Source organism: Clostridia bacterium (assembly GCA_017410375.1).
Taxonomy (GTDB): Bacteria; Bacillota; Clostridia; order RGIG6154; family RGIG6154; genus RGIG6154.
This window is the reverse complement of sequence record JAFQQW010000021.1, coordinates 57,672-106,207: the sequence shown is the minus strand read 5'-3', so window position 1 is coordinate 106,207 and position 48,536 is coordinate 57,672. Positions and strand designations below refer to the sequence as shown.

Genomic DNA, 48,536 nt, shown 5'->3' with positions numbered 1-48,536 from the left:
TATTTAATTCAAAAGGCGATTGCACATTCGTTAACCGAAATGCAATCGCCTTAAGTCATTTGTATGCTTTGCCATATTTTTCACCTCCTGCGACACAAAGCATACCACAGAAGAGAGAGGAAGTCCACGAAGGATTTTTACAATCGTCCGTGTCTTTTCATAACTTTTTCGGCCGCAATCTCTTCGATGTACTCTTCATAGTAATCATCATACTCACCGCTGGCAATGAGATTTTGTTTCTCGATGCTGACGGCAAGTTTAAAGAGCATGTCCGACACTCTGTCCACATGATGCTCTATGGTACAGTCCACAGCCTGAACTAAAATCTTATTTATGTTGTCACTGTTTGCTTCATAATGCAGCTTGGTAAGGTACTCATTGATAGCCTTGTTGCAGAGATCACTCTCGCTTTTAAAGCCGAGCAGCTTAACATAATTTTTGATTTCAGTTCGTACCGCAGGCGGCACATTGAATGTCATCTTTTCTCTTTTCATAGTAAATTTCACCTTCCTTTTATAGATTTACATATGCATTCCCATGCCATGATCCCGTCGATATTCTTTTGTTCTTTCCTTGGAGTCGACAATTGATTTCGTGAAGCCTTCCTCAATGTCTTTCTGTATTGACTGCTCAAACATTTTACAGAGACTGAATATGATGTTACCAAAGACAGGGGATGCATCAATTTTATTTGTGTAAACATTTCCTTCCCTGTTATCTTTTAATGCAGATTTAAGCACAGCATTTTGCAGACGCTTTTCGAAGTTTTTGCTCTTCTCAAGGGCATCAAAACTTTTTTCGGGATGCTTGCGATAGTATCTTTGATTTGCAAGCTGCAGCTGACACCACTGACGATATAGTTCTTGCAGGTTATCATCCTTGCAGACAACTTTTACAACCGCATCGACCTTTTCCTTTTGCTCATGAGAAATGAATTTATAATTTCTCTTGCGGGAGTACCCATCGAGAGCAAATTTTAGCTCATTGAAGGTGTGGGCAAATTCATCATTTGCTCCGCCAATGTCAACTTTAAACCCACTGACTTTCTCCTTGACTTCATCAATAATTTTATCTCGGAGCGTTTGTTTTTCATCGTAGAGCTGTTTGAGTTCGTCCTTGAAAATAGTTTTTGTAAACATCGCACGCAGGTCGTTACAACTTTTTTTTGGAGAGATATTCGCTGCCAGGGTTCTTGTTATAGACAATCATATGTATATGAGGGTGGTGACCTTCATCGTGATATGCTCCGTACCAAACCAAATCCTTTGCCGGAATATTATAGGCTTCTGCAATTTCAAACTGCTTTGAACGAATCAAATTCCTCCATGCATCTGCGTTGTTGTATCCAAGTCTATCCGCATCTTCTCGTCTCAAAGATACGATAGGCAACCACACAGTTCCGTGATGATTTAGTATTTCACACCTTGCCTTGTTCAGATTAACATCGTCCTTACTACCGAAGAGACCATGCTCTCCGATCTTTTCAATACGAGGTCTGGTCGCAATATAATTAAGATTAATTTCAACCTTTTTCGTATTGATGCTCTTGTCAACTCTCTCACGCTTTGCCATGTAGTTTATATAATCTCCACCGACAGCTTTGCCGCAGGAAACATACGGCGATTTAAATACAACTTTACTCATTTTATCACTATCCTTTCTCAAAATATCGTTAAATACCATTAATACCTGTATATGCACCAATTTCAAGGCTCAACCGTGCGGAAAATCCGCATTTCAGCACCAAACCATCACCAGCAGATGCACTTTTGTAAACTCTCCGCAGGGCTTAGCACGGCGATGTGAGCCTGCTTGGGGCGAATAGCGCACCAAGCTTTATCCTGCTTCTTTTAAAATCCCTCGCCTCGCCGTTTCGGGGCGCCCCATCAGGTGTTTTCTCGTACCTTCGTTTGTTAGTTCAAATCGATTTTAAGGGCTGACTATGCGGTTTATATGGCGGATACGAGGGGCTAACTTTTCAGGGTGGTGTAACTACCTTACCCCGAATAGTTATATGTCGAACACCCCTGCTTAACCCCTTGTCAAACGCATAGAATCGAATTTAAGGTCTCAAACCAATTTGTCACACGATGAATTACGAGGTTATCTTTCTTGGGTAGGGTAAATACCTTACCCAAGAATTTTCTTCTCATAATTCTCTGTCACAGTCGTTCTCATTTTGCCGAAAATCAAAAACCTCTTTTCTTTGATTAATGTGAAATAAATTTTAATACGGGGTAGAGGCAATTCTTGGAACAAAAACAATTTCTATGCAGACTCTCTTGGATGCTTTTTGTCATATTCTTCGAGCATCCTTTTAGCATTTTCAAGAGCTAAGTCTTGCTGAAATTTTTTCATCTGTTGCTGATGGAAATATTCAACCGCATCCTGTATAGGACGAATTGTATATTTTAGATTTCCATTTTGCTTCTTACCGTTTTTCAAAATTACTTCTGTCGGCTCCGTATAGATAAGACACTTATCTTCAAGCTCCCTTACATATTTAGCGACGGTAGTTTTGCTTGCAATGTTAAGAGCCTTACCAATAGTTTTGTAACTCGGATAGCACTGATAAGTTTTTCTGTCCTCAATATAGACGAGATAAAAATATATCAGTCGAGCAAGTGGACTTATATCAAGCTGCATAATGGAATTGGGAAGTATAAAACAATTCCCGAATTTGTTTTGCTGATTATATAAATATCTCATCGCCATCCTCCTTTCGGAAGAGGTCAGCAGATACATTATCTCCGTATTCCATTCGGACAATTTCATCTGCCGTATAACGCAATGCATTATATAGAGCAGTTACGATATATGGAACAGGACTTCTGACTTGAATTTCAACCTTGCCGTCAACAATTTTCCTCGGCATATTATTATCGACATAGACGATATGCTCGTAGCTGATATTTTCTAATTGCCTGCGAACAATTTCACGGGGAATAATTTCGCCGCCAACCAAAATCGATTCTGAATTAAACATAATCTCAATAGCCGATTCATAATTCTTTTTTGTCAGACCTTCGAGTTCATATGTTTCTGCACGATCCTTCAAATCTTCTATTGATGATTGATGGTTATTAACAAAATAATTAATATTTTTATTTATATATTTATTGCAGTCGTCTTGTACACCACCTCGTTCTTCAGATACACCGGGAGATGAGTCATCAGGAATACTGTCGGTAGTGTTTTCTGTAACCTCATCATCTTCATCGGTGGTTTTTACACACACCACATAGAGATTTGATGCAGCACCTCCGGACTTTTTCTCTCGGTTCTCTTTTGTAATTATTCCGTATTCAATTAGATTCTTAATTCCATTCTTTGCCTTTGATAAACTCATTCCGGTTTCTCTTGCGATGGTTTCGTAAGAGGGGTAGCAGGATGAGTTGCATCCTGATAGTTTCATCAGGTAACAAAGGATACGAAATTCATATACATCAAGTCTTGAGTCGTTAATAAATTCGTTAGGGATTATTGTGAAGTTTCCATTTAGTTTCATTAAAGTTTTCCTCCTTAAATTCAAATAAAAAAACACAGAGTAGAAAATTTACTCTGTGCTTTGAAATTGATATTGAATTTAGGGTGAGGGTTCAAATCTTTCAAAAATACTGTTGACAGTAACAAATTTGTCCTCGAAAAATTTTGAACTTAAAACCTCTAAAAACCGCATAAAAAAGCGAGATGACACTACTGACAGTAATATCATCTCGCTATTATGGCGGAGAAGGAGGGATTCGAACCCTCGCGCCGGTTAATTCCGACCTAACGGTTTAGCAAACCGTCCCCTTCGGCCTACTTGGGTACTTCTCCGAATATATAAATTAAATATTTAGCTGTTTGAAACAAAGTGGCGGAGAGGGTGAGATTCGAACTCACGGCTCTTGCGAGTCACTGGTTTTCAAGACCAGCTCCTTAAACCACTCGGACACCTCTCCGTGTCAACGAATAATAGTATACCATAAAGTTTTTAAAAAGTCAACTGTTTTTTTGAAAAGTTTTAACTATAAATTTAAAAGAGTCCGATTCGAAAACCGGACTCTCTTAGACATAATTTCAAGATTAGATAATGCCCTGTGCAAGCATTGCTTTTGCAATCTTTAAGAAACCTGCAATGTTTGCACCTGCAACCAGGTCATAACCCAAACCGCATTCTTCAGCAGCTTCCATAGAAACCTTATGGATGTTGGACATAATGCCCTTAAGTTTTTCGTCAACTTCTTCAGCAGACCAGTTGTAACGCATGGAGTTCTGTGCCATTTCGAGTGCAGAAACTGCAACACCACCGGCATTAACTGCTTTGGAAGGCCCTACAACCAAGCCTTTTTCACGCAGGAATGCCATTGCATCTGCAGTTGTGGGCATGTTTGCAACTTCAATATAGTATTTTGTGCCGTTTGCAAAAATCTTTTCAGCTTCAGCCATGTTGATTTCGTTCTGGGTAGCGCAAGGCATGCAGATGTCAACCTTAACACCCCAGGGCTTTTCTTTTGCATGGAATTCACAACCGAATTTTTCTGCATAATCCTGTGCACGGTCACGACCGGATGCACGCATTTCAAGCATGTAATCAAACTTTTCTTGGGTGGTTACACCGTCGGGATCGTATACATAACCGTCAGGACCGGAAATGGTAACAACCTTGCCACCAAGTTCTGCAACCTTCATGCAAACACCCCATGCAACGTTACCGAAGCCGGAAATTGCAACGGTTTTACCTTCAATGGTATCACCAAAATGTTTTAAAACTTCTGCAGCATAGTATGTAGCGCCGTAGCCTGTTGCTTCGGGACGAATCAAAGATCCGCCGTATTCTAAGCCTTTACCGGTCAGAACACCGTTTTCCCAGCAACCTTTGATTCTCTTGTACTGACCATAGAGATAACCAATTTCTCTTGCGCCAACACCGATATCACCTGCAGGAACGTCCACATCAGGACCGATATGACGGTAAAGTTCAGTCATAAATGCCTGGCAGAAACGCATGATTTCGCCATCAGACTTACCTCTGGGGTCAAAGTCAGAACCACCCTTACCACCGCCGATGGGAAGGCTTGTTAAGCTGTTTTTGAACATCTGTTCGAAGCCTAAGAACTTAATAATACCGGAATAAACAGACGGATGGAAGCGCAAGCCGCCTTTGTAAGGTCCGATTGCGGAGTTAAACTGAACTCTGAAACCGCGGTTAACCTGAACAGCACCGTTATCGTCTACCCAGGATACTCTGAAAGAAATCATTCTTTCGGGTTCAACAATTCTTTCGATTAAGCCGGTTTTTTCATACTCAGGATGCTGTTCAATTACAGTTTCCAGAGATTCCAGCACTTCGGTTACAGCCTGATGGAATTCAGGTTCACCGGGATTACGTTTTACAACGTCTTCCATGACTTTTGCGAGATACGCATTTTTAATGCTCATACTATTTTCCTCCATTTCTTTTCATAAGAAACTCTATTCCTTATACAATGTAAATATTATACCACTATTGATTTTTACTGTCAATAGTTTTTTTGCAAGTTTTAAACTTAAAAATTTCATTTTAAGGGCCACAATAATGCATTATTTGATTCATTTTTGACATCAAAACTTAAATATGAAAGAAAAGTTGCATCCGACACAAAGTCGGATGCAATTGTCTTATTTGAAATACTTAACAGCCGAGCGGAACATACCCATTTCAAAAGTACCTTCCACATTTTTATAAAGACCGTCGCCAATACGTTCAGAATGACCCATTTTGCCGATAACGCGACCGTCGGGCGAAGTGATACCTTCAACTGCGCAAACGGAGTTGTTGGGGTTAAAATGAATGTCTGCTGTGGGATTGCCTTTTAAGTCCACATACTGGGTTGCAACCTGACCGTTTTCAGCAAGCTTTTTCACCAATTCCACGTCAGCCAGGAATTTACCTTCGCCATGCGAAATCGGAACGGTGTAGATATCCCCTACCTTTGTTTCACAAAGCCACGGAGACATATTAGAAGCAATTCTGGTACGAACCAGTCTGGACTGGTGACGACCGATGGTATTATAGGTAAGTGTCGGGCAATTTTCATCGGTATCGATAATTTCACCATACGGCACTAAGCCAAGCTTTATCAATGCCTGGAAACCGTTACAGATACCTGCCATCAAACCGTCTCTGTTTTTGAGTAATTCATGAACCTCTTCCTTAATCAATGCATTACGGAAGAAGGCTGTAATAAACTTACCCGAGCCATCCGGCTCGTCACCGCCCGAAAAACCGCCGGGAACAAAGATGATCTGGCTTTCACGGATTTTTTCTGCAAAATATTTTGCAGAATCCGCAATCCCCTGCGCCGAAAGGTTGTTGATTACAATGATTTCAGGAGCTGCGCCTGCAGTAGACAATGCTTTCGCTGTGTCATATTCGCAGTTTGTGCCCGGAAATACCGGAATTAAAACTCTGGGCTTTGCAAATTTGGTCGCAGAGGTTTTCCAGCTTGTTGCCGCATTGGAGAAGGTAGGAATTTCATCCTGCATCTGCTCAATATTACAGCTATATACAGATTCAAGTTTATTTTCATAAATATTCTGCAAATCTGCAATTGCAAGCTCGGTTATTCCGTTCGAGATAACCGCTTTTTCTGTGGTGTAACCTAAAACAGTACCGATTTCTGTGTTGTCTGCAAGTTCAACGACAAAAGAACCGTATGCATAATCAAAAATACCATCTGCCGTGTTGAATGTGAAGCCGATACCGTTACCCAAAGCCATTTTCAGTACAGCTTCAGCCGCACCGCCATAACCTAAGGTGTAGCAAGCAAGAACTTTACCTTCACGAACAAGCTTTGCAACCGTATCAAACAATGCAATTTGGCTTTCCTTCGTAGGCAATCCGTTTTCATATTCAGGCTTAAGCCATACAACCTTATGATTTACTCCTTTGAATTCAGGAGAAACGATGTTCTGAATTTTATCTGTGGTTACAGCAAAGGAAACCAGCGTGGGCGGAACATCAATATCTTCAAAAGAACCGCTCATGGAGTCTTTACCCCCTATAGATGCAATCTCAAAGTCTTTCTGTGCTTTGAATGCACCAAGGAGAGCCGCCAAAGGCTTACCCCAACGAGCTGCATCCTTTTTCGGCTTTTCAAAATATTCCTGGAATGTTAAATATACATCTTTAAATTCAGCACCGGTCGCAATCAGCTTTGCAACAGATTCAACAACCGCAAGGTATGCACCGTGATACGGACTCTTTTCAGAAATAAAAGGATTATAGCCCCAGGACATCAGCGAGCAGGTATCGGTGTGTTTGGATTCAACCGCAACTTTGTGTACCATCGCCTGAATCGGTGTCTGCTGGTATTTGCCGCCAAAGGGCATTAAAACGGTGTTTGCACCGATGGTAGAGTCGAAGCGTTCGGAAAGACCACGCTTGGAACAAACATTCAAATCCCCTGCCAAAGCTTCCATATCCTTCTTAAAATCACCGGATGTTTCTTTTGCAAAAGCTTCAATCTTTGCAGGTGCAATATCAATATGCTTTTCAGCACCATTGGAATTTAAAAATTCTCTGGAAAGATTTACAATGTTTTTGCCGTTCCAGTGCATAACAAGTCTTGGTTCTGCTTTAACGGTTGCAATAACGGTTGCTTCCAGGTTTTCAGCATAAGCTAATTCTTTAAAGCGTTCCACATCTTTGGCTTCAACCACAACTGCCATTCTTTCCTGGGATTCAGAAATAGCAAGTTCGGTACCATCTAAGCCTTCGTATTTCTTAGGTACTGCATTCAAGTCAATTTCAAGGCCGTCAGCCAGTTCACCGACTGCAACAGAAACACCGCCTGCACCAAAGTCGTTGCAACGCTTGATAAGCTGAGATGCTTCCTTGTTACGGAACAATCTTTGCAATTTTCTTTCTTCGGGCGCGTTACCTTTCTGCACCTCGGAACCACACTGCTCCAGAGAAGAAAGGGTGTGGGATTTGGATGAGCCGGTTGCACCGCCACAGCCATCTCTGCCTGTTCTACCGCCCAAAAGAATAACAATATCGCCATCCTCGGGACGTTCGCGACGTACATTTTCCTGGGGCGCAGCAGCAATAACTGCACCGATTTCCATACGTTTTGCCACATAGCCGTCATGATAGATTTCATCCACCTGACCGGTTGCCAGACCAATCTGGTTACCGTAAGAGCTGTAGCCGTTTGCTGCAGTCGTAACAATTTTTCTCTGAGGCAGTTTACCTTCTAAGGTTTCGGAAACCGGCTTTAACGGATCTGCCGCACCGGTTACACGCATTGCAGCATACACATAAGAACGACCGGAAAGCGGGTCACGGATTGCACCGCCGATACAGGTTGCCGCACCGCCAAAGGGTTCGATTTCTGTCGGATGATTGTGGGTTTCGTTTTTGAAGAGCAACAGCCAGTCCTGCTCCTCCCCTTCCACATTCACCTTGATTTTAACAGTACATGCATTAATTTCTTCCGATTCATCCAAGTGCGGAAGCTTGCCGTTCTTCGCAAGATATTTTGTGGAAATGGTTGCAATATCCATAAGGTTAATCGGCTTCGTTCTGCCAATTGCATCACGGGTTGCAAGATATTCGTCATACGCGTCCTGCAAAAGCTTGTCCTCAAACTTTACAGAATCGATGGTTGTTAAGAAGGTGGTGTGACGGCAATGGTCAGACCAGTATGTATCAATCATACGGATTTCGGTGATGGTAGGATCTCTCTTTTCAGAAACAAAATATTCCTGACAGAAAGCAATGTCATCGATATCCATTGCAAGGCCGTACTGATTAATAAAGTCTGCGAGCTCATCACGGGAAAGGTTGATAAACCCGTCTAAGGTTTCTACCGTTTCAGGAATATCATAAACCGTTTTTAAGGTTTCGACCGTGTCTAAAGAAGCTTCTCTGCTTTCTACGGGGTTAATGACATATTTTTTGATTTCCGCAAGCTCTGAATCGGAAAAATCACCTTTTAATACATACACCTTTGCGGTGCGCACCAAGGGCTTTTCACCCTGGGAAATAATCTGGATACACTGTGCCGCAGAATCTGCTCGCTGGTCGAACTGACCGGGAAGGGATTCAACTGCAAACACAGTTGCACCATCTGTGTTTTCCAGGGTTTCTGTCGCAATATCCAACTGCGGTTCAGAAAATACAGTATTTTTTGCATATTCAAACAAGTCTTTGTCGATGTTTTCCACATCATAGCGATTAAGCAAACGAACCTCAGAAAGCTTAATTCCTAAAAAAGAAATAATGTCTTTTTTCAGAGATTCGGCTTCGTTGGCAAGACCTGCTTTTTTTTCAACGTAAACTCTGTATACCAAGTTTTATGCCTCCTTTGCTTTTAATGCACGTTGTCCGATATCATTTCTGTAGAAGGCATTCTCGAAGGAAACGTTTTTCACTTCCGCATATGCCTTGTCAATTGCGTTTTCCAATGTATCCGCTGTTGCGGTTACACCTAAAACTCTGCCTCCTGCAGTAAGCATTTTGCCGTCCTCAAGCTTTGCACCTGCCACAAACAGATTGCCTTTAAACGCATCAGACACCTTGATTTCAAATCCGCTTTCGTACTTTTGCGGATAGCCGGCAGATGCCATTACCACACAGCAAGCAGAGCCATTGGAGAATTTTACATCAACTTCAGAAAGTCTTACCTCTGCAACCGCCTGCATGATTTCAAACAAATCAGATTCCAAAAGAGGCAAAACAACCTGCGTTTCAGGGTCACCAAAACGGCAGTTGTACTCGATAACCTTAGGACCCTTTTCGGTCAGCATCAGACCAAAGTAAAGACATCCTTTAAAGGTTCTTCCCTCTTTGTTCATTGCATCCATAGTGGGCATAAAAATAGTATCCATACAAACCTTTGCAATATCTTCTGTGTAATACGGATTGGGTGCAATTGTGCCCATACCACCGGTATTTAAACCTTTGTCATTGTCGAGCGCACGCTTGTGATCCATAGAGGAAACCATAGGTACTAATGTTTTGCCGTCTGTAAATGCTAAAACAGAAACCTCTGGGCCTGTTAAAAATTCTTCTACTACAATGTTGTTACCGCTCTCACCGAAGATTTTATCTTCCATCATGGATTTTACGGCATTCATGGCATCTTCCCGTGTTTCTGCAATCACAACACCTTTACCGAGTGCTAAACCGTCTGCCTTGATAACAGTCGGAATGGGTGCAGTTTTCAAATATTTAAGAGCTGCATCCATTTCAGAGAACACTTCATACTGTGCAGTAGGAATGTTGTATTTCTTCATCAAGTTTTTAGAGAACACTTTACTGCCCTCGATAATTGCTGCGTTTGCTTTAGGTCCAAAGCATTTTACGCCAACCGCTTCTAAAGCATCAACCATACCAAGTACCAACGGATCATCGGGTGCAACAACAGCAAATTCAATCTTGTTTTCTTTTGCAAAAGCCACTGCACCATCGATATCCTTTGCACCGATTGCAACACACTCAGCATCTGCCGCAATACCGCCGTTACCCGGAAGGGCAAAGATTTTATCAATCTTACTGCTTTCTTTTAACTTTTTAATAATGGTATGCTCGCGACCGCCGCCGCCAATAACCATAACCTGCATAAAAACAGTCCTTTCGTAATGTATTAATGGTGGAACAGACGCATATGGGTAAATGCCATCACAATGCCGTGCTTGTTACAGCAGTCAATTACCACATCGTCACGGATAGAGCCACCGGGTTCTGCAATGTAAGACACACCGCTCTTTGCCACACGTTCGATGTTATCATCAAACGGGAAGAAGGCATCAGAGCCAACAGAAACACCTTTAATAGAAGCAAGATATGCCTTCTTTTCTTCACGGGTTAACGGCTCAGGCTGAACCTTAAAATATTTCTGCCAAACACCGTCGCCGATTACATCTTCGTAATCATCAGAGATGTACACGTCAATGCAGTTGTCTCTGTCCGGACGACCCATGGTATCTAAGAAAGGCAGGTTTAAAACCTTATCATACTGACGCAAGTGCCAGTTATCTGCCTTACTGCCTGCAAGTCTTGTGCAGTGAATTCTGGACTGCTGACCTGCACCAACACCGATTGCCTGACCATCAACCGCATAGCAAACCGAGTTGGACTGGGTATATTTCAAAGTGATAAGCGCAATAATCAAATCTCTCTTTGCACTATCAGGTAAATTTTTGTTTTCTGTAACCAAGTCAGAAAGCAGAGCTTCGTTAATTTCAAAATTGTTTCTGCCCTGCTGGAAGGTAATACCATACACCTGCTTCTTTTCAATTGCATCAGGAACAAAATCCGGGTCAATCTGTACGATGTTGTAGTTACCTTTTCTTTTTCCTTTTAAGATTTCCAAAGCTTCAGGTTCATAGCCGGGCGCAATAATACCGTCGGAAACCTCACGTGCAATCAGCTTTGCGGTTGTAACGTCGCATACATCCGAAAGGGCAATCCAGTCACCAAAAGAGCTCATACGGTCTGTGCCTCTTGCTCTTGCATATGCACATGCAAGCTTTGAATCATCTAAACCTTCAATATCATCCACAAAGCATGCTTTTTTCAGCTTTTCCGGGAGCGGAATACCGATTGCCGCAGAGGTGGGGCTTACATGCTTAAAAGATGTTGCTGCAGGTTCACCTAATGCTTCTTTAATTTCTTTTACCAGTTGCCAGCTGTTAAAAGCATCCAAAAAGTTAATGTAACCCGGTTTACCGCACAGAATCGTGATAGGAAGCTCGGTTCCGTCTTCCATGAAAATCTTTGCCGGCTTCTGATTGGGGTTACAGCCGTATTTTAATTCAAATTCTTTCATAACTACAAATCCTTTCGCAATTATTTATTTTTATTTACAATCTTAGATTTCACTTCGCCTGTTTCAAGATCGATAAAACGAACAAACAAGGAAACTTTATTTTCTTCGTTCAATGCTCCCCACAAGCCGGTTGTAAATTCATCAATGCAGTTGGGAATTTCAACCTTTTTGGGTTCGCCTTCAAAAGATGGAAGCGGAGACCCGTCGCCCATATAGGTGTGAATGAAATGCCCTTCACCATTTAACGGATTGCTGTATGTAAAAGTGTGTCTTACACAGGATTCAGGGTTGCCGTCTGCGCTCTTTAAAATGGACATAGCGTAGTTAAAGCCACCCTTGTCGGTTTTGATGATACCTGAAATTCTGGGTGTAAAGTTCGGTGCGTCGTCCTCAAATTCACGGGTTCTCAACGCCTGTTCAAAGGTCTGTTGCTGATTCATCAAGTCGTAAATGGTATCCGTCTGGTCGCCGTTGGTTACAATGGTTTTATTGCCAAGAACACGAACGGGCGCGTAAATGATAAGATGCGGATCCTCAAGCTTAGACGGGTCAAACGCCTGAGTGCGGATACCGTCACCATCTTCAACAAATACGCGGTTACGGCTGTTTACGCTTCTGCCCATGATAAAATACGCTGTAACAGCCTTTTTACCGTCAGCACTTTTTCCGATTACGATACCGCGACCGGGATATGCATTGCTTTTTAATTCTTCATAAATATTTAAAGTTTTCATAGCTTTCCTCCATTTATTTTACTTGTTCATCACAAACCTTTTCCACAGAAAGTGGTAAAATAATCCATTCAGCCTGCTCCATGACACGCTTCTGCAAAATTTCAGGTGTGTCCCCTTCTTCGATGGCAACCGCCTTTTGCATAATAATTTTACCACCGTCCGGAATTTCATTTACAAAGTGCACCGTGGCACCGGTAACTTTTACGCCGTATGACAGTGCCGCTTCATGTACTTTAAGACCGTAAAACCCTTCACCGCAAAAAGACGGAATCAGGGACGGATGTACATTTAAAATGCGATTTGCATATTTCTTTGTAAAATTCTCACTTAAAATACGCATAAAGCCTGCAAGCACGATAATGTCGATTTCGGCATCATCCAAAGCTTTCATCAGTTCCGTTTCAAAATTTTCTTTTAAGGTTGCCGACGGGACAACAAGGCTTTGGATGCTATGATTCTTAGCACGCTCCAGGGCATAAGCACCCTCTTTGTTGGAAATAACCAGTACTATTTCACCGCTTTTAATGATACCACTCTCCTGTGCATCAATTAAAGCCTGTAAATTAGTGCCGCCACCCGAAACAAGGACTGCAATTTTCTTCTTTAGCATAAAACAACACCCTCGTCAGATTCAATAATTTCACCGAGTACGTAAGCGTTTTCACCGTTTGCCTTTAAGATTTCCAATGCTTTATCTGCATTTTCTTTTGCAACCACAACGCTCATGCCGACACCCATGTTAAAGGTATTGAACATATCACGTTCAGGAATATTGCCTGTTTTTGCAATCAAATCAAAAATCGGGAGAATTTTTACTGCAGATTTTTCAATTTTTGCGCTAAAGCCTTTCGGAATGGAGCGCGGTATATTTTCATAGAAACCACCGCCTGTGATATGAGAAACCGCTTTTACTTCTACCGCGTCAAACAACGCAAGCATAGGCTTTACATAAATTTTTGTAGGTGTAAGAAGTGTTTCACCAATAGAAGCACCAAGCTCTGCTACATGGGATTTAATATCGGTATTTTCCACATCAAACACTTTGCGAACCAACGAAAAGCCGTTAGAATGTACGCCACTTGAGGGAAGACCGATAATCACATCGCCTGCTTTGATGGTTTTGTTGTTTAAAACCTTATCTTTGTCTACAACACCCACAGAAAAACCTGCAAGGTCATATTCATCAACAGGATAAAAACCGGGCATTTCGGCTGTTTCGCCGCCAACCAGTGCGGCACCGGACTGTACACAGCCTTCAGCTACACCAGAAACAATCTGGGCGATTTTTTCAGGATAGTTTTTACCAACTGCAATATAGTCTAAGAACAGTAACGGTTTTGCACCGCAGCAAATGATATCGTTTACACACATTGCAACGCAATCAATACCAACCGTGTCATGCTTGTCCATTAAAAATGCCATTTTCAGCTTGGTACCAACACCATCGGTACCGCTGACCAGAACAGGTTTTTGAATCCCTGTTAAATCCATTTCAAACAAACCGCCAAAGCCACCGATATCAGACATAGAGCCTGCTGTCTGTGTTCTTGCGATATGCTGTTTCATCAATTCAACTGCTTTGTAGCCGGCAGTAATATCTACGCCTGCTTCTTTGTAGCTTTCACTAAAACTTTTCATTTTTTAGCCTCCCTTTTCTATATGGAAATTGTATTATTCTTTACCACTCCAGCAATAGGTGCAGAGTTTACACGGTTCCACTCCGATTGCTTCCTGCAACCCCTCTAAGGACTGAAATTCCAACGAAGCAAATTTTAATTTCTCGCAAATAGCTTTTCGCAAGTTTTTACCACGTTCGGTTTTTGCATCGCTGTATTCACTGATATATTTAAAACCTTCTTCTCCTTCAAGTTCCATAATGGTTCGTCTTGCAATCAAATCCATTTCACCGGTACTGTTGGAGAAATTCAAATATTTACAGCTATACATAATCGGTGGACAAGCGGAACGCATGTGTACTGATTTTGCACCGTTGTCATACAGGAAATCAACTGTTTCTTTCAACTGCGTGCCACGAACAATAGAATCATCTACAAACAAAAGATTTTTGCCCTCTATCAGTTCGTGCACCGGGATTTGCTTCATTTTGGCAATCTTAATTCTTTCACTCTGGTGCGAAGGCATAAAGCTACGCGGCCATGTGGGTGTATATTTTATAAATGGTCTTGCAAAAGGTATATGGCTTTCGTTGGCATAGCCGATGGCATGTGGTGTACCCGAGTCCGGCACACCGCTGACATAATCAACATTCTCTGCGTTTTTGTGTTCCTTGTCGGCTCTTGCCATAATTTCGCCATTTCGATATCGCATAGTTTCTACGTTAACGCCTTCATAATTTGAATTGGAAAAGCCGTAGTACGACCAAAGAAAAGAACAGATGCGCATTTCCTTGCCCGGCTTTGCAAGCTGCGTTACCCCATCTAAGGTGATTTCTACAATTTCACCGGGTCCAAGTTCTTTTTCATCGGTGTAGCCAAGCTTTTTATATGCAAAGGATTCAAAGGATACCGCATATCCATCTTCGCTTTTACCAATCATAATCGGAAGTCTGCCCAGCTTGTCCCTTGCCGCAATCAGCTTTCCGCCTTCTTTTAAAATCAAAATAGATGTTGTTCCGTCAATTACGTCCTGCGCAAACTGAATGCCTTCGGTAAAACTATCTTTAAGATTGATAAGTGCCGCCACCAACTCGGTAGAGTTTACGACACCACCGGTCATAACCGTAAAATGACCGCCACGGGCAAGATATTTATCAATTAACTCCTGCGAATTATTGATTCTGCCGATGAAAACGATAGCATATGTCCCGATATTTGATTTAATTAATAGAGGTTGCGGGTCGCTATCACTGATAATTCCGATTGCAGAGTTACCTTTCATTTCCTCAAAAACTTTATCAAACTTTGTTCTGAAAGGTGAATTTTCGATGTTATGAATATCTCTTTGTAAGCCACGCTCATTATCCCAAGCTGCAATACCGCCACGTCTTGTGCCTAAATGCGAGTGGTAGTCTGTACCAAAAAACACATCGGCAATGGCATCATGCTTACTGATTGTTCCAAAAAAACCGCCCATATTTCCCTCCGATCCTGTTGTAAGAATTAATTATGCGTTATACTTGTCTTCGATTGCTTTGTTCTTTTCAAGAACCGTTTTTGTAGATGCTTTTCTTTGAGCATCCAATTTTTCAGCCAGCACTTTGTCTTCCACACTTAAAATCTGTGCCGCAAGCAGTGCTGCGTTTTGTGCGCCGTCAATGGCAACGGTTGCAACCGGAATACCGCCGGGCATCTGAACGGTGGAAAGTAATGCATCCAAGCCGTCCAAGGTAGAAGATTTTACGGGAATACCGATTACAGGCAAGGTTGTGTTTGCCGCAATCGCACCTGCAAGGTGTGCAGCTTTACCCGCTGCGGCTATAATTGCACCAAATCCGTTTTCTCTTGCATTTTCAGAAAATGCTTTAGCTTCAAGCGGTGTACGGTGCGCAGAATATACATGCACTTCAAAAGGAATTTCTAAATCTTTCAGTGTTGTGATTGCCTTTTCAACTACCGGCAAATCGCTGTCGCTTCCCATGATAATTCCAACTTTTTTCATTTTCATTTCCTCCATTTGCTAAATTTTCCCTGCACAAATTTAAAAAAGGGCGGACTTATCCGCATAAAACGGATAAGGCTGCCCAGACGGTCGACAATTGAACCTTCTTGCTCCCCCGTGGTTTTCCCCACAAATCCGTCAGTTGCAAGAATGATTTATCCTATGAGTTCACATAGTAACACTCACTACATTATTATAATATATTTTTCATAAAAAGTCAACGAACTTTTGTCAAAAAAAGAGATTTTTTATAAAAAAGAAACACAAAGATATCATCTTTGTGTTTGCATTTTCTTAAGATATACAGAAAGGGGTAAAACAAGTGTTCCTAAAACCAGGTTTCCGATGCCGTGTGTGATGTCCATACGAAGTCCTGCAATCACCCACGCAACCATTTCCTCAAACGAAAGCCCGAAAAGAAGAGCCTGCGCCGGTGCATACAAGATACCGAACAAAAATCCGTGCAGTGCACAAATTAACGGATAAACAACCCGCGCAAACTGCGGGCGTATATTGGGCGGAAGCAACATTGTTGCGCCCCACAACACCGTCCACACATAAAGATACGGCAACCACCATGCGGAAAAGCCGCCAAACAAGCCTTCCAGGAAAATATAAAGGTAAATCGGAACAAGCGCTTTGCTTCGGAAAGCAACCGTGTAAGTCATGGTCAATACACCGACAAGATGAATGTTCGCAAGGGGTGCGAGAACAACTCTGGAGCAAAACATCAGCCCTGCAAGCATGGAAAACAAAACCATCTCACGGATTGAAAGACAAAATTTATTGTTTCTCATAAACAACCTTATACTTTGCACCACTTTGTATTAATGTTTCGTCCGCACCGGTCGTCATATATTCTCCATCCTGATAAAAGCCCCAGTATGCACCATTTTTATCATAGTCTGCCAGAATACCGTTCACCTTTTTAATATAAAGGCCATAAGGACCATCGTCCCCGTCTACAAGTTTGTGTTCAGCAAGCGCTTCACCCAAAAATTCGGCGTTGGTTTTGATGGTAAACACAACAGATTTTCCTTCTGCTTCCACTTCCAGTTCAAATTTCTTATTGCCTTTTCCAAAGCTTTGGTCTTCGGTATACGTTGCATCTTCCCATACAGAAGCTTCTTCACCCTTGTCAGTGCAAGCCAGCAACGTAAGCATCAACAAGACACACAACGCAACCGAAAGATATCTTTTTATTTTCATAAACACACGCTCCTCCTTTTTAATAAAAACCATGTCTTTATTATTCCATAAATAACCAATTTAATACTTTGCGCTTAAAGTATAACACAGAAATAAAGAAAGTGCAAGTCTAAAACGGCCTGCACTTAAAAAATCATACACCACTATAAGCAGAAAAACCGCCGTCAACAGGAATGATAACACCATTTACAAAGCCGGATGCTTCATTGGAAACAAGATATAAAAGTGTACCAATAAGTTCCTGTTTTTCGCCGAATCTGTCCACGGGAGTCTGAGACAAAATTTTCTTGGAGCGGTCAGTAAAGTTTCCGTCTGCATCCATCAGAAGCGCTCTGTTCTGTTCGGTCACAAAGAAACCGGGTGCAATTGCGTTTACACGGATTTTAGACTTGGAAAAATGCACCGCAAGCCACTGGGTAAAGTTGGAAATTGCAGCCTTAGCACCGCTGTATGCCGGGATTTTTGTTAAAGGCGTAAACGCATTCATGGAAGATACGTTTACAATAACACCATCACGGTTAATCATATCCAGCGCAAAAGCCTGCGTGGTTAAAAGGGTACCCATGAAGTTTAAGTCAAACACGAAGCGAACACCTGCTTCATCTAAATCAAAGAAGGTTTTTACATCTTCCTTATCAAGGTCTTCAGCATCGAAGTATTCTTTATCGGTTGTGCCTTTGGGATTGTTGCCACCTGCACCATTGATTAAGATGTCACAAGGACCAAATACTTCGTTTACGGTTTTCTTTGCAGCATCTAAGCTATCCTTGGAAAGCACGTTCGCCGCAACACCGATAGCAGTGCCTCCGTCCGCTGTGATTTCAGAAGCCACTTCCTTTGCTTTTTCTTCATTCAAGTCAAGGATTGCAATTTTTGCACCCTGGGTTGCAAGTGCTTTCGCGAATTCACCACAAAGCACACCGCCACCACCGGTTACTACTACAACCTTGTCCTTAATATCAATATTAAAAGGAACTTTATACATATTGAAACTCCTTACATTTTAAAATAGTTTTTCGCATTGTTAAAGCAGATATCCTGCACAATTTGCTTTAAAGTATCCCAATCTGCCGGAAACTCCCCGTTTTCTACCCAGTTGCCTAAGATGTTACAGAGAATGCGTCTGAAATACTCGTGACGCGGATACGAAAGGAAGCTTCGCGAGTCTGTAAGCATACCGACAAAAGCTGCAAGACAACCAAGATTTGCCAGATCCTGCATCTGCTGTTCCATGCCGTCTTTGTGATCATTAAACCACCATGCAGAACCAAACTGAATTTTACCGCGGATACCGTCACCCTGGAAGTTGCCAAGCATGGTACCGAGAACAAAATTGTCCTTGGGATTTAATGTGTAAAGAATGGTCTTAGGTAACAAATCATCGGTTGCAAGCGCATCTAACAGTCTGGAAAGTTTTTTTGCCACTTCCAGGTCATGAATAGAATCGTAACCGGTATCGGGACCTAATTTATTAAACATTCTTGTGTTGTTGTTACGCATTGCACCAATATGTAACTGCATCACAAATTCGCGTTTTGCATATTCCTTACCGAAGAACAGCATCAGAACGGTTTTATAAAGCTCTACTTCCTTTTCGGAAACCGCTTCTCCGTTTAATGCTTTTTTCAAAATTACATCCGCTTCCGCTTCCGTGCCAGGCACATTCGGAATGGTCTCGAATGCATGGTCGGAAATTTTAGAGCCCGCCAGAGCAAATCTGTCCAAAGCAAGACTAAGAACCGTCTTCAGGTCTTCAAATGATTGAATCTCTTTGTCATAGGAAGCACCCAAAGTTTTGATGTAATCTGCAAAGGTCGTTTTTTCAATATTAACTGCGTTATCCGGACGGAAGGTCGGAACAACGCGCGTTTTAAAGCTGTCATCTTTCTGAAGCAGGAAATGATATTCCAAAGAATCAGCCGGGTCATCGGTGGTACCGATGCAGTCAACATTTGACTGTTCAATCAGCTTTCTGGCAGAGAAACCGCCCTCATTAATCTTCTTGTTTGCTTTTTCCCAGATTTCCGGAGCATTCTTTTCGTTCAGCACCAAATCAATATCGAAAAAGCGCTGTAATTCCAGATGCGACCAATGGTAAAGCGGATTACCGATGGCATACTGGACAGCTTTAGCGTAAGCCATAAACTTATCGTAATCCGATCCGTTACCGGTACAGAGTTCTTCCGGCACACCGCTGGAGCGCATAAAGCGCCACTTGTAATGATCGCCGTACAGCCAGATTTCGGTAATATTGGTATAGGTTTTGTCTTCATAAATTTCTTTTGGAGACAAATGGCAATGATAATCAAAAATCGGCATTTCCTTTGCGTATTCGTGATAGAGCTTTTGTGCCGTTTCGGTCTGCAAAAGGAAATTATCGTCTAAAAAATTTTTCATACTTATTTACCTGCCTTTTCAAGAGCTTCCCAAATACCATAGGTATACATTGCGCCCAATGCTCTGTCATAAAGACCGTAGCCGGGTCTGCCAGTTTCATCCCAAATCATTCTGCCGTGGTCGGGACGAATATAACCGTCAAAGCCGCTGTCTTTCAGTGCTTTCACGATTGCAACCATATCCAGCGAACCATTCTTCGAAGGATGTGCAGATTCTTCAAAGTCAAGATTACCGGTAATCTTGATATTTCTAAGATGTGCAAACGGAATTCTGCCCGAAAGCATATGAATCATATCGCACAAATCATTATCGGGATTTACGCCCAAAGAACCGGTACAGAAAGTTACACCGTTAGAGGGGCTGTCCACCAACGAAATGAAACGCTTTAAATTTTCTTTGTTGGTGATTACACGCGGCAGACCAAAGATACCCCACGGCGGATCATCCGGATGGATTGCCATTTTGATATCATTCTGTTCTGCAACAGGAATAATCTGCTTCAAGAAATTCTCTAGATTTTTCCAGAGCTGTTCTTCATCAATGCTTTCGTACTGCTTCAAAAGATTCTGCAATTCGTCTTTGGAATAGCTTTCATCCCATCCGGGCAAAGAAAGCTCTTTTTTTGCAGGGTCCATGGAAAGCACGGTTTTGTGGTCATATGCCAACGCGTTCGATCCGTCTGCGAGATTGCGGGACAAATCACTTCTTAACCAGTCGAACACAGGCATAAAGTTATAGCAGATAACCTTAACACCTGCTTCGCCCAAACGACGAATGTTTTCACAATAATTATCAATGTATTTCTGTGCATTGGGTGCACCAAGCTTGATGTCTTCATGCACGGGAACACTCTCAACCACTTCAAACTCCAAGCCCTTATCGTTTGCCTGTTTTTTGAGTGCTGCAATATCTTCTCTCGACCACACTTCGCCAACCTTGCAGGAATACACGGCGGAAACAACGCCGGAAATTACCGGAATCTGGCGAATGTGGTCTAAGGTTACGGGATCATCTGTACCGTACCAGCGAAAAGTCATTTTCATATTTTTTCCTCCTTAAAGCTCCACTTCTTCCCCATTTTTAGATGCACTCTCATAGAATGCGAACAATAAACGGAAGGTGGGTTCAGCTTCCGAAAGGCTCATGCCTTCGTTGCCATTTTCATAAAAAGCGGAAATCAAACGGCTGTGACCGTTGCCCCAGTATGATTTGCCGACCACATCCATACTGTCATCCGCAACAATTTCGGGACGCTTTCCTTTTTCGATTTTATAAAGAAAATTGTCAGCGTAACGGAAGGTTACGTTTTCAAAATCCACTTCCAGATTATAGGAACTGTCTGTGCTGTAGGCATTTGTTCCATAGAAGCAACCGCGATGGCCGTTGTTTAAAAAGATAATTGCCTCAGCTGTATCCTCTACCTCGATGCAATCTGCAAGAACTTTGGTAGACATGGTGCCCTTAACCGATTTCGCACCGCCCGAGAGCCAACTTAAAAGGTCTAATGTGTGGACCGCCTGGTTAATCATAAGCCCACCGCCTTCGGTGTCCCATTTGCCGCGCCATGCATCCATAGCATAGTACTCTTTTGTTCTGTGCCATACCAAAAAAGCCTTGATACCCAAAAATGCACCGTTTTCTTCACTGGTTAAAGCTTCTTTCAAAGCAACTACAGACGGATTTGTGCGGTTCTGGAAGCAAACCGCAAGCTTTCCGGGATGCTTTTGCTCGGTTTCCTTCAAGCGGTCAAGCTGTTCATTGGAAATGCTGACCGGTTTTTCTAAGAAAACAAATTTACCTTTTTCCAAGGCACTGATTGCCATATCGGTATGCAGATAATGCGGTGTACAAATGTGCACCGCATCAATACCTGTATCCTCAAGCACTTCCGCATAATCATAATAAACTTTTTCTATATTGTATTTCTCAGCAAGTTTGTCTGCGCGTTCATGGTTGATATCACAAACTGCAACTAAACTTGCGTTTTCTGTCTTTTGCAATGCTTCGGCATGATTGCCACTGATGGCACCGCAACCGACAATACAAACACGTTTCATGTTCAGCAGAATCCTTTCTTCGTCAAATATTCATAGCTGATTTTAAAGCGATAGACTGAATCAATAGGTGCCTTCTAAGTTCTGTGCTTTCGCTTCTACTGCCTTTTTAGGTTTTGAGGTTGCAATTTTTTCCTGCAGTTTTGCATAGAAATCGTCATGCGGGAAGTTCTTTACATCTGCCCAGTCATCAATCCATGTGCTGTAGTGCATTGCATTGGAAATGGTAAGACCGTTAATGCCTTCTAAACCGGGAGAAAGAAGCTTTTCACCCTTCAGAATTGCATTGGTAACGTTTTTCAATACACCGTTATGCTGTTCACCGCTGCCTGGTTTAACCGGGATTTCACAGGTCCAGCATTCAGGCAAACCAAAGGGAGATTCATTTGTCTTATTAAATTCTCTTTCAGAAATATAGTTACGCTTAAAGGTCATTTTGCCGTTTTCAATGATAACAACACCCATGTCGCCGGTAACCTCAAGACGGTTTACGCCGGGTGCTTCACCGGTAGATGTAATGTATACGCCGGTTGCGCCGTTTTCATATTCCATAAAAGCTGTAACATCGTCTTCAACTTCAATATCATAGTATTTACCAAAGGAAACAAAAGAACGGATTTTGCTGGGCATACCGAACATCCACTGCCAAAGGTCTAACTGATGGGGGTTCTGGTTAATCAGAGTTCCGCCGCCTTCAAGCTTCCAGTTCGAGCGCCAGGTTGCACTGTCATGATATGCCTGAGAACGATACCAGGTTGTAATAATCCAGTTAATTCTCTTGATTTTACCTAAGTCGCCGCGCTGAATCATTTCACGCAGCTTCTGATACATAGGGTTTGTTCTCTGGTTGAACATAATTGCAAAAAGCTTGTTGCTCTTTTTTGCAGCTTCGTTCATTTCAAGCACCTGTTTAGTGTATACACCTGCAGGCTTTTCGGAAATAACATGCAAATCATGTTCCAATGCTGAAATAACCAGTTTCGGATGATCATAATGCGGAGTTGCAACAATTACGAGGTCGCAAAGACCGCTTTCATATAAATCTTCTGCCTTATCAAACGTTGCAACACCGGGATAAGCCGTCTTTGCGTGATCCAATCTTGCGGGATTGATGTCGCATACCGCAGCAAGCTCCAATCCTGGGATATCCCCTTTCCATACTCTGTCAGCATGGGAAGTACCCATACTGCCAAGACCAACAATACCAAATCTTACCTTTTCCATGTTTACGCACCAACCTTATCTAAAATTTTCTTAAGCGACTGATAAGCTAAAACAAACTTTTTACCGTCGCTGGCTTCTAATTTAAGCATTGTGTCATCCTGCTCTAAAGCTGCAAGACCTTCAAATTTACCCAAGTGCGGTTCTAAGCACGCAAAGCCTTCATAGCCTTGTGCCAGAAGCACTTCAAACACTTTATCAATATCACCGATGCCCATACCGGCAGGAACAATCTGACCGTCAGCGGTGCAATCTTTGATATGCATATATGTAATATAAGGCTTTAACATTTCAATGGCATCCGGAAAAACCTTCTGTCCGCACTGAATAAAGTTTGCCGGGTCAAACACACCGCTCAGCGCAGGAGATTTAACGGTTTCAAAAATATCCTTGCAACGGGACGCGATATCACCGTAAATGCCTTTTTCATTTTCGTGCAGAAGAACAACCCCTTCAGCTTCAGCAATATCAACCATCATTTGCATTCTCTTCATTACTTCATCTCTGTAGTTTGCAGGATCTTCGTCCTTCGGCATAAAGAAGCTGAAAATACGGATATATTTCGTGCCGAGTTTTTTTGCAATAGTGATGGTTCTTTTTAATTTTTCAAGATGTGGTTCAATGGGATCGGTAATTTCGATTTTACCGATAGGCGAACCAAGGCAGGCAACCTTAATGTTTGCTTTTTTCATTTTTTCCAACAAAACATCAGCCTGTTCATCTGTAAGATCTGAAATATTTGTGCCGTCTACACCGCGCGGATCAAAATAAGAGATGCCGAGCTCGTTTAAAAGCGCAAACTGCTCATCGATAGCCGGATTGATTTCGTCAGAAAACCCGGTAATTTTGACATGCTTGTACATAAGAATCCTCCTCATATATTTTATTACATACATTATAATACAAAAAAAATAAACTTTCAATAAAAATATTGTCAAAAACATTGCAAATCTTGTTGTTTTGTGTTAAAATAATGATGGGAGGGATGATTGTGGATAAAAACTTTTGCATTTACAAGACAAAACAAGTGTATTATGCACGTTCTTTAACCGAAAAACCAAACCCGGAATTTCACAACCCTCACATTCATATTCAGAAGGAAATTTATATTTTTCTGAAAGGGAATGTGGAATATGTTATTGAAGGCACAGTATATAAGCCTGAACCAAACGACATTCTGATTATCAATGACGGTGAACAGCATTATGTCCGTTTTCTCGGTACAGAAGATTATGAACGCATTGTTATCAACATACGTCCCGAATTTTTCAATCAAAAAGAAATGCAGTATATCCAGGATTTTTTTGATGAAATCAAAACAAAAAAGGATTACCTGATTCCCAGCTACTCTTCTCATAACGAAGGCATCCCCGAGGTTTTAATGCGTCTGGAAAAATATGCAAACAGCGAACAAACTGATTTGCCAGTCACCTGCGCTCTGCTTGAATTTTTGCATCTGCTTACGAAAGCAAAGCGGTCAAATCTTGCACATAGAGGCAACAAAATCGTAGCCGAAACCATCTCTTACATCAATAACAATTTGCAAAATCCTATCTCATTGGATGACCTTGCAAAAAATTGCTACATTTCAAAGTATTATCTATGCAAATTATTTAAAGAATACACCGGCTTCACATTGAACAATTACATCATAAACAAACGTATTTTAAAAGTGCGTGAGCTGTGTCAGCAAGGTATGAGTATTACAGAAGCTGTTTCACTTTCCGGTTTTTCGAACTATTCCAATTTTTACAGAGCATATACAGTATACCGTGGACACTCCCCGAAGGATGATCTGAAAACCGGCAAAAAAACGAAAAATTTTCGTAAGTAAATCCCTTGATTTTCCGTTTCTTTTTCTGTATAATGGTTTACAGCAAAAGGAGCGGATATTTTTATGGATAAAATCAATTACAATGCACCTGACTACAAACGGTCACGCGTCGCCTATATGTCGCAGTGTACATTTGAATATTTCACTTCTCTGCTGGTTGCAGATGCGTTTTTGGCAAAGCTTTTAAAGCACATCGGCGTCAGCGATGCTTTAACCGGTGTCATTTCGTCCATCGTTTCCCTGGCTTTTATTTTTCAGCTTTTGTCCATATGGGCAGTAAAAATAAAAATCAGCACAAAAAAGCTTGTAATTATTACAGACACAACCAGTCAGGTTTTCTTTATGCTTTTGTATCTGATTCCGTTTTTGCCCGATACGTTCAATCCCATTAAACCTCTTCTGGTCACCCTGGGAATTTTAATTGCATATTTTGCAAAATGTCTGGTTTTTTCTATTGCGTTTAAATGGGGTAATTCGTTTGTAGACCCCGGCGTCCGTGCTTATTTTTCAGCAAAAAAGGAAATTGTTTCCTTGATATCGGGCATCGCCTTTACATTGATTATAGGGGCAATAACAGACGGATTCGAAGAACGAGGAAATTTAGAAGGCGGTTTTTTATTCATCTCTATCATTCTTCTTGTTGTAAATATTTCAAATTTTGTTTCATTTATGTTGATTAAAAAAGAACGCGAAGATATGCACGATGCGGATAATCTGCCTTTAAAAAAAGTTTTTAAGGAAACCATGGGTAACAAAAACTTCCGTAGCATTATATATCTGACTATTCTGTTTGACTCCGCCAGATATATTCTTTTGGGTTATATTGGATTATTTAAAAACGACTTACTCCCCTCTTTGTTATTTGTACAGGTTGTGAATATGCTGGGTAATTTCGCAAGAATGGGCGTTTCGATGCCTTTTGGTCGCTTCTCGGATAAAAAAAGCTTTGCAAAGGGCTTTGAACTTGGACTGTGGATTTTAGCGGTTGCCTATCTTTGTATTACATTTACTACCAAAACCACTTGGTGGCTGATTATCGGTTATACTGTTTTAATGAATATATCTACTGCAGGCACCAACGCAAATTCATTTAATATTACTTACAGCTATGTACCCTCTGCCTATATTACACAGGCAATGGCATTCAAAAACAGCATCGGAGGCATTTGCGGGTTTCTTGCTTCTTTAGTAGCAAGCCGTATTGTAAGTGTCGCAGGTGCAGACAACTACATCCGTTTATTCGGATTCGAGCTTTTCAGCCAACAAATTCTGGCTATTATCGGCTTTGTATTAATCTGCATTGCAATTTTGTTTTTGCGTAAGGTTATCGCAAAACAAACGGTTATGAAACAGTAAAGGAGTCGCTATGATTATAAAAACAGCTGCACAAATGCGCGAAATGGATCAGATTGCCATTGAAGAATACGGCATTCCCTCTTTAGATCTTATGGAAAATGCTGCAACAACGGTTTTACATGTCATTTTGGAAAATTACCCATCTGCCAAACGCATTGTTATCCTTTGCGGATACGGAAACAATGGCGGTGATGGCATTGCGCTTGCAAGATTGTTACACGAAAAGAGTGTTACGGTTTTTCCTTATCTTTTTGGAGAAAAGGACAACTTGAGCAAAGATGCATCAGCCATGTATATGAAAATGCAGGCATGCGGATTGGATTTTCTTTCCTTTGACGGTACTTTCCCGGAATGTGACCTGATTGTTGATGCAATTTTCGGTGTAGGCCTTGCACGTCCGATTGAGGGAAATTTTAAAGCTGTCATAACGCATGCTAATCAGACAAATGTTCCCGTTGTCGCGTGTGATATTCCTTCGGGCATTTCGGCGGATACGGGCGAAATATTAGGTTGCGCTATAAAGGCTACCCAAACCGTAACCTTTAGTTGCTTAAAGCCCGGTCTTCTGAAAAACGCCGGTAAAACATACAGCGGGGAAATTACTGTAACCGATATCGGAATCCCTGAAGAACTTAAAACAGCAGAGGTTTAACACCTCTGCTGTTTTTATATTTCTGTATACAATCTGTGTACCCCTTTAGGAGAAAACGTAAGCAAATGTGAAAGTCCCGCATAATCACAAAGCAGATAAAGGATGGATAGCCACATCTCCGTACCCATCATAGAAGCCTCGCTATGCTTGTGCAACATGAATGAGAATCCTTTATTGTCCGTCCAGTTGTTTAACACTTCTTCAATCCACGTCAAAGCAAACCCTTTTCCTTCGTCTGCCCGATAATCCGTTTGCTTTTTACAAAGCCATAAGGGATGAATAATATCTAAGGTGTTGCAGGCGGTAATGTGCTGTTCTGTATTCAAAATCTTTGCATGTGCAAGCACTGTATCGATTGTTTTTTCCGGCAAAGGCAAATCTACATTAAATTGCGCATATGTGCCACGGGTAAGACGATAAAAACCATTCACCATATCCAAAATATTTTCACCACTTCCCCACATTCCGTATGCAGGATTCACTGCACTATTTAACCAATCAAAAAGTGTTTTCAAGTCCGGTTCTGCATCAAAATACTTTTTATTCTGATAAAATGCCGAGCCTAATGCATCCACATCCGAACCCGCGCCCCAGGCAACCCATTCGGAATCTCTGGCATACTGTTTTTCAAGCCATTTGGAAAGTGTTTCACCTTTTAAAACTTCTGCTTTTGTAATTGGTTTTTCAAAATGCGAACCGAAGCATTCCAAAGCATATCCCACGCACAAAATATTATAGCCGATTTCCTGCTGTTCCATCGCTTTGAGTGCTTGTAACAATTCCACCTTATACACGAAGGAATTCTGTTTTTCAAACATTGCAAGCAATTCAGCAGCATCACACCAGGCACGGTCGGGATTTTTGTCTGCTGCATACGGATCGGTGCACTTACCGTTTTTGAAGTTTTGTAATACAATCTGTTCAATTTGTTCTTCTACCCGACGACAAAAAGACGAAAGTTTCGCTTGAACATCTGCCATACAAACTCCTCCTCTTTACTTGTTCTTCCAAGTTCTCGCCGTAAGCAGAACCAGTACGGGAAAAATCTCCAATCTTCCGATGATCATAACAAAGCTCAAAACCAAAGTAGAAAAATCCGAGAAAACGCTAAAATTGCCACATGGACCAACCATTTCCAAGCCGGGTCCAATATTACTAAGGGTCGCCACAACAGCCGTAAAGTTTGTGGTCATGTCCAGATTATCTAAGCTGATTAACAGAAATGCAAGTGCAAAAATTAGCATATAGGCAATAAAGAACACTGTAACACCGCGAAGCTTTTCGTGCTCTAAAATTTTACCGTTCATTTTCACTTTAATGGTACTTTTGGGATGCGTAAGAACACGAACCTCCTTGATAATACTTTTGAAAAGTATCATAATGCGCGAAACTTTGATACCACCTGCTGTACTACCTGCACAAGCACCGGAAAACATCAAAAGAACCAGTATTGTTTTAGAAAAGGTTGGCCACAAATTAAAATCGGTTGATGAATAGCCGGTTGTCGTTATAATTGATGCAACGTGAAATGCGCAATCTTTTATCGCGGTACCGGTTGAAGCATACATCTCTCGGATATTGAAAAAGATTAAAACAACAGACAAGGCAAACAAAGAAAGGTATACAATAACCTCTTCCATTTTAAAGGCATTTTTAACTTTGCGGATTAAGATCAGATAATAAAAGGAAAAATCAATACCAAACAAAACCATGAATACAGTAATGACAATCTGCACATAAGATGAGTAATCTGCAAGTCCGGAATTTTTGACGCTAAAGCCACCTGTTCCGGCTGTACCAAACGAAAATGTAAGCGACTCAAACCAGCTCATACCGCCACACAGCAACAGAATAATTTCAAGTGCCGTCATACAGATATAAATTGTATATAATATCTTTGCCGTTGTCTTGATTTTGGGCACAAACTTGCTGACGGAATATCCGGGGCTTTCTGCTTTAACCATATGGAAAGAGCTTCCCGAAGAAGGAAGAAGCGCGACCAGAAAAACAATAACACCCATACCGCCAATCCAGTGGGTAAAGCTGCGCCAGAGCAACACAGACTCCGAAAGTGCTTCCACATCTGAAAGCACGGATGCTCCCGTTGTTGTAAAGCCGGATGCCGTTTCAAAAAAAGCATCCACAAAGCTCGGAATACTTCCGCTGAGCAAAAACGGTAACGCGCCCAAAAGACTCATTAATATCCAGCTGAGTGCAACCGCCACAAATCCTTCTTTGGCAAACATATCTTTGCTTTTTCTGCCATAAACAGAAAGCGGAAGTCCGACAACCAGACAGACAAAAATGCACACCAAAAATGCGCCAACAGTCTCTTCTCCTTGAAACAACGCCCATAATGTGGGCAACAGCAAACAAAAAGCTTCAATGTTTGCAACCCACCCTAAAACATAAGAAATCACTCTATAATTCATATAACGCCTCTGCTTTTCACTTTAAAATGTCGTTAATATCCTGAAATCCCCGATTGGTTGTAACAATAATAACCGTATCACCCGGCATAATCGTATCTTTACCGCGCGGAGTAATAATTTGACCTTTTCGTGTGATGCAGGCAATCAAAATACCGGGCTTTAAATCCAGGCTTTCAATCGTTTTGCCGGCAATGGGTGATTTTTCGCGGATGTTAAATTCCAAAGCCTCTGCATTGCCATCTAAAATATAGTGTAATGTTTCAATGTTACTTCCGTAAGAGTTGTGCATGGCGCGTACAAAGCGCAAAACATATTCTGCCGCAATATCCTTTGGATGAATGATGGTATCTAACCCTAAATTATCAATTATTTCACCATAAGAAATGCGGTTGATTTTAGTAATAACTTTGCCCTTGCTTTGTTTTTGGGCATAGAGAGACAGCATAATATTTTCTTCATCAATACCGGTAAGTGCTACAAAGGATTCGGCATTCTCAATGCCCTCTTCCAACAACAAACGATTTTCTGTTCCATCACCGTTAATAATCGTGGCTTTAGGCAACAGCTCACACAATCTGTCGCACCGTTCAACATCGTTTTCGATGAGTTTAACAGAAATACCGGCTTTCATCAGAATGTTTGCAAGATATACCGCAGTTGTTCCGCCACCGACGATAATCGTATCTTTTACGCGGTTGGTTTTTAGTCCAATGGTTTTTATAAAGTGGGAAGCATTTTTCACCGTTGCAACGATGCTGACCAGATCTCCTTTTTGCAGAACAAAATCACCGCCCGGGATGACCGTCTCCTCGTTACGCTGAACGCCGCATACCAAAATATCACAGTTCAGCTTTCGGGTTAAATCCGCAAGCTTCAAGTCATGCAGTACAGATTTTTCCGGGATTTTGAATTTTAAAATTTCCACTCTGCCCTTGGCAAAGGTATCAATCTGAATGGCAGACGGGAAACGCAAAACCTTTGCAATTTCCATTGCCGCCGTAAATTCGGGATTGATGACCATGGCAAGTCCTAAGTCTTCCTGGAAAAGCTGTACTTCCTTACCGTATTCGGGATTTCTGACTCTTGCAATGGTGTTCCGGCAGCCACTTTTTCTGGCAATGAGGCAAGTCAAAAGATTTAATTCGTCCGAGCCTGCAACGGCAATTAAAATGTCGGCATTCTGTACACCTGCCTCCTGCAGAGTCTCTATGCTGGCACCGTTGCCCGCAACACCCATTACATCATAGGTATTTACCACATCTTCCAAAACAGACCGCCTGGTGTCTATAGCGGTGATGTTATGATGCTGTTCAGCACTTAAAAGCTCAACTAACTTTTCGCCGATTTTACCTACACCCACAATAATGATGTTCATATACCATGCTCCTGTCATAAATTTAATCTGCCTATATTATATCAAACACATATTTTAAAGTCAATAGAAAAACGAGCCGAAAAAGGGCTCGTTTTTGTCAAATTAAAGATATTTTTTAATTATATCCGCCGTCTGTTTGCCAAGTGCTTCTTCCCCGGCTTCTGTCAGATGAATTTCATCCGATTCAAGAATGTACTTTTCTCTGTCAGACATGGTAAGGGTAAACAAATCGTTTACGGGCAAACGCATTTCATCGGCGATACGCCATAAAACTTCGTTATAGCGCTTCACGGTATCAACCGTAAGGGTTACAATGCCTGTATGCGGATTTTTCCGTTCGTCCGTTCTGGGCGGTGTGGTAGTCGCAATAATGATGTTGGGCGTAATTTTTTTCAATTCCCGTAAAATACGGCGCACATTAATTTCATACCATTCGATGGTAGTAAACGAACCATCCTCCACATGGCGGATTACAGCGTCCCAGATACCATTGTTATAATGAATCAAATCCATGCCCTGTATTTTCTTTCCCCACAAATGATAGGTCAGATTGTTCAAAGTAAAACTCGTATCACGGCAGTTTACATTTTCCACCGATTTCTCCATAGCCTCATCCTCGGCAGTGTATCCGGGATTGTAAACCTTTGCAATACCTTCTAAATTTCTGGTTACCGCATTCTGATAACGAATACGAATGGAATCACCCAGCAACAGTACTTTTTTCATATACACCATCTCCTTTACTAAAGTATATCAGATTTAAAAACGGTTGTCAAGTAACTAAAGCAACTATTCATTCCAATCATATACTTCCCCATATAGTTTGTTCAGAATGTAGGCAAAGCATTTTTTCAAACCAGAACAATACGTTTTAAAAAAGTGTGTTGGTTTTAATCATTATTTTCGGACCTCTTTAGGCGTTACGCCCAAAAGCTTTGAAAACTGCTTTCTGAAATGGGCAGGCGATGAAAAATTTAAAACCTCGGAAATCTGTTCGACCGTCATGTCTGTTTCATACAAAAGCTCCATCCCTTTTTGAATCCGAATGGCATTTTTGTAGCCGACAGGTGTGTTTCCAACCGTTTCCTTAAAAACCGCAAAAAACCTCGAGGGACTTAAATTGCAGAGGGATGCTAAGTGCTCCACATACAGTTTTTCGGTACAGTTTTGTTCAATGTATGAAATTGCAGGAAGGATGCTGTCATACGCGCGTCCCTTTTTATTCTTTTGGAGCTTTGTATACAACTCGGAAAGCAGACTGTAAAAGGCTTCAAGCCTTAAAAACGTATCTTCTTCGGAGATTGCGTACAGACGGTCAAATTTGTCTCTGGGATAATTTTTCACCAACTGAAACTTAAAGGCGTCCATCGCATAAGGGTCTGTAAACTTAAAAGGCACCGAGTAAAATTCAATTTCAGGGTCGCCTGTCCAAAAGGAGCTGTAGTTGGTCCCTTTAGCAATATACATCAGATCCCCTGCTTCTGCAAAATACGTTTTGCCTTTATACAGAATTTCGCACTTCCCTTTTAAGATATAACCAAGGCAAGGTTTGTCGAAATGCAATGTACTGGAAGACCCGTGTTTTAAATGAAAGGAAAGCGTGTTGGTCGCCAAATAATCCACATACGGCATAAAATCACTCCAAATCAGTAGAATAATATCTTTTTACGGTATTATATCATATTGAATTCCTTAAGTCAATGTAGTATTATATTCTTAAGGAGTGATACTATGAATGCAAAACAAATTATTTTTACAAAACCGTACACGGCAGAGCTTTTAGACGTTGTGATGGACGCGCCTAAAGGCACGGAGGTACTGATTCAGACCGCATACACCGCAATCAGTGCAGGAACAGAAAAGGCAAATTTAATTGGTGACCCGAGTGTAAACACCTTTGCAAGCCCCTCGGTGAAATTCCCGAGAGCCTGCGGCTACAGTGGCTCGGGTGTGGTGGTTGCTGTTGGTGATCAGGTCACAAAATTTTCCGTTGGCGACCGGGTTGCCACAATATGGGGATGTCATAAATCCTATCAGCTTATCCAAGAAGACCACCTCATACCTATCCCCGACGGTGTTGGTTTAAAAGAAGCTACACCTGTGTTTATTTCTACCTTTTCTTCAGCAGCACTTCGGAAAATGCATCCGAAATTCGGAGAAAGTGTTCTGGTTATGGGACTTGGTATTTTAGGACAATACGCGGTCATGCTTGCAAAAACTTCGGGTCTTGTTCCGATTATTGCGGCAGACCCCGTAGAAGAAAGAAGACAATTCGCCTTAAAAAACGGTGCAGATTACGCTTTAAATCCCTTTGATGCGGATTTTGCAGAGCAGGTAAAATCTTTAACAAACGGCGGTGCAAACATGTGCGTAGAGGTAACCGGCAGAGGCGAAGGGTTAAATCAGGCATTAGACTGCATGAAAAAATTCGGAAGAGTTGCGCTTCTCGGCTGTACCCGTGACTCGGATTTTTCAGTGGACTACTACAGAAAGGTGCATGCACCCGGCATCACATTGGTTGGTGCACACACTCTCGCAAGACCAAATTTTGAATCCAACGGCGACGTGTTCACCTACGCAGATGATTTTGATTCCATTTTCAAGCTTCAGAAATTCGGAAGAATCTCGCTTAAGAATATGATTAACGAAATTGTTTCTCCTAAAGACTGCTTTGACGTATTTACCCGTCTTGCAAACGACAAAAACTTCCCCATCGGGGTATTATTTGATTGGAGTGCTTATCATGAAAAAAATTAAAATAGCGCAGATTGGAATCAAACACGACCATGCCATAGCCTGCGCACAAACCTTGAAAAAGCTTGCAGACATTTTTGAATTTGTGGGCGTCGCGGCACCGGACAGCAATGTTTTTAACACCGAAAACCCACAAGGGCTTTCCGCGCCTGCCTACAAAGACATCGCGGTTTGCACTGTAGAAGAATTGCTTGACATGGAGCTTGATGCGGTTGCCATTGAATCGGACGAGCTTCACTCCACCAAATACGCAAAGCAGTTTATTGATAAAGGTGTTCATGTGTATTTAGATAAGCCGGGCGGCATAGACCACAAGGAATTTTGCGACATGGTAAACACCGCGCGGGCAAAAAATCTGGTGTTCAATATGGGTTATATGTACCGCTACAATCCCATTGTGCAAAAAGTTATGCAGGAAATTAAAGCCGGAGAGTTTGGCGAAATCTACGCGGTTGAAGCGCACATGGACTGTATGCACAAGGACGCAAAGAGAGAATGGCTCAAGCAATTTCCAGGTGGCATGCTGTATTTCTTGGGCTGTCATTTAATTGACCTTATTTTTGCCATTCAGGGCGAGCCGGAGGAAATCATTCCCCTTTCGTGTGCTACGGGCATTGAAAACACCACCGCAGAGGATTACGGCATGGCGGTATTTAAATATAAAAACGGCGTCTCCTTTGCCAAAACCTGTGCCGCAGAGCCGGGCGGATTTATGCGCAGACAATTGGTGGTTTGCGGAAGCAAAAAGACAGTTGAAATCAACCCCATTGAATATTATGCAGGCGGAAATATCCAAACCGACTATCGCGAAGTGACTCGAGAAGAAGCATTAAGCCACGGTTGGGGCATTGTCGGCAAGAAGCAGAGCACACCGCCCTTTGACCGCTACGAAAACATGATGAGAGGCTTTTATAAAATGGTTATCAGAGAAATAAAAAATGATTGGGATTACGATTATGAAATAAAGCTCCATGAAATTTTGCTGAAAGCCTGCGGAAAAGAAATTTAAAACACGTTTTAAACAATAAAAAAGACAGCTGATTTGCATCAGCTGTCTTTTTTATTGTCAATCGTTCTGACCAAGTGCTTTTAATGTCTTTTCGGAAGACTTAATGGTCTTTCCGTTTACAACCTTTTCCACATAATAAGTGAATTCTGCCGTGGTATCGTCCACACGAATTATAAATTCAAAAGGCGCATATGTGTCATCTGCCTTTTGCCACTCGCCATCGCCAATCTTGTAGTTGAGTGTCATTTTCTCAGCCTGACCTAAACGCTCTGTAATATATACATGCGCAAAATATTCTTCGCCCGACATCTGCAGAACAAAGCCCGTATCGGTCTCCCCTTCTTTGGCAAGTGCTTTCTGATTGCCTTCTGCCGCTTCAACCACGTTTACCGTCGCATATTCGGGTGCTTTTACGTTTTCGCACACAATTTTAACAGAAGCGATGGTTTTGCCGGGAACGGTAATGGTAAATTTACCGTCTGTTACGGTAACAGGTGTCTTATTCCCTTTTGCATCATAAACAACCGCTTCTCCGTTAAAACCTGAAAGGCTATCGCCTAAAGTTACTGTCGCACTTTGCTGTGCAGAATCCTCGTTCATGAATGCAAAGAACGCAACGCCGTCTTTTCTTGCACCGAACCAATCGAGCTGAATGTTGTCTACGGTAAGCAATCCGTCCTTAAGCCACAGCCACATGCCGTCTTCGTCATAGAATTTTCCGCTTTCACCGCCATACATATGGTTGTTGAAGTACGCATAGCCTGAGTTTCTGACCGACGGGAAATCGATTTGCTTATCAGACCAGTTCCACGCCTGCGTAAACAGGAAATCCTGAAGCATTGCCAGGAACGGCTGCATATGATGCCAGTAAAGACCTGTGATATCCGGACCTTCATAGGGATAGTTCACGTTTCTGTTATAAGCAAAATGGTCGGTGTAGTAGTAGCCCGAATAGGTTACATGTCTGCCGATAATGGCGTTTCTTGCATAGGTTTCATAAATCGGATTGCCTGTGTATTCCGCAAGACGCATCAGGTCGGGCGCCCAGTTTGCCATAATCATGTTGCCCGATGCAGAGTTATGATCGGTAAAGGTAAAGGTTTGTTCTAAGGATAACCCGTTTCTGGACACTGCCCAGTACGGAACGGTTTCATCGGTAAGGTTTGCCATTTTGTCAGGATAACCAACTCTGTCCATTTCATTTAGTTTCCAGAACTGCATATCTTTGCCGTAGTGATGTTCGCGAGTATAATCTGCAGATACATTTATCATTTCGTTTTCATCCGCCGCAGGATAAATCCATACTGTGGGCAAAAGATGTCTTGCCCCGCGCTCTGCCGCATCTAAATATTTTTGTTCGCCTGTCACCTCGTACATATCAATCAATCCGAAAAACTGCGGATAGAAATCAATGGCAATAAACATCTGTTCGTTAAAGAAGGTGGTTCGCGGTGCATCAATATGCTCTCTGATAAAGGCATCCGCTTCCCGTTTTGCGTTTTCCAGATACTCGGTGTTGCCTGTATACTGATAAAGTGCAAGCAAATGCTGGAAATCAGGGGAAGAACCGTAGCTGTCATAATTAACAAGTCCGTTATCTATGCCGTATTCCTTAAGTCTCGGTGTTAATCCCTGTGTCATCCGATATGCTCCACCGTAAACAGAGCTGCCGTAGTTTTTGCAAATCTCGCCAATGGGTGTTACACCACCGTAAGTCGGTGTTCCCTCAATATCCCCGTTATTATAATGGAAACCGGGGCGTGTGAGCAGAAACGCAAGAGACGGAATGGTTCTTCTTTCTAAGAAATCTTTATCTTCACTCAAAAGATAGGTGGACATAAACACCAAAGGATTGGACTGGGTCACCAAATTTTCCGCTTCGATATTGGAATACCCTTTCTGATTTGCATCCCAACCCGAGTAATCGTCAGCCGCTAAACGTGTAGTATTTAAAATTGCATCGGTAAGGGAAGCTTGGTAGTTCTTTCTGTAATCCGTTACATGATATACATCAAGCGCCATTCTCTCGTAAACCGGATACCATTCCCCGGGAGATTCCACAAGGTAATAGGTAATATCAAAGCTATCGCCTGCTTTCATCATAGAATCAGCGCTCGACAAAGCCGGAATGGTAATAGAAGGAAGTGCTCCGCCTTCAGGACCTTTTAAGGTCATGCCAAAATCTGCATTTTCCATTTTGGGCCAACGAAGCTTAATGTTTTCTGTACCAAGAGCAACACCGGTTGTTATGGGTTCTCCTGCATCATTTAAAACGGTTTTTAAAGCCATGGGGACGGTGGCATAGGGTTCTGATACCATATACGGCTCTTCGGGAAGAACTGCACCGTTAAAACGGAAAGGCATGAATGCATAGGTAAATTCCTTGCTTTCGTTACCTGAAATCAGGTTTACAGAGAACTTGCCGTCACGTTTTGGCTTTAATGTAAGGGTAATTTTAGCATCTGATTTACCGGGCAGAAGTTCAACTTTATAAACTGCATCTGCATAGCTACCCGTTGCTGTTAAAATGGCGGTACTGTTGTCTTGAATTTCCACCGAATCCGGAATAAGCCAGGAAGGCTCGCCCAACTTATAAACGTCACTTGTACTTACAGTTGTTTCGGTTCCGCTCTGGCTGAACGTTGCCTTGTATACAGGGAACTGTCCGCTTCTTGCGTTGAACGCACCGTCTTTTGCATACATTAAGAGCACACCGAACGCATTGTCTCTGTCTGCTGTAACCTTGCCGTTTACTGTTGTTTTTTTCTGCACCACATTTCCCATTTCGGTGGGAACGGTATAAAAATCAATTTTCACATTTTCGTTCTGAATGGATGCCGTAGATACAGCTTGTTTGTCCGCAACCTTTGCATATTGCGGGAAGAAAACATCTGCGTTATAGCTATCGCCCACAATGGTTGCCGCTTCTTTTATCGCCGTAGTTGTATTTGGCGGGGTTTTCATGGTAAGATCCTTTGTTATAAAGATACCATCGCATCTTACATAGAAGGTAGAGGTGTCGTGCAAAGCAATCTCCAGCACACCCTGTTTTAAATGAACAGGCGCAACTCTTTCCCAGTAATAGCCGTCTAACCCATGCTGACCAAAGGTTTTGGGCACTCTGACGCCGTTAAACTCCACGTCAAAATACCTGGCACCCGGCTGATTTGACGAAAAGTCACGGGCGTGCACAAAAATCTGATAATCGCCCTCTTCTTTTATATTAACCTTAATCTTTGCAGGCTCGTATTCGCCCGTTTCATCGGTCTTGCCGAAAAGGTTGTTACCCATAAGACCGCCGTCATCCGATTTGCATTCCCACGTACCCATATCCTGAAATGCAATGGACGGAATAAAGAGATTCTGCGGTCCTTTTTCGCCCGTCTGAATCAGAACAGCCTGGTTTTTATCGTCCCAGTCCACTTTCGCCCCCAACGCCTCGGATACAAAGCGAACGGGTACCAATGTTCTGTCATTTACAACCTGCGCCGGAACATCGAGTGCAATTTCAGCACCGTTTTTGGTTGCGGTTTTATTGCCGATTTGCAGGAATATATTGATATCATCCTTGATTGCGGTAACAGACTCATTTTCACCGTTCCAATAAACCTTTGCGCCGAGTGCTTCAAAAATTCCGCGCAAGGGCACAAGCGTTCTGTCATCCACAACAATTGCAGGCTGGTCATACACCTGCAGTATATTATCAATAATAACAGAAATACCCTTGTAGTCGATTGGATATGCAGGAATATCCATTTCAATATCCGCATTGCGGTTGGCAGGGTCCACCTTACCTTTGGGCGGTTCTTTGGAAGAAAGCTCTACAAGTGTGAACCGAACCGCAGAGGTACGGAGTGCTATTCCCTCATTTTTAGAAGGCAGTTCCGCACTTATAAAATCATTACCGTTGCCGTAAAACTCTAATGTACCAAGATTTTCCCAATGGGATTTACCCTTGGTGTAGTCTAAAGTAAAGGTGTCGGTTTTATCGGCATGCTGTACGGTAACCGTCTGATTTTTGTGGGAGTTTGCATGAACCGGCATAAACAACTCCACCTTATATTTGCCGGCAGGCATAAAAGGTGTATACATAAATTTACCTTTAGCTGTAGAGGTAAAATGACTCTCGCCACCATCATGACCTTCTGCAGAAGTCGTTTTTCCCCATGTGCCACTTGCTACATAGTAAAAAGGATCTCCCGCCGGAATGAGCATAACATCTCCTGCTTTAACCGGTTTTACTACGTTGGATACTCTCGTATCTTCAACATTTTCTGTTGCAGAGGTCTCCCCTGCAATCAGTGCAACATCGGGCTTTTTACCCGGTGCAACTGCCGGCTTATTCTCGGGAATCGGTGTTTTAATTTCTTCCACAAGCTCAAAGGAAATCGCGTGCATTCTCTGCGGCTTGCTGGTATTTAATTTAGCAGGTCTTGTCACCTTGATATAATCGTCACCATCGCCCCAAAAATCATAGGTACCAAGCTCTACCCAGCCTTTTTCGCCCGACGTAAAGCTTACCACAGCATAATCCGTTTTGCTGTGATGCACAATTTCGTAAATCTGGTTATCCTGGGATGCAGGATGCACCGTTCTGTAAACAGAAACCTTATACTTACCATGCGGAAGTTCCGGTACCCAGTATGCATTGCCTTCGCCAGCAAGGTAACGGGACGGCGCACCCTCTATCGACTGCAAATCAGGGTTATCGGTTGTGACCCACTCCCCTTTTTCAAAATAATTATCATCTGCGGTGGTGTAGATGATTATCTTGCTTTTTGCCCCGAAAGCAGATACGCCTGCTACACTTAAAAGCATGACAAGGCACAAAAATAAGCTTACACTTTTTTTCATCATTCTTTTCTCCTATCCGTTTTTTATCTATCCTCAAATTCTATTACGGTTTTATTGATAAATTCTTTGCTTGAAACCGTATTTGTTTCGCAGATAACCGCATAATCAAGATTATTTTCTTCATTCATCACGGGTGCAAGTTCCCGGGAAATCTGCATTTCACTTGTTAAGGTCATGAGATAGCTTTCTGTAAGCAGCTGCATTTTGTTTTTGTTCTCTTTTGGGAAATACACGTCGTTCTGTTTGAAGAAAAGCCTGGATTTAAAGGGCATTTCGGTTTCAGACTCTGCTTTATCGAAAATCACAAGCTTATCCTGAAAAGCCTCTATTTCTCTTGTCCATAAGTAGCTTTGTCCGTTCTTGTTTGCAACCACCGTTTCCACCTTGAACTTTCCGTTTTCCACATCCGCAAGTGTAATTTTCGGAGTAACGGTACAGTCATCAATCTCAAATTCAGGATTGTAAACCACGTTATGCGCTTTAAACTCATGCAAATATTCGTAAAATTCCCAACGGTCATAACTGCAAACGCCCGTATCAATCAGCAAAGGCTTATCCTTATAGAACGAAAGAATCTGCGGTGTCCCTGCATGGTGATGCGGACCCGGCCAAGAAGGTGCATCTAAAACCAGAGTCATATCACCGTTTCTGTAAATTGCAATATGGCTGTGGGGATAATAAACCGACTTAAGCTCTCTGTCAAAATCCAGTTCAATCAATCTCGAAACATACTCTAAATCCAACAAGACATCAAGCCCATAAGAATCCGAAAGGGCAAGCGGTTTCCCTTGCGGTGTCATGCAACGGTAAAGCCATTCGTACTGTTTTTTTACACTTTCTTCCAAACCTTTGATTTCGGGATAGCCGTTCTTTTCAATAATAAGTAACGCCTCTAAATAAAGTCTTGCGATAAAATGACTGTAGCTAGGGCTGTCCTCATCACTGCCGCCGTCCTCAAAAATCGCATTTCTTAAGTTCAACTCTACGGTATCAAGTGCAATTTTAGTCAATTCTTCTATATTGTCAAACTCCGGAAACATGGAAACCGCAAAAAGAAGCACAACGCCAATCTGCAAAACGTGATTTTGCGCATATTTCCGATTAAGTCTGTCAATCGCTTCAATATAGAGATGATTCATATGAAGCTTCACAAAATCATAAAGATATTTCCAATCATCCTTTGTGAAGGGTGCATCGCTTAGCATAAATAGACCGTGTAACAGTGACATGGTACGCCACGCAACCTGCATATCACGCCAAACCATGTCAGTTTTTATGTAATGAATTGCAGGGTCAAACTCCTGATACGGGTGTGCCCTGTCCCATTCTTTGACAATGGTAAGCCATGCATCTGCATATTTTCTTTCGCCCGTCTGCAAAAATTTATGGGCAAGCGGAATGGTAAAATACAGGCGTTGCGGCCAGATTTGCCATTCATATTTTTTCATGAAATCGGTATCTTTAGAATACGCAAAGGACGCTTCCCAATTAAATTCGCCCTTGTACTTAAAAATTTCAAAAAGGTCTCCTGATAACGTAAGCTCTAGAATTTTATCACCGTCTGCCGTACCAAAGCGGTCTTTCATCAGATTGAACGCACCACCGTCTAATACAAAATACGGAAAAATGGGTTGCTTTATAAGCTCTTCTCTAGGATATGGATAAAATCCCACATTTTCTGTACCGAATATTTCTTTCGCAAAGGGTTTTATGTAATCTGCACCTGTTCTTTTCATGGCAATACCTCCTTTATAAATTCATAATAACACACAAATTTAATATTTTCTACCCTAAAATTACAAAAAAATAGTTTAAAATTAATCTTCAGCTTTAACAGGCTTGTTTCCTGATTATTGTAAAATACCGAAAAAGGCTTAAATAAAAGGACAACAATTCTATAAAATTGTTGTCCTTATGTGGGTGTAGGGAGACTCTGCGTTTCGCTTTTCTTCGGGCGACCTCGTCGCCAGCGAAGAAATTTGCTCACTCGAGACACGACAGTCCAATCCGCTTCGCATCTTGGCTGTCTCAACGAACTGCCTTCGGCAGTTCTCCTCCCGATTTAATATCTACACAAATAAAAAGGATACCATAAAGGTATCCTTTTTATTTGTGGGGCGATTATAGGGAGTCGAATTTTGTTTCTCAAAGATGCTCACATTGTCATATGAACCCTTTTATAAATCATATGAACCCTTTTAAAAAATCGCAAAAAGCCAAAAACACAAGAAAAACCACCTTAGACTACCTCCAAAGTAGCTCTTTTGTATTACTAAAATCACGAAAAGTCTTTAAATAAAGCCAAAAAATAATAACCCTAACTTTTTAAGTTAGGGTTATTTTGTGGCAATGCAGAATAATAATGATGCAAAGTGATTTAGCTAAATTTTGCACATTCGTGCAAAGCGAAATTATTGCTCCGCAATAGCTAAATTGTTTCTGCCGAAACAGCTAAATTAAATTCGCTTTTTAGCTGACCGAAGGTCAATTTAGCTACGAAGTAATTTAGCGTGCATTAGCACATTTAGCTCGCGAAACGCGAATTTAGCTAAAAAAAGACAGATTTCTTTGTCGAAATCTGTCTTTTTTTCATGGTTGCGGGGGCGGGATTTGAACCACACGACCTCCGGGTTATGAGCCCGACGAGCTACCAGGCTGCTCTACCCCGCGATATATACGTTTTCTTAACGCATTAAATATAATAACACAAAAAACGTGATTTGTCAACCCCTAAATTTAATTTTTATAAAAATAATTTTCCGGTTGAAAATAATCAGAATCAGTGTTATAATATAATATATGCAACATTAGAAAGGATATACCATGAATATTTTATTTATCGGAGATATTGTCGGAAAACCCGGCAGAGAATATATAGTGCGAAACTTAAACCGGATACGAAAAGAGAACAAAATAGACATCTGCATCGCAAACGGAGAAAACGCATCACACGGAAACAGTATCACAATCCCATCTTTAAAGGAGTTGTGGAATGCAGGCATAGATGTTTTTACAATGGGCAACCACACCTTTAACCGCAACGTTGAAGATGTTTTTGAAAACTTTGATTACATCATTCGCCCTGCGAATTATAACAAATCGTTGCCGGGCGAAGGCTCTGTGGTATATGACACTGGCTGTTACAGACTTGGTGTAATCAATATACAGGGACAGGTTTATCTGGACCCGATTAATTCTCCTTTTGACGCTGTAATGGCCGAGTATGCAAAAATCAAAGATGAGGCGGATGCAATTTTAATCGATTTTCATGCTGAAGCGACAAGCGAAAAAGCTGCTATGGCACATTTTATGGATGGAAAAGTGGCTGCGGTTGTCGGCACACATACACATGTGCAGACTGCTGATGAAAGAATTCTGCCCGGTGGCACAGCATTTATAACCGATGTAGGCATGACAGGTGCACACCATTCTATTCTGGGTACCAAAACCGAAATTATTGTCAATCGGTTTGCTTATCACCAAAGAGATCGTTTTGAGCTTTCGGACGGTATTGCCCAATTCAATGCTGTGGTAATCTCAGTAGACGATAAAACCGGTCTTGCCAAAGAAATAAAAAGGATGAATATTGTATGAAAAAAACAATCTGTTTAATACTGACATTTATTTTGGTTTTGCTTTGTGTTTCCTGTGGCGAAAAAAATGATGCTTCGGTTGCAAGCGGCGAAATCTCTCTTTTTGCTTTTTCCCCTGACACACTCAATCCGTTAACTACGAAATACAAAACAAACGCCTCTTTGCTCTCTTCTATGCTGTATAAACCGCTTTTAACTGTTAATGAAGATTTAAGCATAACGCCCTGTCTTGCAACAGAATGGCATTTTTCTAAAAACGGTTCAATTCTGAAGCTCACCTTGCGCGACGACATTGTTTTTTCTGACGGAACACCACTTACCGCCATTCATGCCAAGGGTGCACTCGATACTTTAAAAGAGTACTCCGCCGGCTTATACAGTCCTGTCAATGATTATGTAGAATCCTGTTCTGCTTCCGGAAATGTTTTGACCCTGAAGTTGAAACAGAAAGGACTCGGTGTTCTTTCCACTCTTAATTTTCCGATTTACAAAGACAAGACCTCTCTTCTGGGGTGCGGGTCTTATATTCTGACAGACAAAACAAATGATAAGTTAGTATTAACTGCAAACACAGGTGAGAACGCAAACAAAGAGTTTTTACCTCAAATCAAAACAGTTCACGTTGTGTACTACCCCAATAAAGAAGCAGCCGCAAACGCTTTTCATGCACTCGACATTGATATGGTATCCTGCGATATTAACGCACTTTCCACCTTATCAAACATGACAAACATTTCTACGCATGACTATGTAACGGACAAATTTACCTATCTGGGTTTTAATTGTACATCAACAATATTACCCGATGCGTATGCAAGAAAAGCAATTGCACATTTGATTGACAAGCAAGCTCTTGTTGATTCCATGCTTGCAGGGTATGCGACCATAACCAATTCCCCATTCCGACCCAAAAGTGCATATGACAAGGCGTATAAAACAGATTTGCAATTCAATATTGAAAAAGCAAAAGCGTATTTGAAAAAAAGCCACGCAGAAGATGTGCCCTCCTTTAGCATCCTGATCAATGAAGAAAGTGACTCAAAAAAGAAAACGGCGGAATTTATCAACACGCAATTACGGGAAAACGGTATTGATTCCCAAATCACCGCTCTGCCGTACAAAGAATACCTCGAGAAAATAGAAAAAGGAGAATACACCGCCTACATCGGAGAAGTAATCATCCCCGCTGACCAAAATTTAAGTTTTTTACTACACTCGTCCAAAAATAACTTGAATTACAAGGTTAAGAAGATGGATGCTTTATTGACAGAGTTTTCCGGAACCGGACTGCAAAAGAAAAAAACGGATTCTGCAAAAGAGATTCAGGCACTCTTGTTAAAGCATGTACCCATTATCAGTCTGTACTACGAAAAGGAAGTTTTTGCAGTTTCAGATAAAGTAAACGGCACATTTTCGCCATACGCCAACAGTTTGTATGAAGATATTTCAAAATGGTCTGTAAAATAAAAACAACCGCTCTCGATTGAGAGCGGTTGTTTTTTATTCCTGTTCGTGTTTTTTACAAGCTTCACAACAGCCGTCACATTCATGCTGTTCTGCCGGGAGTATGCCCTTTTTCACATAATAGTCACCGATTGCTTTTTTAATCGCTTCTTCAGCCAATACACTGCAATGAATTTTCACATCAGGCAATCCGCCGAGCTCATCCACAACCTCACTGTTTTTAAGACGCAATGCTTCATCAACACTTTTACCTTTAATCATTTCGGTTGCAACAGAGCTGGTTGCTATCGCAGCACCGCAGCCATAGGTTTTAAACTTAACGTCTGTTATAATCTCATCCTCAATTTTGAGATACATTTTCATAATATCGCCGCACTTTGCGTTACCAACTTCACCAACACCGTCGGCATTTTCAATTTCACCCACATTTCTGGGATTTGTAAAATGATCAATTACTTTTTCTGTGTACTGCATTATTTGTTTTCTCCTTTCAGGACTTTTTCGTAAAGCGGTGACATCATCCGAAGTCTTTCAACAATTTCAGGAAGCACCGTAAATAAATAATCAATATCATCATCGGTATTTTCATAGCCCAACGTGATGCGTAAAGAACCATGTGCGATTTCGTGGGACAAACCAATGGCAAGTAAAACATGCGACGGGTCCAGAGAACCGGATGTACAAGCCGAACCGGAAGATGCGGCAATCCCTTTCAAATCAAGAGAAAGTAACAAAGATTCACCTTCGATAAATTCAAAAGAAAGATTTACATTGCCCGGCAAACGCTCTACGGGATGTCCGTTCAATCGAACATAAGGAATATTTTCTGTGATTTCCTTAATAATCCGGTCGCGCATGCGCGCAAGCTGTTTATTGTGCATATCCATGTCTTCAACAGCAATACGCAAGGCTTCTGCCATGCCGACAATTCCCGGAACGTTCTCGGTTCCTGCTCTCTTGTTTCTTTCCTGCGCACCGCCGTCAATAAGATTTTGAATTTTGACGCCTTTACGGATATACAAAGCACCAATGCCTTTAGGACCGTAAAATTTATGACCTGACATAGACAGTAAATCAATGTTCATTTCTTCGACATGAACCGGAACATGCCCAACAGCCTGTACAGCATCACAATGAAAATAAACATTATGCTTTCTTGCGATTTCACCAATTTCACGAACAGGCTCAATCGTTCCGATTTCATTATTTGCAAACATAATGGTAATCAAAATTGTCTGCTCAGTAATTGCATTTTCCAGCTGCTCCAAAGAAATGCGACCGTATTCGTCCACATCAAGATACGTAACCTCAAACCCTTCTTTTTCAAGAGTCTTAAGGGTGTGTAAAACCGCGTGGTGTTCAATTTTACTTGTTATAATGTGATTGCCTTTTGTCTTATTAGCACGCGCAACACCTTTGATTGCCCAGTTGTCTGATTCCGAGCCGCCGGCCGTAAAATAAATCTCTCTATCTTCTTTGGCCCCAATAGCTTTAGCAATTTCGCCTCTGGACCACTCTACTATCTGACGACTTAAACGTGCCATGCTATATATACCGGAAGCATTACCGTAGGATTGTCCGAAATACGGCAACATTTTTGAAAGCACCTCGGGTCGTGTAAAAGTTGTCGCTGCGTGGTCGAAATAAACTCCGTGATTACACATATTCTTCACTCCGTTTCCTCATTTGTCTGTACATTTTGATGATGTATACATGTTTTTTCCGTTCCGCTGATTTCACGAACGAAACAACATAAGCATTTTATTTGTTCCCGATTTAGCTCATAATACACCTGCGTACGCATTTTTTTTGCTCGCACAAGCCCGATATCGGTTAAAATTTTCATATGATGGGACAGATTCGGCTGTGATATATCAAGCCCTTCCAAAAGCTGATTTGCACACACACTTTCATTTGCAAGTGCTTTTACAATTTTCAGCCGTTTTTCATCTGACAAGACTTTAAATATGTCAGTTAATGCACAGCTCATAACCCACCTCCAAAACACAACATCAAAAACATTTACAATCTTAAATATTCATCTTTATTTATATTAACACACAAATATATATTTGTCAACGGTTTTAAACAAAAAAATACGGCTTTTGCCGTATTTTTTACTCCTTATTTCCTTCTGCATCGGTCAGCTCTTCAGGCAATTTAACATCCTTTACATTAATATTCGCACGCAGAACCGACAACCCAGTCATACTCTCAACAGCTTTTTTAACTTTGCGCTGAATTTCCCAGGCAATCTCAGGTATATTCGTTCCATATTCCACCGCAACATCCATATCTACTACAATGCCGCCGTCTTTTACCTCAGATTTAACATTTTTTGTAAGCTTTTTAGAATTTAATTTTCCGGAATCCGTGTTTTTTACAACACCGGCAATATCCTGAATCGCAATCGCTGCAATGGATGCAATAACCTCATCTGAAATGCGTATGGATTTATCGCCGCCTTTGTTGGTCTGATCTAAAGCCATAACCAATCCTCCTTTTGTTGCATCTTTTTCTTTATTATAACACATTTAAAATCAAATTTCAACTATATAATGCGATTTTTATTTTTTCCGGCAAGAGATTTGCTGTGCTTGCAACAATCTCCTGAATCTGAAGAACCTGAACTGCAGACAGTTCGGTATCCGGAAGATATACCGATGCGCCGTCCCCAGTTATATATACCACAGCATCTGCATATCCTTTGCTTTCAAGCTGAACACAGCTTAAAGCTTCAGCCTCAATTGCAGAAGCGATAGCCACTTTTTTGGCTTGTGCTTCATCATACTGCTTTTTATCGGAAGCAGGGTTCTGAAGAACCTCTTCTAACAGTGCCAGAGCTTTTTCACGAGCAACCTCACATTTTATTTTCTGACTTTCATAATCATTTTCTTCCACTTCTACGTTGCTGCTGACATATGCCGCTTCCCCCAAAAGCTTAGCTGTGTCACCACTTTCTTTCTCATTATAATTCCAATTCAAGCCGATAGATATACATAAAAGAACTGCTAAAAAAAGAATTGATATTTTTTTGAAACTCACTCTTTACGACCTCCGCTTCCAATCTGGATACTGATTTTATAGTAAGGAATTCCCAAGGCGTGTTTCACCGCCGTCAGAAGCCTGTTACGGACATTTTTATTTCCGGCACCGGTAGCGGTGACCAAAACACCTGCAATCTCCGGCTTTTGTTCAGACAAAACATAATATGTATCCCCTATACTTTCCGGGATGTTTAAAACAGAGTTCTCTCCCCTTTCAATTTGCTGTGCAATTTCTTTGCATCCGTTATCTTCATAACTTACAAACAATTGAATTTCCCCTGCCCCCTGAATATTTTCCAGCACATTTTCAAGCTGTTCGATTTCTATATGTGCCAAATTCTGTGTCGTCACTTTTTCAGTCTGTTCAGTTCTGTTCGTCAAAGCTTTGCTCATTAACATTATTATGACACCAACTATTGCGATTATTATATATTTTTTACTTTTCCACAATTTCTTCATTTCAGCACCTATTTTATCACAAATTTTTCCCGATTAATGTCACATTGCTCCGAAAGCCAGATAATTTCCTCCTCCCTGAGCGGTGATGCAGAATACAGCTCCACACTTCTGATTTCCTCGCCTTGTTTTTTTACATGTACCCGTACTGCGCTGCTCAGGTTTCCTTCCGCGATACCTTCTATCCACTGTTCAAGCGCCAACCGACTGACCTCTGTGGTTTTAAAGTTCAAATCAGAATTAAAATCAAGCTGCGGAAAGGAAATATCCGTTTCACGATTCAAAAAATTCTGTGCGGATATGAGCAAAATCAGCAGACCTGCCACAAAGCCTGTATACTTTTCATATTTTCCGTCCGGTACAAACAGTAAGTACATATTAAGCACTACAACAATACTTGCAATGCTCCAAAACACTTTATACATTTTTCACCCCATCGTAAAATTTCCAACAACGAGAATCACACCAACTCCGCCAATAAAAATCAATCCAACTGAAATCAGCACTGCAAAAAGCATGGATATACATTCCGAAGTGTCTGTTAAAAGCCGTATTATGCGTCCGTCTGAAAACGGCTCCATTATAACTGTGCAAAGTCTGAAAATCCACATCATGACAGTAGTTTCCAACACAGGCCCCAGCAATACAACAAGAATCACTACAACCCCGGTAACGC

General features: G+C 41.6%; 44 protein-coding genes and 3 tRNA genes (1 of these 47 only partly in view). 7 read left to right on the top strand and 40 right to left on the bottom strand.

The genetic code is table 11. The annotated features are described in order from the left end of the window. Positions 1 to 137: 137 nt before the first annotated feature. From IJE10_03365 to IJE10_03250, 24 genes are all read right to left on the bottom strand, one after another. Positions 138 to 494, bottom strand: coding sequence for a hypothetical protein (locus IJE10_03365; protein MBQ2967146.1), 357 nt, complete (start codon positions 492 to 494; stop codon positions 138 to 140). Positions 495 to 521: 27 nt separating this feature from the next. After that, the gene (locus tag IJE10_03360) at positions 522 to 1,139 is read right to left on the bottom strand and encodes a hypothetical protein (protein ID MBQ2967145.1); all 618 of its coding nucleotides are present in this window, start codon (positions 1,137 to 1,139) and stop codon (positions 522 to 524) included. A gap of 13 nt (positions 1,140 to 1,152) precedes the next feature. Continuing rightward, complete coding sequence (locus IJE10_03355; protein ID MBQ2967144.1) at positions 1,153 to 1,644, bottom strand: hypothetical protein; 492 nt, start codon at positions 1,642 to 1,644, stop codon at positions 1,153 to 1,155. A 624-nt stretch (positions 1,645 to 2,268) separates the two neighbouring features. After that, positions 2,269 to 2,709, bottom strand: coding sequence for a helix-turn-helix domain-containing protein (locus IJE10_03350; protein ID MBQ2967143.1), 441 nt, complete (start codon positions 2,707 to 2,709; stop codon positions 2,269 to 2,271). Continuing rightward, positions 2,693 to 3,508, bottom strand: a complete 816-nt coding sequence (locus tag IJE10_03345; GenBank protein MBQ2967142.1) for a helix-turn-helix domain-containing protein — start codon at positions 3,506 to 3,508, stop codon at positions 2,693 to 2,695. Before IJE10_03345 ends, IJE10_03350 begins: the two co-directional genes overlap by 17 nt. Before the next feature lie 217 nt (positions 3,509 to 3,725). Beyond that, positions 3,726 to 3,819: transfer RNA gene (locus tag IJE10_03340), tRNA-Ser, on the bottom strand. Positions 3,820 to 3,857: 38 nt separating this feature from the next. After that, positions 3,858 to 3,944 (bottom strand) — tRNA-Ser (locus IJE10_03335). Positions 3,945 to 4,068: 124 nt separating this feature from the next. Next, entirely contained in the window at positions 4,069 to 5,424 is a 1,356-nt protein-coding gene (gene gdhA, locus IJE10_03330; GenBank protein MBQ2967141.1) for an NADP-specific glutamate dehydrogenase, read from the bottom strand. A 219-nt stretch (positions 5,425 to 5,643) separates the two neighbouring features. Then, on the bottom strand, positions 5,644 to 9,321 hold the full coding sequence (locus tag IJE10_03325; protein MBQ2967140.1) for a phosphoribosylformylglycinamidine synthase: 3,678 nt from the start codon (positions 9,319 to 9,321) through the stop codon (positions 5,644 to 5,646). Positions 9,322 to 9,324: 3 nt separating this feature from the next. Further along, positions 9,325 to 10,593: a phosphoribosylamine--glycine ligase gene (purD, locus tag IJE10_03320; protein MBQ2967139.1), complete on the bottom strand. Its 1,269-nt coding sequence runs from the start codon at positions 10,591 to 10,593 to the stop codon at positions 9,325 to 9,327. A gap of 23 nt (positions 10,594 to 10,616) precedes the next feature. After that, on the bottom strand, positions 10,617 to 11,801 hold the full coding sequence (locus tag IJE10_03315) for a phosphoribosylaminoimidazolecarboxamide formyltransferase (GenBank protein MBQ2967138.1): 1,185 nt from the start codon (positions 11,799 to 11,801) through the stop codon (positions 10,617 to 10,619). A gap of 20 nt (positions 11,802 to 11,821) precedes the next feature. Then, positions 11,822 to 12,535, bottom strand: a complete 714-nt coding sequence (locus IJE10_03310; protein MBQ2967137.1) for an IMP cyclohydrolase — start codon at positions 12,533 to 12,535, stop codon at positions 11,822 to 11,824. Positions 12,536 to 12,548: 13 nt separating this feature from the next. Further along, a complete protein-coding gene (locus tag IJE10_03305; GenBank protein MBQ2967136.1) occupies positions 12,549 to 13,145 on the bottom strand; it encodes a phosphoribosylglycinamide formyltransferase in 597 nt (198 codons plus the stop codon). Further along, a complete protein-coding gene (locus IJE10_03300) occupies positions 13,139 to 14,173 on the bottom strand; it encodes a phosphoribosylformylglycinamidine cyclo-ligase (GenBank protein ID MBQ2967135.1) in 1,035 nt (344 codons plus the stop codon). The genes IJE10_03305 and IJE10_03300 overlap by 7 nt, the downstream gene beginning before the upstream one ends. A gap of 33 nt (positions 14,174 to 14,206) precedes the next feature. Further along, a complete protein-coding gene (locus IJE10_03295) occupies positions 14,207 to 15,628 on the bottom strand; it encodes an amidophosphoribosyltransferase (protein MBQ2967134.1) in 1,422 nt (473 codons plus the stop codon). Between the two features lie 30 nt (positions 15,629 to 15,658). After that, a complete protein-coding gene (gene purE, locus IJE10_03290) occupies positions 15,659 to 16,153 on the bottom strand; it encodes a 5-(carboxyamino)imidazole ribonucleotide mutase (protein MBQ2967133.1) in 495 nt (164 codons plus the stop codon). 272 nt (positions 16,154 to 16,425) lie between these two features. Next, positions 16,426 to 16,950 (bottom strand): hypothetical protein, encoded by a 525-nt coding sequence (locus IJE10_03285; protein MBQ2967132.1) that lies wholly within the window; start codon positions 16,948 to 16,950, stop codon positions 16,426 to 16,428. Then, entirely contained in the window at positions 16,937 to 17,362 is a 426-nt protein-coding gene (locus tag IJE10_03280) for a DUF4430 domain-containing protein (protein MBQ2967131.1), read from the bottom strand. Before IJE10_03280 ends, IJE10_03285 begins: the two co-directional genes overlap by 14 nt. Positions 17,363 to 17,495: 133 nt before the next feature. Continuing rightward, positions 17,496 to 18,347: an SDR family oxidoreductase gene (locus tag IJE10_03275; protein ID MBQ2967130.1), complete on the bottom strand. Its 852-nt coding sequence runs from the start codon at positions 18,345 to 18,347 to the stop codon at positions 17,496 to 17,498. An 11-nt stretch (positions 18,348 to 18,358) separates the two neighbouring features. Next, positions 18,359 to 19,759, bottom strand: coding sequence for a glucuronate isomerase (uxaC, locus tag IJE10_03270; GenBank protein MBQ2967129.1), 1,401 nt, complete (start codon positions 19,757 to 19,759; stop codon positions 18,359 to 18,361). Positions 19,760 to 19,761: 2 nt separating this feature from the next. Beyond that, on the bottom strand, positions 19,762 to 20,802 hold the full coding sequence (gene uxuA, locus IJE10_03265; protein ID MBQ2967128.1) for a mannonate dehydratase: 1,041 nt from the start codon (positions 20,800 to 20,802) through the stop codon (positions 19,762 to 19,764). A 12-nt stretch (positions 20,803 to 20,814) separates the two neighbouring features. Then, the gene (locus IJE10_03260; protein MBQ2967127.1) at positions 20,815 to 21,816 is read right to left on the bottom strand and encodes a Gfo/Idh/MocA family oxidoreductase; all 1,002 of its coding nucleotides are present in this window, start codon (positions 21,814 to 21,816) and stop codon (positions 20,815 to 20,817) included. A 60-nt stretch (positions 21,817 to 21,876) separates the two neighbouring features. Continuing rightward, positions 21,877 to 23,037, bottom strand: a complete 1,161-nt coding sequence (locus tag IJE10_03255; protein ID MBQ2967126.1) for a Gfo/Idh/MocA family oxidoreductase — start codon at positions 23,035 to 23,037, stop codon at positions 21,877 to 21,879. Positions 23,038 to 23,039: 2 nt separating this feature from the next. Next, positions 23,040 to 23,897 (bottom strand): sugar phosphate isomerase/epimerase, encoded by an 858-nt coding sequence (locus IJE10_03250; GenBank protein MBQ2967125.1) that lies wholly within the window; start codon positions 23,895 to 23,897, stop codon positions 23,040 to 23,042. Positions 23,898 to 24,025: 128 nt separating this feature from the next. Here IJE10_03250 and IJE10_03245 point away from each other — a divergent pair, with 128 nt between their 5' ends. From IJE10_03245 to IJE10_03235, 3 genes are all read left to right on the top strand, one after another. Beyond that, positions 24,026 to 24,868, top strand: coding sequence for a helix-turn-helix transcriptional regulator (locus IJE10_03245; protein MBQ2967124.1), 843 nt, complete (start codon positions 24,026 to 24,028; stop codon positions 24,866 to 24,868). A 63-nt stretch (positions 24,869 to 24,931) separates the two neighbouring features. Next, complete coding sequence (locus IJE10_03240) at positions 24,932 to 26,224, top strand: hypothetical protein (protein ID MBQ2967123.1); 1,293 nt, start codon at positions 24,932 to 24,934, stop codon at positions 26,222 to 26,224. 10 nt (positions 26,225 to 26,234) lie between these two features. Then, a complete protein-coding gene (locus tag IJE10_03235) occupies positions 26,235 to 26,876 on the top strand; it encodes an NAD(P)H-hydrate epimerase (GenBank protein MBQ2967122.1) in 642 nt (213 codons plus the stop codon). A gap of 14 nt (positions 26,877 to 26,890) precedes the next feature. Here IJE10_03235 and IJE10_03230 read toward each other — a convergent pair whose 3' ends face one another. From IJE10_03230 to IJE10_03210, 5 genes are all read right to left on the bottom strand, one after another. Continuing rightward, complete coding sequence (locus IJE10_03230) at positions 26,891 to 27,856, bottom strand: hypothetical protein (GenBank protein MBQ2967121.1); 966 nt, start codon at positions 27,854 to 27,856, stop codon at positions 26,891 to 26,893. Positions 27,857 to 27,871: 15 nt separating this feature from the next. Further along, positions 27,872 to 29,308, bottom strand: coding sequence for a TrkH family potassium uptake protein (locus IJE10_03225; GenBank protein MBQ2967120.1), 1,437 nt, complete (start codon positions 29,306 to 29,308; stop codon positions 27,872 to 27,874). A 16-nt stretch (positions 29,309 to 29,324) separates the two neighbouring features. Beyond that, complete coding sequence (gene trkA, locus IJE10_03220; protein ID MBQ2967119.1) at positions 29,325 to 30,683, bottom strand: Trk system potassium transporter TrkA; 1,359 nt, start codon at positions 30,681 to 30,683, stop codon at positions 29,325 to 29,327. A 102-nt stretch (positions 30,684 to 30,785) separates the two neighbouring features. Then, positions 30,786 to 31,409, bottom strand: a complete 624-nt coding sequence (locus tag IJE10_03215) for an SGNH/GDSL hydrolase family protein (protein ID MBQ2967118.1) — start codon at positions 31,407 to 31,409, stop codon at positions 30,786 to 30,788. A gap of 171 nt (positions 31,410 to 31,580) precedes the next feature. Next, positions 31,581 to 32,315, bottom strand: coding sequence for a helix-turn-helix domain-containing protein (locus tag IJE10_03210; protein ID MBQ2967117.1), 735 nt, complete (start codon positions 32,313 to 32,315; stop codon positions 31,581 to 31,583). Between the two features lie 99 nt (positions 32,316 to 32,414). On the opposite strand from IJE10_03210, the gene IJE10_03205 reads away from it, so the two are divergent. Continuing rightward, positions 32,415 to 33,440, top strand: coding sequence for a zinc-binding alcohol dehydrogenase (locus IJE10_03205; GenBank protein MBQ2967116.1), 1,026 nt, complete (start codon positions 32,415 to 32,417; stop codon positions 33,438 to 33,440). Further along, complete coding sequence (locus IJE10_03200; GenBank protein MBQ2967115.1) at positions 33,427 to 34,446, top strand: Gfo/Idh/MocA family oxidoreductase; 1,020 nt, start codon at positions 33,427 to 33,429, stop codon at positions 34,444 to 34,446. Before IJE10_03205 ends, IJE10_03200 begins: the two co-directional genes overlap by 14 nt. A gap of 57 nt (positions 34,447 to 34,503) precedes the next feature. Here IJE10_03200 and IJE10_03195 read toward each other — a convergent pair whose 3' ends face one another. The 3 genes from IJE10_03195 to IJE10_03185 all read right to left on the bottom strand — a co-directional run bounded on the left by IJE10_03195 (position 34,504) and on the right by IJE10_03185 (position 41,970). After that, the gene (locus IJE10_03195) at positions 34,504 to 39,303 is read right to left on the bottom strand and encodes a hypothetical protein (GenBank protein MBQ2967114.1); all 4,800 of its coding nucleotides are present in this window, start codon (positions 39,301 to 39,303) and stop codon (positions 34,504 to 34,506) included. Positions 39,304 to 39,323: 20 nt separating this feature from the next. Then, the gene (locus tag IJE10_03190; protein MBQ2967113.1) at positions 39,324 to 41,036 is read right to left on the bottom strand and encodes a heparinase II/III family protein; all 1,713 of its coding nucleotides are present in this window, start codon (positions 41,034 to 41,036) and stop codon (positions 39,324 to 39,326) included. 856 nt (positions 41,037 to 41,892) lie between these two features. Beyond that, positions 41,893 to 41,970: transfer RNA gene (locus IJE10_03185), tRNA-Met, on the bottom strand. A 153-nt stretch (positions 41,971 to 42,123) separates the two neighbouring features. On the opposite strand from IJE10_03185, the gene IJE10_03180 reads away from it, so the two are divergent. Beyond that, entirely contained in the window at positions 42,124 to 42,894 is a 771-nt protein-coding gene (locus tag IJE10_03180) for a TIGR00282 family metallophosphoesterase (protein MBQ2967112.1), read from the top strand. Beyond that, positions 42,891 to 44,360 (top strand): ABC transporter substrate-binding protein, encoded by a 1,470-nt coding sequence (locus IJE10_03175; protein ID MBQ2967111.1) that lies wholly within the window; start codon positions 42,891 to 42,893, stop codon positions 44,358 to 44,360. Before IJE10_03180 ends, IJE10_03175 begins: the two co-directional genes overlap by 4 nt. Before the next feature lie 33 nt (positions 44,361 to 44,393). Here the strand turns inward: IJE10_03175 and nifU are convergent, their stop codons facing one another. From nifU to IJE10_03135, 8 genes are all read right to left on the bottom strand, one after another. Continuing rightward, positions 44,394 to 44,831, bottom strand: a complete 438-nt coding sequence (gene nifU / locus IJE10_03170; protein MBQ2967110.1) for a Fe-S cluster assembly scaffold protein NifU — start codon at positions 44,829 to 44,831, stop codon at positions 44,394 to 44,396. Then, positions 44,831 to 46,021 (bottom strand): cysteine desulfurase NifS, encoded by a 1,191-nt coding sequence (gene nifS, locus IJE10_03165; GenBank protein MBQ2967109.1) that lies wholly within the window; start codon positions 46,019 to 46,021, stop codon positions 44,831 to 44,833. The genes nifU and nifS overlap by 1 nt, the downstream gene beginning before the upstream one ends. A 5-nt stretch (positions 46,022 to 46,026) precedes the next feature. Next, complete coding sequence (locus tag IJE10_03160; protein ID MBQ2967108.1) at positions 46,027 to 46,347, bottom strand: winged helix-turn-helix transcriptional regulator; 321 nt, start codon at positions 46,345 to 46,347, stop codon at positions 46,027 to 46,029. Positions 46,348 to 46,474: 127 nt separating this feature from the next. Beyond that, positions 46,475 to 46,846 carry an Asp23/Gls24 family envelope stress response protein gene (locus IJE10_03155; protein MBQ2967107.1) on the bottom strand — a complete coding sequence of 124 codons (372 nt, stop codon included), beginning with the start codon at positions 46,844 to 46,846 and terminating at the stop codon, positions 46,475 to 46,477. Between the two features lie 58 nt (positions 46,847 to 46,904). Continuing rightward, positions 46,905 to 47,402, bottom strand: coding sequence for a SpoIIIAH-like family protein (locus IJE10_03150; GenBank protein ID MBQ2967106.1), 498 nt, complete (start codon positions 47,400 to 47,402; stop codon positions 46,905 to 46,907). Next, the gene (locus IJE10_03145; GenBank protein ID MBQ2967105.1) at positions 47,399 to 47,785 is read right to left on the bottom strand and encodes a hypothetical protein; all 387 of its coding nucleotides are present in this window, start codon (positions 47,783 to 47,785) and stop codon (positions 47,399 to 47,401) included. Before IJE10_03145 ends, IJE10_03150 begins: the two co-directional genes overlap by 4 nt. 86 nt (positions 47,786 to 47,871) lie before the next feature. Continuing rightward, positions 47,872 to 48,285 carry a hypothetical protein gene (locus IJE10_03140; GenBank protein ID MBQ2967104.1) on the bottom strand — a complete coding sequence of 138 codons (414 nt, stop codon included), beginning with the start codon at positions 48,283 to 48,285 and terminating at the stop codon, positions 47,872 to 47,874. Between the two features lie 3 nt (positions 48,286 to 48,288). After that, positions 48,289 to 48,536 carry the 3' end of a stage III sporulation protein AE gene (locus IJE10_03135; protein MBQ2967103.1) on the bottom strand. The gene runs 874 nt beyond the window's last position, so 248 of the gene's 1,122 nt are visible here — the last part of the coding sequence; the start codon falls outside the window, past its right edge — the gene reads right to left on this strand; its stop codon occupies positions 48,289 to 48,291.

What these genes read in the sequence shown, in the direction of transcription:
- nifS (MBQ2967109.1), bottom strand. Translation starts at nt 46,021, where the DNA reads ATGTGTAATCACGGAGTTTATTTCGACCACGCAGCGACAACTTTTACA.
- IJE10_03240 (MBQ2967123.1), top strand. Translation starts at nt 24,932, where the DNA reads ATGGATAAAATCAATTACAATGCACCTGACTACAAACGGTCACGCGTC.
- IJE10_03175 (MBQ2967111.1), top strand. Translation starts at nt 42,891, where the DNA reads ATGAAAAAAACAATCTGTTTAATACTGACATTTATTTTGGTTTTGCTT.
- IJE10_03210 (MBQ2967117.1), bottom strand. Translation starts at nt 32,315, where the DNA reads ATGCCGTATGTGGATTATTTGGCGACCAACACGCTTTCCTTTCATTTA.
- IJE10_03360 (MBQ2967145.1), bottom strand. Translation starts at nt 1,139, where the DNA reads ATGTTTACAAAAACTATTTTCAAGGACGAACTCAAACAGCTCTACGAT.
- IJE10_03200 (MBQ2967115.1), top strand. Translation starts at nt 33,427, where the DNA reads ATGAAAAAAATTAAAATAGCGCAGATTGGAATCAAACACGACCATGCC.
- IJE10_03250 (MBQ2967125.1), bottom strand. Translation starts at nt 23,897, where the DNA reads ATGTACAAGCATGTCAAAATTACCGGGTTTTCTGACGAAATCAATCCG.
- IJE10_03310 (MBQ2967137.1), bottom strand. Translation starts at nt 12,535, where the DNA reads ATGAAAACTTTAAATATTTATGAAGAATTAAAAAGCAATGCATATCCC.
- uxaC (MBQ2967129.1), bottom strand. Translation starts at nt 19,759, where the DNA reads ATGAAAAATTTTTTAGACGATAATTTCCTTTTGCAGACCGAAACGGCA.
- IJE10_03295 (MBQ2967134.1), bottom strand. Translation starts at nt 15,628, where the DNA reads ATGGGCGGTTTTTTTGGAACAATCAGTAAGCATGATGCCATTGCCGAT.
- IJE10_03140 (MBQ2967104.1), bottom strand. Translation starts at nt 48,285, where the DNA reads ATGTATAAAGTGTTTTGGAGCATTGCAAGTATTGTTGTAGTGCTTAAT.
- IJE10_03345 (MBQ2967142.1), bottom strand. Translation starts at nt 3,508, where the DNA reads ATGAAACTAAATGGAAACTTCACAATAATCCCTAACGAATTTATTAAC.
- IJE10_03155 (MBQ2967107.1), bottom strand. Translation starts at nt 46,846, where the DNA reads ATGGCTTTAGATCAGACCAACAAAGGCGGCGATAAATCCATACGCATT.
- uxuA (MBQ2967128.1), bottom strand. Translation starts at nt 20,802, where the DNA reads ATGAAAATGACTTTTCGCTGGTACGGTACAGATGATCCCGTAACCTTA.
- nifU (MBQ2967110.1), bottom strand. Translation starts at nt 44,831, where the DNA reads ATGCAGTACACAGAAAAAGTAATTGATCATTTTACAAATCCCAGAAAT.
- IJE10_03180 (MBQ2967112.1), top strand. Translation starts at nt 42,124, where the DNA reads ATGAATATTTTATTTATCGGAGATATTGTCGGAAAACCCGGCAGAGAA.
- IJE10_03195 (MBQ2967114.1), bottom strand. Translation starts at nt 39,303, where the DNA reads ATGATGAAAAAAAGTGTAAGCTTATTTTTGTGCCTTGTCATGCTTTTA.
- purD (MBQ2967139.1), bottom strand. Translation starts at nt 10,593, where the DNA reads ATGCAGGTTATGGTTATTGGCGGCGGCGGTCGCGAGCATACCATTATT.
- IJE10_03235 (MBQ2967122.1), top strand. Translation starts at nt 26,235, where the DNA reads ATGATTATAAAAACAGCTGCACAAATGCGCGAAATGGATCAGATTGCC.
- IJE10_03365 (MBQ2967146.1), bottom strand. Translation starts at nt 494, where the DNA reads ATGAAAAGAGAAAAGATGACATTCAATGTGCCGCCTGCGGTACGAACT.
- IJE10_03285 (MBQ2967132.1), bottom strand. Translation starts at nt 16,950, where the DNA reads ATGAGAAACAATAAATTTTGTCTTTCAATCCGTGAGATGGTTTTGTTT.
- IJE10_03280 (MBQ2967131.1), bottom strand. Translation starts at nt 17,362, where the DNA reads ATGAAAATAAAAAGATATCTTTCGGTTGCGTTGTGTGTCTTGTTGATG.
- IJE10_03275 (MBQ2967130.1), bottom strand. Translation starts at nt 18,347, where the DNA reads ATGTATAAAGTTCCTTTTAATATTGATATTAAGGACAAGGTTGTAGTA.
- IJE10_03260 (MBQ2967127.1), bottom strand. Translation starts at nt 21,816, where the DNA reads ATGAAACGTGTTTGTATTGTCGGTTGCGGTGCCATCAGTGGCAATCAT.
- purE (MBQ2967133.1), bottom strand. Translation starts at nt 16,153, where the DNA reads ATGAAAAAAGTTGGAATTATCATGGGAAGCGACAGCGATTTGCCGGTA.
- IJE10_03230 (MBQ2967121.1), bottom strand. Translation starts at nt 27,856, where the DNA reads ATGGCAGATGTTCAAGCGAAACTTTCGTCTTTTTGTCGTCGGGTAGAA.
- IJE10_03225 (MBQ2967120.1), bottom strand. Translation starts at nt 29,308, where the DNA reads ATGAATTATAGAGTGATTTCTTATGTTTTAGGGTGGGTTGCAAACATT.
- IJE10_03305 (MBQ2967136.1), bottom strand. Translation starts at nt 13,145, where the DNA reads ATGCTAAAGAAGAAAATTGCAGTCCTTGTTTCGGGTGGCGGCACTAAT.
- gdhA (MBQ2967141.1), bottom strand. Translation starts at nt 5,424, where the DNA reads ATGAGCATTAAAAATGCGTATCTCGCAAAAGTCATGGAAGACGTTGTA.
- IJE10_03350 (MBQ2967143.1), bottom strand. Translation starts at nt 2,709, where the DNA reads ATGAGATATTTATATAATCAGCAAAACAAATTCGGGAATTGTTTTATA.
- IJE10_03160 (MBQ2967108.1), bottom strand. Translation starts at nt 46,347, where the DNA reads ATGAGCTGTGCATTAACTGACATATTTAAAGTCTTGTCAGATGAAAAA.
- IJE10_03300 (MBQ2967135.1), bottom strand. Translation starts at nt 14,173, where the DNA reads ATGAAAAGTTTTAGTGAAAGCTACAAAGAAGCAGGCGTAGATATTACT.
- IJE10_03315 (MBQ2967138.1), bottom strand. Translation starts at nt 11,801, where the DNA reads ATGAAAGAATTTGAATTAAAATACGGCTGTAACCCCAATCAGAAGCCG.
- IJE10_03190 (MBQ2967113.1), bottom strand. Translation starts at nt 41,036, where the DNA reads ATGAAAAGAACAGGTGCAGATTACATAAAACCCTTTGCGAAAGAAATA.
- IJE10_03355 (MBQ2967144.1), bottom strand. Translation starts at nt 1,644, where the DNA reads ATGAGTAAAGTTGTATTTAAATCGCCGTATGTTTCCTGCGGCAAAGCT.
- IJE10_03255 (MBQ2967126.1), bottom strand. Translation starts at nt 23,037, where the DNA reads ATGGAAAAGGTAAGATTTGGTATTGTTGGTCTTGGCAGTATGGGTACT.
- IJE10_03205 (MBQ2967116.1), top strand. Translation starts at nt 32,415, where the DNA reads ATGAATGCAAAACAAATTATTTTTACAAAACCGTACACGGCAGAGCTT.
- trkA (MBQ2967119.1), bottom strand. Translation starts at nt 30,683, where the DNA reads ATGAACATCATTATTGTGGGTGTAGGTAAAATCGGCGAAAAGTTAGTT.
- IJE10_03215 (MBQ2967118.1), bottom strand. Translation starts at nt 31,409, where the DNA reads ATGAAAAAAGTACTGTTGCTGGGTGATTCCATTCGTATTCGTTATCAG.